The sequence below is a fragment of the Pseudomonas sp. NPDC089758 genome (genome assembly GCF_044748705.1).
Taxonomy (GTDB): Bacteria; Pseudomonadota; Gammaproteobacteria; order Pseudomonadales; family Pseudomonadaceae; genus Aquipseudomonas; species Aquipseudomonas putida_X.
The window spans coordinates 106,389-146,844 of sequence record NZ_JBIVGN010000016.1; the positions used below are offsets into that span (position 1 = coordinate 106,389).

Annotated in this window: 49 protein-coding genes and 1 pseudogene (1 of these 50 running past the window's edge); 26 read left to right on the forward strand and 24 right to left on the reverse strand. The window is 61.4% G+C overall.

All coding sequences use genetic code 11. The features are described 5' to 3' along the window. From ACIPZH_RS20445 to ACIPZH_RS20495, 11 genes are all read left to right on the forward strand, one after another. Nucleotides 1–46, forward strand: partial view of a hypothetical protein gene (locus ACIPZH_RS20445; protein WP_400637593.1) — the end only. The gene continues 194 nt to the left of window position 1, outside the view; the window shows 46 of its 240 coding nt (coding positions 195–240); its start codon lies off the left edge, out of view; the stop codon is at nucleotides 44–46. Further along, entirely contained in the window at nucleotides 43–285 is a 243-nt protein-coding gene (locus tag ACIPZH_RS20450; protein ID WP_400637595.1) for a hypothetical protein, read from the forward strand. The genes ACIPZH_RS20445 and ACIPZH_RS20450 overlap by 4 nt, the downstream gene beginning before the upstream one ends. Further along, nucleotides 282–518, forward strand: a complete 237-nt coding sequence (locus tag ACIPZH_RS20455; protein WP_400637596.1) for a hypothetical protein — start codon at nucleotides 282–284, stop codon at nucleotides 516–518. Before ACIPZH_RS20450 ends, ACIPZH_RS20455 begins: the two co-directional genes overlap by 4 nt. Nucleotides 519–538: 20 nt before the next feature. Then, nucleotides 539–793 carry a hypothetical protein gene (locus ACIPZH_RS20460; protein WP_400637598.1) on the forward strand — a complete coding sequence of 85 codons (255 nt, stop codon included), beginning with the start codon at nucleotides 539–541 and terminating at the stop codon, nucleotides 791–793. Next, entirely contained in the window at nucleotides 790–1,020 is a 231-nt protein-coding gene (locus tag ACIPZH_RS20465) for a hypothetical protein (protein ID WP_400637599.1), read from the forward strand. Before ACIPZH_RS20460 ends, ACIPZH_RS20465 begins: the two co-directional genes overlap by 4 nt. Before the next feature lie 324 nt (nucleotides 1,021–1,344). After that, nucleotides 1,345–2,475 carry a hypothetical protein gene (locus ACIPZH_RS20470; protein WP_400637600.1) on the forward strand — a complete coding sequence of 377 codons (1,131 nt, stop codon included), beginning with the start codon at nucleotides 1,345–1,347 and terminating at the stop codon, nucleotides 2,473–2,475. Nucleotides 2,476–2,482: 7 nt separating this feature from the next. Beyond that, a complete protein-coding gene (locus tag ACIPZH_RS20475; RefSeq protein WP_400637602.1) occupies nucleotides 2,483–3,427 on the forward strand; it encodes a recombinase RecT in 945 nt (314 codons plus the stop codon). Then, nucleotides 3,414–4,043 (forward strand): lambda exonuclease family protein, encoded by a 630-nt coding sequence (locus ACIPZH_RS20480; protein ID WP_400637604.1) that lies wholly within the window; start codon nucleotides 3,414–3,416, stop codon nucleotides 4,041–4,043. The genes ACIPZH_RS20475 and ACIPZH_RS20480 overlap by 14 nt, the downstream gene beginning before the upstream one ends. Beyond that, the gene (locus ACIPZH_RS20485) at nucleotides 4,040–4,552 is read left to right on the forward strand and encodes a hypothetical protein (RefSeq protein ID WP_400637605.1); all 513 of its coding nucleotides are present in this window, start codon (nucleotides 4,040–4,042) and stop codon (nucleotides 4,550–4,552) included. Before ACIPZH_RS20480 ends, ACIPZH_RS20485 begins: the two co-directional genes overlap by 4 nt. Nucleotides 4,553–4,555: 3 nt before the next feature. Further along, on the forward strand, nucleotides 4,556–4,750 hold the full coding sequence (locus ACIPZH_RS20490; protein WP_400637607.1) for a hypothetical protein: 195 nt from the start codon (nucleotides 4,556–4,558) through the stop codon (nucleotides 4,748–4,750). 41 nt (nucleotides 4,751–4,791) lie between these two features. Beyond that, a complete protein-coding gene (locus ACIPZH_RS20495) occupies nucleotides 4,792–5,166 on the forward strand; it encodes a hypothetical protein (RefSeq protein ID WP_400637609.1) in 375 nt (124 codons plus the stop codon). 8 nt (nucleotides 5,167–5,174) lie between these two features. Here ACIPZH_RS20495 and ACIPZH_RS20500 read toward each other — a convergent pair whose 3' ends face one another. Next, nucleotides 5,175–5,387, reverse strand: coding sequence for a hypothetical protein (locus ACIPZH_RS20500; protein WP_346641360.1), 213 nt, complete (start codon nucleotides 5,385–5,387; stop codon nucleotides 5,175–5,177). A 112-nt stretch (nucleotides 5,388–5,499) separates the two neighbouring features. Between ACIPZH_RS20500 and ACIPZH_RS20505 the strand changes: the two genes are divergently transcribed. Next, nucleotides 5,500–5,916, forward strand: coding sequence for a hypothetical protein (locus ACIPZH_RS20505; protein WP_400637611.1), 417 nt, complete (start codon nucleotides 5,500–5,502; stop codon nucleotides 5,914–5,916). 76 nt (nucleotides 5,917–5,992) lie between these two features. On the opposite strand, the gene trbK is transcribed toward ACIPZH_RS20505, so the two are convergent. Continuing rightward, the gene (trbK, locus tag ACIPZH_RS20510) at nucleotides 5,993–6,217 is read right to left on the reverse strand and encodes an entry exclusion lipoprotein TrbK (protein WP_400637612.1); all 225 of its coding nucleotides are present in this window, start codon (nucleotides 6,215–6,217) and stop codon (nucleotides 5,993–5,995) included. A 126-nt stretch (nucleotides 6,218–6,343) separates the two neighbouring features. On the opposite strand from trbK, the gene ACIPZH_RS20515 reads away from it, so the two are divergent. The 13 genes and pseudogenes from ACIPZH_RS20515 (at nucleotide 6,344) to fdxA (ending at nucleotide 15,215) form a co-directional block, all read left to right on the forward strand. Further along, nucleotides 6,344–7,108 carry a hypothetical protein gene (locus tag ACIPZH_RS20515; protein ID WP_400637613.1) on the forward strand — a complete coding sequence of 255 codons (765 nt, stop codon included), beginning with the start codon at nucleotides 6,344–6,346 and terminating at the stop codon, nucleotides 7,106–7,108. A gap of 9 nt (nucleotides 7,109–7,117) precedes the next feature. Further along, nucleotides 7,118–7,849, forward strand: a complete 732-nt coding sequence (locus tag ACIPZH_RS20520) for a Lar family restriction alleviation protein (protein ID WP_400637614.1) — start codon at nucleotides 7,118–7,120, stop codon at nucleotides 7,847–7,849. Between the two features lie 613 nt (nucleotides 7,850–8,462). Then, nucleotides 8,463–8,735, forward strand: coding sequence for a hypothetical protein (locus ACIPZH_RS20525; protein ID WP_274145547.1), 273 nt, complete (start codon nucleotides 8,463–8,465; stop codon nucleotides 8,733–8,735). Beyond that, entirely contained in the window at nucleotides 8,732–9,010 is a 279-nt protein-coding gene (locus ACIPZH_RS20530; RefSeq protein ID WP_400637615.1) for a hypothetical protein, read from the forward strand. The genes ACIPZH_RS20525 and ACIPZH_RS20530 overlap by 4 nt, the downstream gene beginning before the upstream one ends. Further along, nucleotides 9,007–9,270 (forward strand): hypothetical protein, encoded by a 264-nt coding sequence (locus ACIPZH_RS20535; protein ID WP_400637617.1) that lies wholly within the window; start codon nucleotides 9,007–9,009, stop codon nucleotides 9,268–9,270. The genes ACIPZH_RS20530 and ACIPZH_RS20535 overlap by 4 nt, the downstream gene beginning before the upstream one ends. Then, nucleotides 9,258–9,668, forward strand: coding sequence for a phage protein NinX family protein (locus ACIPZH_RS20540; RefSeq protein WP_400637619.1), 411 nt, complete (start codon nucleotides 9,258–9,260; stop codon nucleotides 9,666–9,668). The genes ACIPZH_RS20535 and ACIPZH_RS20540 overlap by 13 nt, the downstream gene beginning before the upstream one ends. Next, nucleotides 9,665–10,000: a hypothetical protein gene (locus tag ACIPZH_RS20545; protein ID WP_027609605.1), complete on the forward strand. Its 336-nt coding sequence runs from the start codon at nucleotides 9,665–9,667 to the stop codon at nucleotides 9,998–10,000. The genes ACIPZH_RS20540 and ACIPZH_RS20545 overlap by 4 nt, the downstream gene beginning before the upstream one ends. A 43-nt stretch (nucleotides 10,001–10,043) precedes the next feature. Next, entirely contained in the window at nucleotides 10,044–10,355 is a 312-nt protein-coding gene (locus ACIPZH_RS20550) for a hypothetical protein (protein ID WP_400637621.1), read from the forward strand. A 51-nt stretch (nucleotides 10,356–10,406) separates the two neighbouring features. Further along, nucleotides 10,407–10,904: pseudogene (locus ACIPZH_RS20555) on the forward strand (hypothetical protein). Between the two features lie 38 nt (nucleotides 10,905–10,942). Continuing rightward, on the forward strand, nucleotides 10,943–11,134 hold the full coding sequence (locus ACIPZH_RS20560) for a DUF4224 domain-containing protein (RefSeq protein ID WP_039614784.1): 192 nt from the start codon (nucleotides 10,943–10,945) through the stop codon (nucleotides 11,132–11,134). A 15-nt stretch (nucleotides 11,135–11,149) separates the two neighbouring features. Next, nucleotides 11,150–12,127 (forward strand): tyrosine-type recombinase/integrase, encoded by a 978-nt coding sequence (locus ACIPZH_RS20565; RefSeq protein ID WP_400637623.1) that lies wholly within the window; start codon nucleotides 11,150–11,152, stop codon nucleotides 12,125–12,127. A 50-nt stretch (nucleotides 12,128–12,177) separates the two neighbouring features. After that, nucleotides 12,178–14,751, forward strand: coding sequence for a DNA mismatch repair protein MutS (gene mutS / locus ACIPZH_RS20570; RefSeq protein ID WP_400637625.1), 2,574 nt, complete (start codon nucleotides 12,178–12,180; stop codon nucleotides 14,749–14,751). A gap of 140 nt (nucleotides 14,752–14,891) precedes the next feature. Beyond that, a complete protein-coding gene (fdxA, locus tag ACIPZH_RS20575; RefSeq protein ID WP_012315871.1) occupies nucleotides 14,892–15,215 on the forward strand; it encodes a ferredoxin FdxA in 324 nt (107 codons plus the stop codon). Between the two features lie 503 nt (nucleotides 15,216–15,718). Here fdxA and rpoS read toward each other — a convergent pair. The 8 genes from rpoS to ACIPZH_RS20615 all read right to left on the reverse strand — a co-directional run bounded on the left by rpoS (nucleotide 15,719) and on the right by ACIPZH_RS20615 (nucleotide 22,955). Continuing rightward, the gene (rpoS, locus tag ACIPZH_RS20580) at nucleotides 15,719–16,726 is read right to left on the reverse strand and encodes an RNA polymerase sigma factor RpoS (RefSeq protein ID WP_241804432.1); all 1,008 of its coding nucleotides are present in this window, start codon (nucleotides 16,724–16,726) and stop codon (nucleotides 15,719–15,721) included. A gap of 108 nt (nucleotides 16,727–16,834) precedes the next feature. Beyond that, nucleotides 16,835–17,692 (reverse strand): peptidoglycan DD-metalloendopeptidase family protein, encoded by an 858-nt coding sequence (locus tag ACIPZH_RS20585; RefSeq protein WP_241804441.1) that lies wholly within the window; start codon nucleotides 17,690–17,692, stop codon nucleotides 16,835–16,837. Nucleotides 17,693–17,877: 185 nt separating this feature from the next. Beyond that, on the reverse strand, nucleotides 17,878–18,516 hold the full coding sequence (locus tag ACIPZH_RS20590; protein WP_161872020.1) for a protein-L-isoaspartate(D-aspartate) O-methyltransferase: 639 nt from the start codon (nucleotides 18,514–18,516) through the stop codon (nucleotides 17,878–17,880). Nucleotides 18,517–18,554: 38 nt separating this feature from the next. Further along, nucleotides 18,555–19,304 (reverse strand): 5'/3'-nucleotidase SurE, encoded by a 750-nt coding sequence (gene surE, locus ACIPZH_RS20595; protein ID WP_400637627.1) that lies wholly within the window; start codon nucleotides 19,302–19,304, stop codon nucleotides 18,555–18,557. Then, nucleotides 19,292–20,350, reverse strand: a complete 1,059-nt coding sequence (gene truD, locus ACIPZH_RS20600) for a tRNA pseudouridine(13) synthase TruD (protein ID WP_349974732.1) — start codon at nucleotides 20,348–20,350, stop codon at nucleotides 19,292–19,294. The genes surE and truD overlap by 13 nt, the downstream gene beginning before the upstream one ends. Further along, nucleotides 20,347–20,820 (reverse strand): 2-C-methyl-D-erythritol 2,4-cyclodiphosphate synthase, encoded by a 474-nt coding sequence (gene ispF / locus ACIPZH_RS20605; RefSeq protein WP_241804430.1) that lies wholly within the window; start codon nucleotides 20,818–20,820, stop codon nucleotides 20,347–20,349. Before ispF ends, truD begins: the two co-directional genes overlap by 4 nt. Nucleotides 20,821–20,979: 159 nt before the next feature. After that, a complete protein-coding gene (gene fghA / locus ACIPZH_RS20610) occupies nucleotides 20,980–21,834 on the reverse strand; it encodes an S-formylglutathione hydrolase (protein ID WP_349974734.1) in 855 nt (284 codons plus the stop codon). A gap of 8 nt (nucleotides 21,835–21,842) precedes the next feature. Then, the gene (locus ACIPZH_RS20615; RefSeq protein WP_241804428.1) at nucleotides 21,843–22,955 is read right to left on the reverse strand and encodes an S-(hydroxymethyl)glutathione dehydrogenase/class III alcohol dehydrogenase; all 1,113 of its coding nucleotides are present in this window, start codon (nucleotides 22,953–22,955) and stop codon (nucleotides 21,843–21,845) included. Nucleotides 22,956–23,062: 107 nt separating this feature from the next. On the opposite strand from ACIPZH_RS20615, the gene ACIPZH_RS20620 reads away from it, so the two are divergent. Further along, the gene (locus ACIPZH_RS20620) at nucleotides 23,063–23,959 is read left to right on the forward strand and encodes a LysR substrate-binding domain-containing protein (RefSeq protein ID WP_400637628.1); all 897 of its coding nucleotides are present in this window, start codon (nucleotides 23,063–23,065) and stop codon (nucleotides 23,957–23,959) included. 194 nt (nucleotides 23,960–24,153) lie between these two features. On the opposite strand, the gene ispD is transcribed toward ACIPZH_RS20620, so the two are convergent. From ispD to bamA, 14 genes are all read right to left on the reverse strand, one after another. Then, a complete protein-coding gene (gene ispD, locus ACIPZH_RS20625; RefSeq protein ID WP_267818202.1) occupies nucleotides 24,154–24,861 on the reverse strand; it encodes a 2-C-methyl-D-erythritol 4-phosphate cytidylyltransferase in 708 nt (235 codons plus the stop codon). After that, entirely contained in the window at nucleotides 24,858–25,139 is a 282-nt protein-coding gene (gene ftsB, locus ACIPZH_RS20630) for a cell division protein FtsB (protein WP_012315882.1), read from the reverse strand. Before ftsB ends, ispD begins: the two co-directional genes overlap by 4 nt. 162 nt (nucleotides 25,140–25,301) lie before the next feature. Further along, nucleotides 25,302–26,591 (reverse strand): phosphopyruvate hydratase, encoded by a 1,290-nt coding sequence (gene eno / locus ACIPZH_RS20635; RefSeq protein ID WP_012315883.1) that lies wholly within the window; start codon nucleotides 26,589–26,591, stop codon nucleotides 25,302–25,304. Between the two features lie 195 nt (nucleotides 26,592–26,786). Beyond that, nucleotides 26,787–28,415, reverse strand: coding sequence for a CTP synthase (locus tag ACIPZH_RS20640; protein WP_241804425.1), 1,629 nt, complete (start codon nucleotides 28,413–28,415; stop codon nucleotides 26,787–26,789). 269 nt (nucleotides 28,416–28,684) lie between these two features. Then, complete coding sequence (gene tilS, locus ACIPZH_RS20645) at nucleotides 28,685–29,965, reverse strand: tRNA lysidine(34) synthetase TilS (RefSeq protein ID WP_400637629.1); 1,281 nt, start codon at nucleotides 29,963–29,965, stop codon at nucleotides 28,685–28,687. A 54-nt stretch (nucleotides 29,966–30,019) separates the two neighbouring features. Further along, entirely contained in the window at nucleotides 30,020–30,967 is a 948-nt protein-coding gene (gene accA, locus ACIPZH_RS20650) for an acetyl-CoA carboxylase carboxyl transferase subunit alpha (protein ID WP_241804423.1), read from the reverse strand. A gap of 105 nt (nucleotides 30,968–31,072) precedes the next feature. Next, entirely contained in the window at nucleotides 31,073–34,597 is a 3,525-nt protein-coding gene (gene dnaE, locus ACIPZH_RS20655; RefSeq protein ID WP_400637630.1) for a DNA polymerase III subunit alpha, read from the reverse strand. A gap of 90 nt (nucleotides 34,598–34,687) precedes the next feature. Next, the gene (gene rnhB, locus ACIPZH_RS20660) at nucleotides 34,688–35,311 is read right to left on the reverse strand and encodes a ribonuclease HII (RefSeq protein ID WP_046788313.1); all 624 of its coding nucleotides are present in this window, start codon (nucleotides 35,309–35,311) and stop codon (nucleotides 34,688–34,690) included. 1 nt (nucleotide 35,312) lies between these two features. Then, complete coding sequence (gene lpxB / locus ACIPZH_RS20665; protein ID WP_241804420.1) at nucleotides 35,313–36,440, reverse strand: lipid-A-disaccharide synthase; 1,128 nt, start codon at nucleotides 36,438–36,440, stop codon at nucleotides 35,313–35,315. A 1-nt stretch (nucleotide 36,441) separates the two neighbouring features. Continuing rightward, nucleotides 36,442–37,218, reverse strand: a complete 777-nt coding sequence (gene lpxA, locus ACIPZH_RS20670; protein WP_241804419.1) for an acyl-ACP--UDP-N-acetylglucosamine O-acyltransferase — start codon at nucleotides 37,216–37,218, stop codon at nucleotides 36,442–36,444. After that, entirely contained in the window at nucleotides 37,215–37,655 is a 441-nt protein-coding gene (gene fabZ / locus ACIPZH_RS20675; RefSeq protein WP_012315891.1) for a 3-hydroxyacyl-ACP dehydratase FabZ, read from the reverse strand. Before fabZ ends, lpxA begins: the two co-directional genes overlap by 4 nt. A gap of 113 nt (nucleotides 37,656–37,768) precedes the next feature. Then, nucleotides 37,769–38,824: a UDP-3-O-(3-hydroxymyristoyl)glucosamine N-acyltransferase gene (gene lpxD, locus ACIPZH_RS20680; RefSeq protein WP_241804418.1), complete on the reverse strand. Its 1,056-nt coding sequence runs from the start codon at nucleotides 38,822–38,824 to the stop codon at nucleotides 37,769–37,771. 1 nt (nucleotide 38,825) lies between these two features. Further along, nucleotides 38,826–39,329 carry an OmpH family outer membrane protein gene (locus ACIPZH_RS20685; RefSeq protein ID WP_400637632.1) on the reverse strand — a complete coding sequence of 168 codons (504 nt, stop codon included), beginning with the start codon at nucleotides 39,327–39,329 and terminating at the stop codon, nucleotides 38,826–38,828. 44 nt (nucleotides 39,330–39,373) lie between these two features. Further along, the coding region (gene bamA / locus ACIPZH_RS20690) for an outer membrane protein assembly factor BamA (RefSeq protein WP_400637633.1) at nucleotides 39,374–40,456 on the reverse strand (1,083 nt) is incomplete at its 5' end.

Here is a 40,456-nt window from a genome sequence, read left to right on the forward strand (position 1 = left end):
CAACTACTGCATGTTCTGCGGCGAGAAACACCCGGAGGCTGCATGAGCAAAGACACAGGCGGCCCGGCTTTCCCGGTCTCATACGACCACGACACATTCCAGCCATCTCATGTCGACGAGGCCAAGCAGCTCATGTCAGGCATGACCCTGCGCGACTACTTCGCGGCTAAGGCGCTGCAGGGACTGTGCGCAGACCCCAATACCGCTGATGCAAAACGCGCAGATCTAGTAGCCGAGTGCTACGAACTGGCCGACGCCATGCTCGCCGCCCGGGTGAAGCCATGAACGGCTGGATCAGAACTGAGCATCAGCTTCCAAAGAATGGTGATCACGGTCTTTGCTGCGTGCATTTCCGAGACGACAAGACAGCCGCTCTTATCGTTGTTCCTTTCAGCTTCATGAACGGCGATTTCCACCCATTCGCTGACGACGACAACCTCGATAACGATGACTACTGGGTTGACCCGTTGTACTGGCCTGTCTACTGGCGGCCATTCCCTTCACCACCCACCGAGTAACCCACCACCTGGAGGCGATCATGGCCACCCAGCACGACCTCTATGCCGACAGCGCCCAGGCCCGGGCCTTGGATCATCGCCTCTCTGGTGAGCAGGAAGTTCACTGGGCGGAAGGCGTTACGCCACAGCAGGCTGCGGCAAATAACCGGGCTTGGCTCGCCATGATCCGCAAACAAGACGAGCACCAGAAGGCAAGCAGCCGGAAAGCGATCGCGTCAGCACTCGAAAAAATGGAAGCCATGTGCGGCTCAGGTGCCGCCCGGAGGACAGCATGAAAAAAGGCACACGGCAAGAGGTTGTGGCCATCATCGACTCTCGCTTCGAGGCGATTAACGCCTCATTCAGTGAGGGCTTGCGCGGTGAGCTGATGATGGCGATCGACCTGGCCGGGCTAACCGGCGCAATCGATCTTCTCAAGCAGCGCAGCTACACGGAGCGCTTGAACCGCATCATTGCCCGCGACCACGAACAGTGGATGGAGATGCACGGGAGGGTGGCATGAGCACGGCGCCTGTGAAATCCCTAATCGACGAGCAGCTTGAGCAGATCGAGCGCAGCCTGGCCATCATTGGCGCCGGACTGCCCCGCGAGCTAGCTGTGGCTAACCTGCCGCCAAAGCTAGTAGCGGCCATCAAGTCTGGGCGCATCGCCGTGAGTCCACGGCCATGACCAGCTACCAGCGCGCCAGGCGCTTCGCCATGTGGCGTGGCTCCTTCCTTGCCCTCTCCTTCTGCACCGGCTGGCTTCTCCTGAGCACCTGGGCCGGCTGCATCACCCAGTAACCACCAATTCAGCGCCCACCGCATGGATGGCGCGGGAGAATCGCATGTCCGCAGAAAAAGAACTGATCGTTGCTCCGCCTCAGGAAACAGCTCTGGCGGTGTACAGCGCTGAAAAGGGCCTTGAGCCTTGGCTGCAGCAGATCCGCGTGAAGATCGACGAGTTCCTGGCTGTGGTGCCTGATCTGAAAACGGTCAAAGGACGCAAGGAAATCGCCTCCATGGCATACGAGGTTGCGCGCACCAAGACAGCAATCGAAAACAAGGGCAAGGAGCTGTCTGCGGAACAGAAGAAGGTTCCGGCGCGCATCGACGCCGAGCGCAAGCGGGTTTGGGACATCCTTGAATCCTGGCAAAAGGAAGTGCGCAAGCCCTTGGATGACTGGCAGGCAGCAGAGGATGCCCGGATCGACCGTCACAACGACCGCCTTAACTGGTTGAAAACGCTGGCAGATGATCTGGGCGAACTGACCTCGCTGCACATCAAGGGCCTGATCGCCGAAGCTGAAGGTATGGAGCTCGGCTCTCACTGGGAGGAATTCGAGGCGGAAGCGGCAAATGCCAAGGACAAGGTGCTTTCCACCCTGCGCGCAGCGCTACACAAGCGCGAGCAGTTCGAGGCCGGGCAAGCCGAACTGGCTCGCCTGCGCCGCGAAGCAGAAGAGCGCGCCGAGCAAGACCGCATCCGCCTGGCGCAAGAACAGGCCGTGGAGGCCGAGCGTCAGCGTGTGGCCCAAGAGCAGCAGGCAGCGCGTGAAGCCGCAGCCCGCCGCGAGCAGGAACTGCTTGACCAGGCTGCCGCACAAGAGCGCGAAGCCGAGAACCAGCGCCTGCAACTCAAGCTGCAGGCCGAGCAAGCCGAGCGCGCTCGCATTCAGGCCGAAGCCGACCGCGTTGCCGCCGAGCAGCGGATGGAGCAGGAGCGCCAGGACGCCGCTCGACGGCAAGAAGAGGCAGCCGAGCAGGCGCGCCAAGAAGAACGTCGCCGCGCCGATGCAGCAGCAGCCGAAATCCTCCGGCAGCAAGAGGCCCGCGAGCGCGACAAGGCGCACCGGGCCAGCATCAACCGCGCCGCCCTGGAGGCCTTCGTCGCCGGCGGCATGACCGAGGAATGCGCCAAGCAGGCAATCACTCTGATTGCCCAGCGCAAGATTCCGAACATCGCCATTTCCTACTGAGGTCGCCATGATCCAGGCAGTAGCCATTATCTCGCAGGACATTTACGCGCAGCGGAACCAGTTCGCCAACGTGCTGACGGACCGCTCGCTGAACTTCGAGCGCGAGGCCGAATTCGCCATCCAGGTGATTACCTCAAGCGAGTACGCCACCAAGGTGGCCATGCAGAACCGGCAGTCTGTGGCCAACGCGATCACCAACATCGCCGCCATCGGTATCAGCCTGAACCCGGCCAAAAAGCAGGCGTACTTGGTACCGCGCGACGGCCGCATCTGTCTGGACATCAGCTACATCGGTTTGATGGACCTGGCCATGTCGACCGGCGCCATCCGCTGGGCTCAGGCCGAACTGGTCTACGCCGCAGACGCTTTCAGCCTGAACGGCTTCGACAAGCCGCCGACCCATTCCTACAACCCGTTCGCCAAGGATCGCGGCGAGGTGATCGGCGTGTACGTGGTCGTCAAGACCGCCGATGGCGACTACTTGACCGAAACCATGAGCATCGAGGATGTGAACGCCATCCGGGACAGGTCCAGCGCCTGGAAGGCATGGGTCAGCAAGAACAAATCCTGCCCATGGGTCACCGACCCGGGCGAGATGGCCAAAAAGACCGTGGTGAAGCGCGGTTACAAGTACTGGCCAAAGACTGAGCGCCTGGAACAAGCGATTCATCACTTGAACACGGATGGCGGTGAGGGGCTGGCCAGCGTGACCGGCTCGGCACCCACTGATCCAGAGATGGTGAACAACTGGATCGCATTGGCACAGAAGGCCTGCAGCCTGGAGGCTCTGACCGATGTGTACCAGCAGGGAACCGCGGCCATGAAACAGGCGAAGGATGCGACCGGCCACGCCCGCTTTAAGGCCGAGGTCACCAAGCGCGCCGACGCCATCAAGGCAGAGACGGCGCCTATCGAAGGCGAATCTGAGGAGGTGTTAGATGGAGCAGCGTAGCGCTGAATGGTTCGCGGCACGCCTTGGCTGCGTTACCGCGAGTCGAGTGAAGGATGTGATGGCCAGCGGCCGGGGCGGCGCACCATCTGCCACACGGAAAAACTACATGATGGAGCTTCTGTGCGAGCGCCTCACCGGTCAGCAGAGCGGTCCAGATCTTTCCAGTAAGCCCGCCGTGCAGCGCGGCGTCGAGCTTGAGCCTTTTGCATGCATGGCCTACGAGGCTGAAAAATGCCTGATGGTGGTTGAGACCGGTCTGGTCATGCACCCGACCATTCCGGGTTTCGGCGCTTCGCCGGACGGTCTGGTCGGTGATGATGGTGTGCTGGAGATCAAGTGCCCGAACACAGCCACCCACATCGCCACAATGCAGTCAGAACGGCACGACCCGCAGTACGAGTGGCAGATGCTGGCCCAGATGGCCTGCACCGGCAGAGCCTGGGCAGACTTCGTCAGCTACGACGACCGCCTGCCTGAGCCGCTTCAGTACGTGTGCCACCGCTTCGAACGCGACTTCAAGCGCATCCGCGAGATGGAGTCAGAGGTTAAGGCGTTTCTGGAAGAGCTCAGCGACCTGGAGAAGGAGATGCGCGAGCGAATGAAGGAGGCTGCATGAACCAATCAATCGACCTGGAGGCAGCGAAAGCGGCCTTCTTCTCGTCTGGCGGCCGGATCATTGTGCTGGAGGGGTTCCAGTACGTGCCCTTCCGCCAGCGCCATCACCCTGAGCCGAAGCCGAAGCGGGTCAAGCCAGTCAATCAGGAGCGCGGCGGCGAGCGTAAAAGCCGCGCCAAGGCACGCACGGCGCAGGTAGAAGAGCTCGCCAAGACCATGACCTGTGGTGAGGTCGCAAAGCTCCTGGGCGAAACCAAGACCGCTCTCTGGGGCGTGGCGGCGCGGGGAGGATTCAGGTTCTTCAGCCCGCCGAAGCCGTGCAGACCGGCGAAGGTAAATGCCGAGCCGAGTCAGGAGGATCGCGACTTGGCCGACAAGATCATTGCCATGCGTGATGCTGGCAAGTCCAGATGCCGGACCACGTCTGAGCTGGGTATCGGCAACTGTCGGCTTGTGCGGATCCTTGATGAGTTCGGCATTGATTTTCCAGTTCAGCGGCGCCAGGGGTAGGCCATGAGCGAGCACTGCGAGCATCCCAGCGTCTACTACCTTGGCCGGGAATGCCGACGCAACGGTGGCGGCAAGATGGCCAACCCATTCGCCTCTCACACGTTCCACGGATCCTGGTTCCTGGCCGGCTGGAACGACATGGACTTAGAGATTGAGCAGAAAAATCCGAAGCGCGCTGCAAAGAACAAGGCGGCGTGAGCAGTTCAACCTACCGCCCAGCGGATTGAAAGAGGTGCCGTATGGCGATGTCACCGCAAGAGCGCGACGAGAAGCGCAAAAAGAAAGAGGCCAGAGCGGGGGTTGAAGAGCTGCGCATGAAGACGCGCGCCGGAACCCGCCAGGCCCTGGCCGAGATCATGCAGTGGGCCGAAGTCGAGGAAAACGGCGAGGCCATGACCCTGCTGATCCACCGCATCCATGAATTAGGGCCTGAAGCGGCCCGCCACTTCCTGAGTGCGCCGCGCCACGAAATTGTTGTTTCGGATTTTGTGGCGCGACGACTCGACCAGTTCCGCATCGGTCGCGAGCTGCGCGCGCCTGATCTGATTCTCGGCGACGATCCGGACGACACAGGAATCTACGTGATCGAGCACGCGCAAGGCATGCAGCACTAGGCGGGGTATCACCTGGAAGAACTTTCAAAGCTTCCGGGCAAGAACATTGATCCTCCTCGGCGCTTCTTTTTCTTGGGCCTCCCCTTCTTGGCTCCAAGCGCATTGCGTAGCGCAGCTTTAGCAGCCTCATCGGCCGTTAACTCTATTCCATCTGCTTCGGCAGCTGCTTTAGCGCTGTCGATGCCATTGATGAATTTGCGAGTTCTCTTCTCGAAAGCCATCTAAACGCCCTGTATCCGACCCCATGCCGGTCACCCGTAATACCCCATCCCAAACCAAATTGCCACCATGCCGCATCCGGCCACGGAGCGCGGCGCATGCATGGAGAAAGCCATGAGCAACTACAACTGCGACTACGTTCGCCGCCACTACGACGTGCCGGCCGAGATTGGGCGTCGCGTCATCGCCAACGGCGAGCCTGGGGTGATCATGGCCGATCGCGGGCACTACATCGGCGTCATCCTCGACAGCGACCCGAATAAGCGCATCCGCAATTACCACCCGACCTGGGAAATGCAGTACGGCGAAATGGCCGAGAAGCTGCCGCTCAAGGAGTGGGAAGTGCTCACCAATGGCATGTACGACTGGGATGACGTCCGGTACATGCTTGGCGATGCCCGCCATTACGTTCAGCGCGTGTGGGCGGCTACCCGCAGCCAAGCCAAGTACCGGGTTTATCAAGACCTGGCCGAGTGCTTCAACGACGACGCCACCGCCATGCTGTCGTTCAAGGTTCGCGCCGCCGCCTGACGCTCCGGCGCTGCCCGCCACCCCGTAAACGTAAACGCCGCCTGATGAGGCGGCGCTGACTGACGAAGATCGGACGTTACCAGGTCTTCGGCTCTGACTTCTTATACGAGCCACCGGTCATGCACTTCTCGACCAGGTCTTCGCGGGCCTTGTTGTCTGGAAGCGATTTCAGGTAGTCGGGCTGACAATGTTCGCTAGTCGGCTCGTAGGCAGCAGTGTCAGGTGCGTCTTCTTTGCAGCCCGCCAGAACTACTGCAGAGAATGCGGCGGCAGAGAAGAAAACCAATGCTTTGTGAGACATAAGCTCATTCCTTTGAAGTGGTCGGGCGTTATAGCAAACCTCGACCAGCATCGCAAAGGCCTCTCAGCGCTGCCCGCCAGCGCCTTCCCCTATTCAACGATAACGCCTCCCCGGCGAGGATCGACCATGTCCCATCGAATCGTCTGCCAGTTCAGCTGCGGCGCCGCTTCGGCAGTGGCCACCAAGCTGGCCCTGGCAGAGTACGGCAGCACGCACGACGTGCAGATCATCAACGCATTCCTTGCCAACGAGGAAGCAGACAACCGCCGGTTCGCCCAAGACTGCGAGGTCTGGTTCGGCCAGCCCATCAACGTTCTTCGAGATGAGAAATACGGCGCCGATGCGCTGGAGGTCTTCAGGCGCGAGCGCTACATCAAGAACCAATACGGAGCGCCTTGCACCAAGCTGCTCAAGCGGCGGCTGCTTGATACGTGGAAACAGCCTGGCGATGTGATGGTGCTCGGCTTTACCGCAGAAGAGGTGGGCAGGTTCGACGACTTTTGCGAGCGCAATCCTGACAAGCCGGCGATCGCGCCGCTGATCGAGCGCGGGCTGGGCAAGGAAGACTGCAAGGCCATGATCCAGCGCGCTGGAATCGAACTGCCGCTGATGTACCGGATGGGCTACCACAACGCCAATTGCATCGCTTGTGCGAAAGGGGGCGAGGGTTACTTCCGGGCTATACGCGAGGACTTCCCTGAGCAGTTCGAGGCCCTGTGCGTAATTCAGGACGAGCTGGGCCCAGGCTCCTACCTGTTCCGCAATCGCGACACCAACGTGCGCTTTTCCCTGCGCGACCTCGGCGACGGCCCAGTGCGCCGCAACGAGAAAATCCCCTCCTGCTCGTTCTTCTGCGAAATGGCAGAGGCCGACATCATCGCCAAGGCTTGAGGTATCCACATGCCCACAGAAAACCGATCCAGCAACACCGAGATGGTCAGCGAGCTGCTTCCCTGCCCGTTCTGTGGTGAGAAGCCGCAGATCACGAAGCACCATCGCGAAGACATCTACAGCTTCATGCACCGCTGCCCGGTGCTCGGCCCCATCAGCTGGGGCTTCCGCGAAGACCAGCACGCACACATCGAAAAATGGAATGCCCGGGCAGCGCCAGCCCCGCAGCCCCACCCCGAGCCTATAGCCTGGATGGTTGGTACTGCCTTCTGGTGGACCAAAGAAGAGGCAGAGAGGGATGCGGCGGAGACTGGACTGCCGATTGTTGGGCTGGGCCCGATGACCTGCAGCACCGAGGTTGAGCAGTTGCGCGAACTCATCAAGCACTCTGACGCGCAGATCATGCGGCAGAGCATGCGCATTTCAAATCAGCGCGCCCAGCTGGCCGAGGCGCAGGCGCTGCTGCGTGAAGCCGACGAGTTCATGTACATCATGACCGCTCATGACGGGCACGCCAAGCTCGCTCACCGGTACGGAAAAGATTGGTGGGATGCTATCGACAAGCTTCGAGGCAAGGTTTGCACCGCCCTATCCGCCAGCGCAAAGTCGAGCGCTCTGCCCGACCCGCTAGGTTGCAACGCCTGTGCACACACCGACTGCGGAAGGTTTGACGGCCCGCGCCAGGTGGAATGTCGGGCAATGGCCGACAACGCTTGCGCGCGACCCGGTGCCAGTTCCTAACACTGGAGCACATCTGTACTCCATCCCCCTGTAACCCCTCTCCCCTCTATTCACTGCCGCGATATGGCGGCCAAGGGGTCAGCTGCGTGCTCGTTTCACAACCCCGGCGGCTATGAACGCGGCGCCCGGTATCCAGAGGCCTGGATTCGATGTGCCCAGGCCAACAGCAACAAGCGCAATTCCGACAGCAAGCATAAGCGTTATCCCTCACTAGAAGATCCATTTCAACACTCGCCCATTTAAGCACAAGCCGGTCGCAGGAGCGGCTAAGGACGAAGTCATGCCTGAGAAAAGTGGAATCACCCTCAACCGTGCGGCGCAGGATGTCGTGCTCGAGCGCCAACGGCAGGTCGGCGTCGAAGGCTACTCGCTGTCTCGCGATGACGGTTACGCCAGCGGCGAGCTGGCCAGGGCAGCAAGTGTCTACGCCAGTCTCTCCGGTCAGCCTGGAACCATGAGTACCGATTGGCCATGGGCGCCGGATACGTTCAAGCCAAGCGCAGATCGTCGGCGCGACCTGGTGAAAGCTGGTGCGCTGATCCTCGCTGAGATCGAACGCCTCGATCGCCAAGGCCTGATCAGGCCGGCAGTGGTGCGCCGTGACGAATACGGCATGTTCCAGCACCCTGACCTGCCCGACTTCGATGAGGGCGACGGCGAGAAGTGCAAGGCCTGGATCGCGCAGCAGGGCCTGCAGCTCGTCATGGTCCACCTGGAAACAGACGCTCCGGAAGAGATCGCAGATCGCTACTTCCAGTCCGATGAGCCGCACTGCGGGTACTGGGAGCCGGGTAAGCCTGAAGGTGATGGCTGGTTCTGCCTGGCCATCCATGACACCGACGACGGTCCGGTTTGCTGGTGGGGTCGTCGAGTGGTGACGCCATGAACCGCCTCGCCCTCTGCCTCCTGCTGCTGGCCACCGGCGCCAGCGCAGACCCAATCGTGCTCGAGCGCTTCATCCCGAGCGGCCTGTCCCGATATGACGACGTTGAGCGCGGCGTGACCTGCTGGATCACCGGCATGGGCTCCGGCATCAGCTGCCTGCCAATGCAGGATCGGCAGGCCGGCAACCAGCGCCAGCTCTCCCCGCACGAAACACAACCCGAACCTACACCCGCACTGGCGCCTGGGCGCTGGATTGATGAGAGGTATCAGCTGTGAGCGAATTCACCACCATCGTCGTGCGCGGACTCGGCCGCCATCCGCGGCGCATAGTCATCGACGGCGCCGAATACGAGGTCACCTGTTCATCCGATGGCCATATCCCGGCCCAGGTACAGGAGCTCGAGCAGTTTGTGGACTGCGCCCGTGCTGGCGAGCTTTCCGATATGCGAGGGGATGAAGTGGTATCGCATGCACAGACCGTTAAGAGCATGTCGGTGGAAATGCGCGCCAGAGGGTTCGAAGCATGTCCGACCTGATCGAAGTGAAGACGGCCGACCTTTCCGGCGAGGCGCTAGGGTGGGCAGTCGGCAAGGCAGAGGGAATCGACGTGTTCCTGGCGCCTCCCCAGTACGGCAATTCATGGCGGGTATTTGCGCGGTACCGGGGCCAGGCCATCGAGCACACGAAACGCTTCAATCCGTGGGAAGACTGGGCGCTAGGCGGACCGCTGATTGACCGCATCAACCCAGAAGAGCGTCGACTTCCAAAAGTGCTTGGCGGCGGCCGCTTCGCAGAGGTGTGGATCGATCTCGGTGACGGCGATGCCCGGGTGGGATTTGGTCGGGGTGATACACGCTTGATAGCCGCAACCCGCGCCTACGCCGCAGCCAAGCTCGGCGATACCGTCCAGGTGCCGAAGGAGCTGATGCCATGACCGAACAAAGCACCAAGGAATTCTACTCAGTCGATCAAGCCTCTCAGCATGCTGCTGAATGGTGCAAGCGCAATCCAGCATGGCGCAGGATCTGTGATATCCCTGATATCTCCGTGTTCGAAAAAACCTACGATGAGATCCCAAAGCGCGAGCGCGCCTACTGGGAAAAGAACGGCGGCGAAGAATGCTGGCGTGAATTCGGCGCCGGGGGAACCAAGGTGCCTACCGGATTCATCTCAGGAAAGGGCGAGTTCTTCGACCACGTCCTCAAAGTTCCGCTCCATCACAACATGATGATGGTGTACCGCGTGGGCAAGAGGTGGAAGCCATGATCGCCCTCACCTACATGGCCTATCTGATCTACAGGGGGCCGCGATGACCGCCGAAGTATTCCAATTTCCGGTCAAGCGCCGACTCCAAAACAACCAGGTAGCTGCCAACCAGGCCGATCGCAAGAAGTTGGCTGACTGGTTTCGAGCCATTGCCCAGCACATTGAGGGCAACGAGATCGAGCGCGAGCCTTTGGCAGCCATGATCGTGCTCAGCAGCGCTGCCGGCGATGAGGTGCTGCACATTGGCTATGCGGCTGAGGCAGTCGACATCAGGCAGGCCGGTAGCGCTGCATCCCGCTGGTCTGGGCTCTCCTACCAGCGTCGCGGCGGCAATTTCTTCGACCGCATCAAGTAACCCTTCCCCCTACAACTCAAGCCCGCCGACATGCGCGGGCGAGGATCCCCTATGCCCGCTACTCAACGATTCCACGAAACCGCCAACGACTGCCTCGAGCGCCTGGCGGCGGATCTCTGGCCAGACGCCAAGCTGGCCCTGGTCATCTACACCCCGGACAAGCCTGAGCTCGACATCGTGCTCAAGGACAGCGGCCTGAACGTCGACGAGGTGATCAACACGCTGCGCCGGCGCGGCGGCCTCAGTCTTGACGGCGAGAACGTCTACAAGCGCTCGGTCTGTGACGTCATCATCGGCGCCCTTGCCACGGGTAAGCAGAACAGCAACCCACCGCCAGTCGATCACTGGTGCCTGTAGTTCTGGGATATCGGTCGAGCCGAAGGCGCGCTGCAGGAAGAGCTGGTACAGGCGCTGCGCCTGTTGCGCAAAGAGCTGGACGCCTGCCAGCGGGTGATCCATTACGCAGGCGGCTTCGATCCGGCCTACGTCAATGACGCCCTGGCGGCGCTCAAGGTCGCCAACGCCGTACTCGAGAAAATCCCCGACTGACCACCGACCTGCCGCCACCGGCGGCGTGGAGAGAAACCATGTTCATGACACCGGATGAGGTAGCCGACATGACGGGCTACCTCCGACCCAAGGACCAGGTCCGCTGGTTGCAGGCAGAGAAATTTGGGTATGTGCTGGGTGCCGACGGGAAACCGAAGGTGCTGAGACAAGTCGTGCTCGCCCGCTTGGGCGGGCATGCTGAGAAGAAAGGACCGGAACTCCGGTTTTGATAGAAGGGACGACCGATGAGGCCGCGAAAGAAGGACAGGCACTTGCCGCCGTGCATGTACATGAAGCACGGCGCGTACTACCTGGTGAAGAAGGGAAAGTGGGAGCGCCTTGATAGCGATTATCAGGGCGCCCTGCTGGCCTACGCCAAGATCATGGGCGGCAAGGGTAAGGGCGGCATGCCCAAGCTAATCGATGATGCCCTGGATGCCATGCGCGGGCGCTTGGCCGAGAACACCATAAAGCAATACGAGGCCGCCTCTGCAAAGCTAAAGCATCACCTGGCCGAGTTCGAACCCCGCCAGGTGCTGCCGCGTCACGTAGCTGCGCTGAAACTGCACATGTCCGACACGCCGAACATGGCCAACCGGGTGATCTCGTTCCTCCGGATGGTGTTCGCTTACGCGCTGGAACAGCAGATCGTCGACTCGAACCCCTGCACCGGCATCAAGCGGCATACAGAAAAGAAGCGAGATCGCTACATCAACGATGACGAGTTCTCGGCCATCTGCGAGGCGTGCTCACCCTACATCCGGTCGATTCTGGAAATGTGCTACCTCACTGGTCAACGCATCGGAGACGTGCTGGCCATCAGGCTGTCCGATATCAGCGACAAGGGCATTGCCTTCGACCAGCAGAAGACCGGCGCGAAGCTCATCGTCGGCATGACACCGGACTTGGAGCAGCTGATCGCTCGGGCCAAATCTCTACCACGGAAGGTGCGCGGCCTGACGCTGTTCTGTACGCGAGGCGGCGGCAAGCCGGTTTCCTATGAAACGGTGAAGGATGCGTTCAAGAAGGCGTGCGAGAAGGCAAAGGTGACAGGGGCAACCATCCATGACCTGCGCGCCAAGTCGCTGACGGACACCGACAAGCAGGGTAACGACGCCCAGAAGCTCGGCGGTCACACCGATGCGAAGATGACAAAACGCTATCTGCGCCTGCGTGAAATTGACGTAGCACAGCCTCCAGCGCTGCCGAAAAAAAGCCTGTAGTATTAGACACTTTGCCATTGTCTAATAGACGCATAGCTTCAAGGCCTTGAATGTCCAGTCTTTCCGACCACACACCAATGATGCAGCAGTACTGGAAGCTGAAAAACCAGCACCCGGACCAGCTGATGTTCTACCGCATGGGCGACTTTTACGAAATCTTCTATGAAGATGCGAAAAAAGCCGCAAAACTGCTGGATATCACCCTGACCGCGCGCGGTCAGTCTGCCGGCCAGTCGATCCCCATGTGCGGAATTCCGTTTCACTCGCTGGAAGGCTACCTGGCCAAGCTGGTCAAGCTCGGCGAGTCGGTGGTGATCTGCGAGCAGATCGGTGACCCCGCCACCAGCAAGGGCCCGGTGGAGCGTCAGGTGGTGCGCATCATCACCCCAGGCACGGTCAGCGACGAAGCGTTGCTTGATGAGCGCCGCGACAACCTGATTGCCGCACTGCTGGGGGACGAGCGCCTGTTTGGCCTGGCGGTGCTGGATATCACCAGCGGCAACTTCAGCGTGCAGGAAATCAAAGGCTGGGAAAACCTGCTGGCCGAGCTTGAACGCATCAACCCTGTCGAGCTGCTGATCCCCGACGACTGGCCCCGCGACCTGCCGGCCGAGAAACGTCCGGGCGCACGCCGACGTGCCCCTTGGGACTTCGACCGCGACTCGGCACGCAAGGCGCTGTGCCAGCAGTTCGCAACCAAAGACCTCAAGGGCTTTGGTTGCGACAAGCTGACCCTGGCCATCGGCGCCGCCGGCTGCCTGCTGACCTACGCCAAGGAAACCCAGCGCACCGCCCTGCCCCACCTGCGCAGCTTGCGCCATGAGCGCCTGGACGACACCGTGATCCTCGACGGGGCCAGCCGTCGCAACCTGGAACTGGACATCAACCTGGCAGGCGGCCGCGACAATACCTTGCAGTCGGTGATCGACCGCTGCCAGACCGCAATGGCCAGCCGCCTGCTGACCCGTTGGCTGAACCGGCCGCTTCGCGACCTCAAGGTCTTGCAGGCGCGCCAGGATTCGATTCGCTGCCTGCTCGATGGCTATCGCTTCGAAAAACTGCAGCCCCAGCTCAAGGAAATTGGCGATATCGAGCGGATCCTCGCCCGTATCGGCCTGCGCAATGCCCGCCCGCGGGATCTGGCACGCTTGCGTGATGCCCTCGGCGCCCTGCCCGAACTGCAGAACGCCATGGCCGAGCTGGAAGCCCCACACCTGGCGCGCCTGGCGGCCATCACCGGCACTTACCCGGAACTGGCCAGCCTGCTGGAGCGGGCAATCATCGACAACCCGCCAGCGGTTATCCGCGACGGCGGCGTACTCAAGGCCGGCTACGACAACGAGCTGGACGATCTGCTGGCGATCAGCGAAAACGCCGGCCAGTTCCTGATAGACCTCGAAGCCCGCGAGAAAGCCCGCACCGGGCTTGCCAACCTGAAAGTCGGCTACAACCGGGTGCACGGCTACTTCATCGAATTGCCGACCAAGCAAGCCGAACAGGCCCCGGGCGACTACATTCGTCGCCAGACCCTCAAAGGGGCCGAGCGCTTCATCACGCCGGAGCTCAAAGCGTTCGAGGACAAGGCGCTGTCAGCCAAGAGCCGTGCCCTGGCCCGCGAGAAGATGCTGTATGACGCGTTGCTCGAGACACTCATCAGCCACCTTGCACCGCTGCAGGACAGCGCGGCAGCGCTGGCCGAGCTGGACGTGCTGAGCAACCTGGCCGAGCGGGCGCTGAACCTGGACCTGAACTGCCCGCGTTTCGTCGAAGAACCTTGCCTGCGCATCGAGCAGGGGCGCCACCCGGTGGTCGAACAGGTACTGACCACGCCGTTCGTAGCCAACGACCTGGGCCTGGACAACAGCACCCGGATGCTGATCATCACCGGCCCGAACATGGGTGGTAAATCCACCTACATGCGCCAGACCGCACTGATCGTGCTGATGGCGCACATCGGTAGTTTCGTTCCGGCGGCCAGCTGCGAACTGTCGCTGGTCGATCGCATCTTCACCCGTATCGGCTCCAGCGACGACCTGGCAGGAGGCCGCTCGACGTTCATGGTCGAGATGAGCGAAACCGCCAACATTCTGCACAACGCCACTGACCGCAGCCTGGTACTGATGGACGAGGTCGGCCGTGGCACCAGCACCTTCGACGGCTTGTCGCTGGCTTGGGCGGCTGCCGAGCGCCTGGCGCAGCTGCGTGCGTACACGCTGTTCGCCACGCACTACTTCGAGTTGACCGTCCTGCCGGAAAGCGAACCGCTGGTGGCCAACGTCCACCTGAACGCTACCGAACACAACGAGCGCATCGTGTTCCTGCACCACGTGCTGCCTGGCCCCGCCAGCCAGAGCTACGGCCTGGCCGTGGCGCAACTGGCGGGCGTGCCGTCGCCGGTCATCCAGCGTGCGCGCGAACACCTTGGGCGGCTGGAGACCAGCAGCCTGCCCCATGAACAACCCGTGTCGAAAAAAGCCAAGGGCGAGCCACAAGCACCGCACCAGAGCGACCTGTTCGCCAGCCTGCCACACCCGGCCATCGAAAAGCTGGGCAAGCTGGACCTGGACGACATGACCCCGCGTCAAGCTATCGAAATGCTATATCAACTAAAGAACCTGTTATAACGGCGTCCACTACAAGCTGGTAGAATCCGCCGCGGTTTGCTGGTGCTGCAGGTTATTAGCCTGGCCTGCAGCCACATGCCCGTAAACCGCGCGGCCCTGAGAGGAAGGGCCGCCGCCGTTGCCTGAGGAGAGAACTAGAAATGACCTTCGTCGTCACCGACAACTGCATCAAATGCAAATACACCGACTGCGTGGAAGTCTGTCCGGTGGACTGCTTCTACGAAGGCCCGAACTTCCTGGTCATTCACCCGGACGAGTGCATCGACTGTGCACTGTGCGAGCCTGAATGCCCGGCCCAGGCCATCTTCTCGGAAGACGAAGTGCCTGCGGGCATGGAGAACTTCCTTGAGCTCAATGCCGAGCTGGCGGAGATCTGGCCGAACATCACTGAGCGTAAGGATGCCCTGCCTGACGCCGAAGAGTGGGATGGCAAGCCCGGCAAGATCGCCGATCTGGAGCGTTAATCGCCCGGATACGAAAAAGGCCCGCAACGGGCCTTTTTTCATTTCTACGGGCAAAAAAAAGGGGCGGTTTGACCCGCCCACATTTTTTTCCGTAGTCCCTGCTTGTCCTGAACATCGTCCTGATGAATCGCGTCTTGCGATGTCCTTGGCGCTCTTCCTGAACGCCTGTGCATGTCCGTGTGCACAGTTCGAATACTAACGACTTCTGGAGGCCAGGCAACCGCGAACCCTCACAAGACATTGCCGTGGACACATTTCCACATATCCAAAAAGTTCAATTATTTCAGCGGCTTGAGAAAACAGCGGATCTGGAAACGACAATGATTTACTGGTTGTTACGTGTATGGCTTACACAACAAGTAAGCAAAGGCTTACACGCAGTGCATCAGGGGTAGCAAGTTACATATTCCTCGTACTCAGCTAACGGCCGGCCGCCATGGCCTGCGCACCAAACGAAAACGCCCCGAGGTCATCGGGGCGTTTTGCATACTGGCATTGAATGCTTACTGGAACAGTGACTCACTGGACAAGCCATTCTTCTCCAGGATCTCACGCAGGCGCTTGAGCCCCTCTACCTGGATTTGCCGCACCCGCTCACGGGTAAGGCCGATTTCGAGGCCTACATCCTCCAAGGTGCTGCTCTCGTGCCCCCGCAGACCAAAACGGCGTACCACCACCTCGCGCTGCTTGTCGGTGAGCTCGCCCAGCCACTGATCGATGCTCTGAGACAGGTCGTCATCCTGCAGCAGTTCACACGGGTCGGTCGGCCGATCGTCGGTGAGTGTATCGAGCAGGGTCTTGTCCGAATCCGGCCCGAGCGAAACATCCACCGACGATACCCGCTCGTTCAGACCAAGCATGCGCTTGACCTCGGCAACGGGCTTTTCCAGCAGGGTGGCAATCTCTTCGGGAGAAGGCTCGTGGTCGAGCTTTTGGGTCAACTCCCGCGCCGCACGCAGGTAGACGTTGAGCTCCTTGACGACATGGATCGGCAGGCGAATGGTGCGGGTCTGGTTCATGATCGCCCGCTCGATGGTCTGGCGGATCCACCACGTCGCGTAGGTCGAGAAACGGAAACCGCGCTCTGGGTCGAACTTCTCGACTGCTCGAATCAACCCCAGGTTGCCCTCCTCGATCAGGTCAAGCAAGGACAGGCCGCGATTCACGTAACGGCGGGCGATTTTCACGACCAGGCGCAGGTTGCTTTCGATCATGCGCTTGCGCCCGGCTGGATCGCCCTTCTGCGACAAGCGCGCGAAGTGCACTTCCTCTTCCGGCGAAAGCAGAGGCGAGAAACCAATCTCGTTGAGATACAACTGGGTGGCATCGAGCGCCCGGCTGTAATCGATATATTTATGCTGCTTGAGCGTAGAGCCTGATTTAGCCTTGGTCCGAACCGACGGTACAGCAGGTTCGTCTGACACCACATCCGTTTCCAAAACGATGCCCGTCTCCATCAGGAGCACGTCATCGTCGATGTCAAACTCCGGCGCTTCTTTATTGAGAGCCATTGTTATAGTCCTTTGCTGAGTTCGAACTCAGACTCGAGCGGCGCCTGCATCCCTGGCATCGCTGGAGCCTCTCCCCTCTACCTCAGAGGAACAGGCCGGGAACAACAATCAACGACGTGGCAGGAACTGGAGTGGATCGACGGGTTTGCCCTGGCGGCGAATCTCGAAATGCAGCTTCACCCGATCAGTGCCCGTGGACCCCATTTCAGCAATCGACTGCCCTGCCTTGACCTGCTGCCCCTCCCGAACCAACAGCCTGCGGTTGTGACCGTAGGCACTGACGTAGGTATCGCTGTGCTTGATGATGATCAGTTCGCCGTAGCCCCGCAAGCCACTCCCGGCGTAGACCACCGCACCATCAGACGCAGCAAAAACAGGCTGTCCCAAATCACCGGCGATATCAATGCCTTTATTCAAACTACCGTTTGAAGCAAATTTTCCAATCAGCACGCCATTTGCAGGCCAGGTCCAACCGCCCACCGCGCGCTCTGCGGCGGGCACCGTGGTAACCACCGGGGTAGGCGTGGTTCGCGTTGTTGGCGTCGTTTTCCCGCCGCTGGCGGGGGTCGTAATAGGTTTTCCAACAGGCCGACGAATGACCGTCGTCTTGCTCGAAGAAGAGGGGCTGGACACCACTGTGGTGCTGCCGGTAGCGCCGCTGCTGAAGCGGATCGCCTGACCTGGCCGGATGGTGTAAGGCGCAGAGATGCCATTGCGGGCTGCGAGCTCCTTGTAGTCCCAGCCGTAGCGAAAGGCAATGGAGAACAACGTATCGCCAGGCTTGACCACATACTGCCCGGAGGTCACCGTCGGCCGCTTGGGCGCCGCATTGCTGCGATCGACTACGCGTGCGCCGCCCGAGCCGGTGCTTGAGCAACCAGTCAGCAGGGCGCCCATGGCCAGTGCAATCACCAGAAGCTTGAAACTCAACCAATCCCTGCGCTGCCGAATGACTGTGTGCCCCACCCGCGCTCCCCTCATGGTGCCGAAAATCGAAAATACGCAAAGAAATGCAATAATGTTGCAATTATAACCGAGCGCGACTGTATTGGCAGGCTCGGCCACAGGCTCGGTGAAGAGCCGGGATGCCCCGCCAGATAGACAGGGCAATGCGGCAAGAATTCGTCGCCAGCACAAATATTCCCTGCAGCTCAGGCCACCGGGCCATTGAGCAACGGTACGAAGCGCACGGCGCCCAGTACGCGGCGGGAGAAGCCTTGCTCCTCACGCACGATCAGCATCAGCTGCTGGACTTCGCCAGCAGGGCCTACCGGGATGACCATTCGCCCCCCGGGAGCCAGCTGGTCGAGCAGTGCCTGTGGCACTTCTGGCGCCACGGCGGTAACGATGATGCCGTTGTAGGGAGCCAGCGCCTGCCAGCCGTCGCACCCATCCCCCCAACGGAACACCACGTTGCGCAGGTTCAGTTCGACCAGGCGTTCTTTGGCCCGGTCCTGCAACACCTTGATGCGCTCCACCGAAAATACCCGCTCCACCAATTGGGCAAGGATCGCCGTCTGGTAACCGGACCCGGTTCCGATCTCCAGCACCTTGTCCAGCGGCCCGGCCTCCAGTAGCAGCTCACTCATGTGTGCAACCATGAAAGGCTGGGAGATGGTCTGATTGTGCCCGATCGGCAGCGCAGTATCTTCGTAGGCACGATGGGCCAGGGCCTCATCGACGAACAGATGGCGCGGCGTACGGCGGATCGCATCGAGCACCTTGGGGTTCGATACGCCCTCTTCGCACAGGCGCTGGATCAGCCGCTCGCGGGTACGCTGGGAAGTCATACCGATACCCCGGCGCTGCAGATCGTCCTGTTCGCGCATCAGAGCACGCCCTCCAGCCAACCATGAAGCTGCTCGAAAGCATCATTGAAGGTGCGGTCCAGTTGCAGCGGGGTGATCGACACATAACCTTGCATCACCGCGTGGAAGTCGGTACCCGGCCCACCGTCTTCGGCATCACCGGCCACGGCAATCCAGTAACCTTCCTTGCCACGCGGGTTGACCACCTTGGTCGGTGCCGCCGCCCGCGCCCGGTGACCGAGACGGGTAACCTGTATGCCACGGATGTGTTCCAGCGGCAGGTTGGGAATATTGACATTGAGGACCGTACGCGGCGGCAGGTCCAGGCGTGACTGCGCCTCGACCAGGCGGCGGGCGATGAACGCGGCGCTCGGCAGATTGTCGGGCAGACGCGACAGTAATGAAAATGCCAACGAGGTACCGCCGAGGAAGCGCCCCTCCAGCGCGGCCGCAACCGTGCCGGAATAGATCACGTCGTCACCCAGATTGGCACCGAGGTTGATCCCCGATACCACCATGTCCGGTGTTTCCGGCAAAAGGCCATTGAGCCCCAGGTGCACGCAATCGGTAGGCGTGCCATTGAGGCTGATGAAGCCGTTGGCCAGGGTTTGCGGGTGCAACGGCCTGTCCAGCGTCAGCGAACTGCCGGCGCCGCTCTTGTCTTGGTCCGGGGCGATCACCACGCACTCGGCATAATCCACCAGCGCACCGTGTAGCGCGGCGAGGCCAGGTGCCGTAACACCGTCGTCATTCGAAATCAGAATACGCATGGGCTGTCCGTCTGCCCTGCCGGCACCAGATCGACGAGTTCGCGCACCACCACGGTGGCGAAGCATCCGGCCGGAAGGACGAATTCCAGTTGCAGGTTATCAGGCTCCGGATAATGCCACGTAAGGCCGCCAATAGGGAGCCGCAGGATGCGCCGTTCGTGACTCATGCCTGCATTGGCCAGCCATTGGCACAGCGCTGCATGCTGCTCGCCTATCGCCGTCTCCAGTGCCAAGGCCGCGCCGGCCGCAGGAGACGGGCCTTCGCCCCACATTGGCCCGGTAGGATGCAGGTCCAGAATGGCCAAGCGGGGATCTGAACATTCCAGTTCACCCGCCGAAAAAAAACTACGGCTATCGGTGAATGCCAGCAGATCACCGACCTGGGCCTGCTGCCAGCTACCGTCAGCAACACGGGCGGCCAGGACCTGGTTGAACAGGTAGCTGCGGGCAGCCGAGAGCAACCGCGAACGCACGTTGCGCTGTTCGGGCAGGGCTTTGCGGGCCGCCCAGTGCTGGGCATCCTGGACGTTGCCGCCGCCATGCCCGAAACGCTGGCCGCCGAAGTAATTCGGCACACCCTGCTGCTTAAGCGTCTGCAGGCGGGCATCGAGGGCCGCATGATCAGCCGCCAGCGCCCTGAGGCGCAGGGTGAAGCCATTGGCCGAATGGGCGCCGCGCTGCAGCTTGCGCTGGTGGCGCACCTGTTTGAGCACACGCAGGGTGGCATCTTCGGCACGCGACAGGTCAGGGTCTGCCTTGCCCGGCAGGTGCAGGCTGAACCACTGGCGCGTCAGGGCCTGGCGGTCCTTGAGGCCGGCATAGCTGATGGAACGCACCGGCACGCCTGCGGCTCGCGCCAGGCGGCGGGCAGCTTCTTCGGTGTTGAGGTCACGCTTCTCCACCCACAGCCATAGGTGCTCACCTTGGCCCGAGAGCGGGATGTCCAGCACCTCGTCGACCTGGAAATCTTCGGCCACAGCCTTGAGTATCGCAGTGCCCAGGGGTTGGCCCGATGCGCGCGGGCCCAGCAGTTCCATTTCGGTCATGCTGGCAGCAGCAGGGCGACCGCGTGCACGGCAATACCCTCCTCGCGGCCGGTGAAGCCCAGTTTTTCGGTGGTGGTGGCCTTGACGTTGACCTGGTCGAGCTCGACCTGCAGGTCTTCGGCGATCCGTTGCCGCATGGTTTCGATATGCGGGGCCATTTTCGGCGCCTGGGCAACGATGGTGGCGTCGACATTACCGACTTTCCAGCCTTTGGCCTGGACGATGCCGACCACATGGCGCAGCAGCGCACGGCTGTCGGCACCCTTGAATTGGGGATCGGTATCGGGGAAGTGCTTGCCGATGTCACCCAGCCCCGCCGCGCCAAGCAAGGCATCGCTCAGTGCATGCAGCAGCACGTCACCGTCGGAATGGGCCAGGAGGCCGTATTTGTGGGGGATACGCACCCCACCCAGGGTAATGAAATCACCGTCGCAAAAACGGTGCACATCGTAGCCGTGGCCAATACGCATAGAAAAACGCCCTGATTGAGTCAGGGCGTGATTCTACCTGCATTTGCAGCTGCAAGCTGCAAGCTACGAGCCGCAAGCAAAAAGCAGGCGCTGCGCCGGCCGCACTGCCTTGCAGCTTGCAGCTTGCAGCTTGAAGCTTGAAGCTTGAAGCTTGCCCCCCTACCCCCGCCCAAGTGCCACGGCGTGATGGCGCAGATGCTCATCGATGAAGCTGGCGATGAAGTAATAGCTATGGTCATAGCCAGGTTGCAGCCGCAGGTCCAGGGCATGCCCCCCTTTGCGGGCCGCCTGCTCCAACGCTTCAGGCTTGAGCTGCTTGGCCAGGAAGTCATCACGATCGCCTTGATCGACCAGCAATGGCGGGCATTGGCCCGCTGGCGTCTCGGCAAGCAGCACACTGGCATCCCACTCACGCCAGCGCGCCCGGTCTTCCCCCAGGTAACGGCTGAACGCCTTTTCACCCCAAGGGCAATCCATCGGATTGCTGATCGGAGAAAACGCCGATACCGAGCGATAGCGCCCCGGGTTGCGCAGGGCGCAGACCAGCGCGCCGTGCCCACCCATGGAGTGGCCACTGATGCTGCGCTGATCCGAGGCCGGGAAGTGCGCTTCGATCAGCTCTGGCAGCTCCTTGACCACATAATCGTGCATGCGGTAGTGCTGCGCCCAAGGCTGCTGGGTGGCGTTGAGGTAAAAGCCGGCGCCCAGGCCGAAGTCCCAGGCACCGTCAGGGTCGCCTGGCACCTGCTCGCCACGCGGGCTGGTATCGGGCGCGACGATGATCAGGCCAAGCTCGGCGGCCAGGCGCTGGGCGCCGGCCTTCTGCATGAAGTTCTCGTCGGTGCACGTCAGGCCGCTGAGCCAGTACAGCACGGGCAGCTTTTCGCCCTGTTCGGCCTGCGGCGGCAGGTAAACGGCGAACACCATGTCGCAACCCAGCACCTTGGAGTGATGCCGGTAACGCTTGTGCCAGCCGCCGAAGCTTTTCTGGCAGGAGATGTTATCCAGGCTCATGGCTCACCTCAGAAGTGGATCACGCTGCGGATGCTCTTGCCTTCGTGCATCAGGTCGAACGCCTTGTTGATATCCTCCAGGCCCATGGTATGGGTGATGAAGGTATCCAGCGGAATCTCGCCCTTCTCGGCCATTTCCACGTAGCTTGGCAGTTCGGTACGGCCGCGTACGCCACCGAAAGCAGACCCGCGCCAGACGCGACCGGTCACCAACTGGAACGGGCGAGTGGCGATTTCCTGGCCAGCGCCGGCGACACCGATGATCACCGACTCACCCCAACCCTTGTGGCAGCATTCCAGGGCCGCGCGCATCAGTTGCACGTTACCGATACATTCGAATGAAAAGTCCACGCCACCATCGGTAAGGTCGACGATCACTTCCTGGATCGGGCGATCGTACTCTTTCGGGTTGATGCAGTCGGTGGCACCCAGCTGGCGAGCGATCTCGAACTTGGCTGGGTTGATGTCGATGGCGATGATGCGCGAGGCCTTGGCCTTGACCGCACCGATGATCGCTGACAGGCCGATGCCGCCCAGGCCGAAGACGGCGACGGTGTCACCGGGTTTGACCTTGGCAGTGTTCAGCACCGCACCGATGCCGGTGGTGACGCCGCAACCTAGCAGGCAGACCTTTTCCAGCGGCGCTTCCTTCTGGATCTTGGCGACGGAAATTTCCGGCAGCACGGTGTACTCGGAGAAGGTCGAGGTGCCCATGTAGTGGAACAGCTGCTGGCCCTTGTACGAGAAACGCGTGGTGCCGTCCGGCATCAGCCCCTTGCCCTGGGTGGCCCGTATGGCCTGGCACAGGTTGGTCTTGCCCGAGCGGCAGAATTTGCACTGACCACACTCAGGGGTATACAGCGGGATCACGTGATCACCGACCGCCACGGAGGTGACGCCCTCACCTACCGCCTCGACGATCGCGCCACCTTCATGGCCCAGAATCGACGGGAAGATACCTTCCGGGTCGGCACCCGACAGGGTATAGGCATCGGTGTGGCAAACGCCGCTGGCGACCACGCGCAGAAGCACTTCGCCAGCCTTGGGCATGGCTACGTCCACCTCGACGATTTCCAGCGGTTTTTTAGCCTCGAAGGCTACAGCGGCACGGGACTTGATCATCAACGTTCTCCAGTCAAAGGGTCAGTTCAGGCAGGCAGTGTAATTCAGCTGGTTTTGATGAATAATCGTGGCCAAGACAAAACATTATTGCTGTATAGGGACAATCCATGAGCAGCCGCTGGGAGGGCATCGATGAATTCGTAGCGGTGGCCGAATTGGGCCAATTCACGGCTGCAGCCGAACGCATGGGCGTATCGTCGTCGCATATAAGCCGGCAAATCGCCCGCCTGGAGGAGCGCCTGCAAACGCGCCTGCTGTATCGCAGTACGCGCCGCGTGACCCTGAGTGAAGCCGGGCAGACATTCCTGCAACATTGCCAACGCCTGCAGGATGGCCGTGAAGAAGCGCTGCGTGCCGTAGGCGATCTGGCCAGCGAACCCAAGGGCCTACTGCGCATGACCTGCGCGGTGGCTTATGGCGAGCGCTTCATCGTGCCGCTGGTAACCCGCTTCATGACGCTGTATCCACAGTTGCGGGTCGAGGTGGAGTTGAGCAACCACACGCTGGACCTGCTGCACGAAGGCATGGACCTGGCGATTCGTCTGGGGCGCCTTGCCGATTCAAGGTTGGTGGCGACGCGCCTGGCGCCTCGGCGCATGTATCTGTGCGCTTCACCCGCCTACCTTGAACGCTACGGCCGTCCGCACAGCCTTTCGGAATTGGCCCGGCACAACTGCCTGGTGGGCAGCTCGGACCTGTGGGCGCTGCAACAGGACGGACGCGAGATCAGCCAGCGGGTGCAGGGCAACTGGCGGTGCAACAGTGGCCAGGCGGTGCTGGATGCCGCTTTGCTGGGGATAGGGCTGTGCCAGTTGCCGGATTACTACGTGCTGGAACACCTCAACAGCGGCGCGCTGGTGTCGTTACTGGAGGCGCATCAGCCGCCCAATACGGCGGTGTGGGCGCTGTACCCGCAGCAGCGCCACCTGTCGCCCAAGGTCCGGCGGCTGGTGGACTATCTCAAGGAAGGGTTAGCGGGGATGCCGGAGTACCGAACGGTCTGACAGTTTACCGGGGGCCGCTATGCGGCCCAATCGCCGGCAAGCCGGCTCCCCACAGGCTTGGTGGGCTGCCCCAAGAATTTTCACCCATCCAATGGCCTGGGACAGTCCAGGTATTCACGCTGGAAGGTAGAGCTGCGGGGTAGTTGTGGGAGCCGGCTTGCCGGCGATTGGGCCGCAAAGCGGACCCGGTAACCTCAACGCCGCCCTGCCCACCGCTGGCGCAACCACTCCAGGTCTTCCGGGCGGGTCACCTTGATGTTGTCGCTGCGCCCTTCGACCAGCCGCGGCGCCTGGCCGGACCACTCGATGGCCGAAGCTTCATCGGTGACCACCACATCGGACACCAGGCACTCGGCCAACGCCCGGTGCAAAGCACCAAGGCGGAACATCTGAGGCGTGAAGGCCTGCCAGATGGTACTGCGATCCACGGTCGCACTGACCCGGCCATCGACATCGGCGCGCTTGAGCGTGTCCCGCGCTGGCACCGCCAGCAGCCCGCCTACAGGGTCATCCGCCAACTGCGACAACAGACGGTCAAGATCGGTGCGTGCCAGGTTTGGCCGCGCCGCATCGTGCACCAGCACCCAGTCAGTGTCCGGCGCACCTTGGGCATGCAACAGCAACAACGCGTTGAGCACCGAGTCGGCACGCTCACGCCCACCTGGCGCACGCTGGATGCGAGGATCACTGGCGCAGCGCAAGCCAGGCCAGTAAGGATCATCCGCAGCAATGCTGACCACCACGCCCTTGAGCGTCGGATGGCCAAGAAAACAGTCGAGGCTATGCTCGAGAACGGTCTGCCCGCCCAGTTGCAAATACTGCTTCGGGCGGTCGGCAGCCATGCGGGCACCTACACCCGCAGCAGGAATCACGGCCCAGAAGGCCGGTAGGGTTTCGATCATTTTTGCGGCAGCTGGAAGAGGGTTTCACCCTCTTTGACCATCCCCAGTTCGTGACGAGCCCGTTCTTCAACGGTCTCCATACCTTTTTTCAATTCCAGGACCTCGGCATAGAGCACGCGATTACGCTCCAGCAGCCGCTCGTTTTCGGCATGCTGCTCGTCGATCTGCTGCTTGAGCTCAGCCACTTGCGCCAGGCTGCCGTTACCCACCCACAGGCGGTACTGCAGGCCACCAAGCAGCAGGAGCAGGACAAGGAACAACCAATAGGGACTGCGCATCAAGGTATCCAGGTTAAAAAGACCGCCGCGAAAAGGCAGACCTCAAATAGCACGAAGCCTGGCCGAGGCCAGGCTTCGTCGACAGAAACCCGCATCATGTGTCAGAAATTTCAGTATGAAAGTTCCGACAGCTTCGGCTGCTGTCTTTTTACCATCTCTTGCTTAGCCGCGAAACTCGGCGCGACCGCGGTAAACCGCTTTGGCGCCCAGTTGTTCTTCGATGCGCAGCAACTGGTTGTACTTGGAGACGCGGTCGGAACGGCACAGCGAGCCAGTCTTGATCTGGCCAGCGGCGGTACCCACAGCCAGGTCGGCAATGGTCGAGTCTTCGGTTTCACCGGAGCGGTGCGAGATCACGGCGGTGTAGCCAGCGGCCTTGGCCATCTGGATGGCTTCCAGGGTTTCGGTCAGCGAGCCGATCTGGTTGAACTTGATCAGGATCGAGTTACCGATGCCCTTCTCGATGCCTTCCTTGAGGATCTTGGTGTTGGTCACGAACAGGTCGTCACCGACAAGTTGTACCTTCTCGCCGATCTTGTCGGTGAGAATCTTCCAGCCCGCCCAATCGGACTCATCCAGGCCGTCTTCGATCGAGATGATCGGGAAGCGCTCAGTGAGGCCTTTCAGGTAGTCGGCAAAGCCTTCGGCGTCGAACGACTTGCCTTCGCCAGACAGGTTGTACTTGCCGTCTTCGTAGAATTCGGAGGCCGCGCAGTCGAGGGCCAGGGTCACGTCGGTACCCAGCTTGTAACCGGCTTTTTCCACGGCTTCAGCGATAGCGCCCAGGGCGTCTTCGTTGGAAGCCAGGTTCGGCGCGAAGCCACCTTCGTCACCCACTGCCGTGTTCAGGCCACGGGCCTTGAGCACAGCCTTGAGGTGATGGAAGATCTCGGTGCCCATGCGCAGGCCATCGGAGAAGGTCTTGGCGCCAACCGGCTGCACCATGAACTCCTGGATGTCGACGTTGTTGTCGGCGTGCTCGCCACCGTTGATGATGTTCATCATCGGAACCGGCATCGAGTACTGACCTGGGGTGCCGTTCAGGTTGGCGATGTGCGCGTACAGCGGCAGGTCCTGGTCCTGGGCAGCAGCTTTCGCGGCAGCCAGGGAAACAGCCAGGATGGCGTTGGCGCCCAGCTTGGCCTTGTTCTCGGTACCGTCCAGTTCGATCATGGCGCGGTCCAGGGCCTTCTGGTCCGAAGGGTCCTTGCCCAGCAGCAGGTCACGGATCGGGCCGTTGATGTTGCCAACGGCTTTCAGCACGCCCTTGCCCATGTAACGGCTCTTGTCGCCATCACGCAGCTCCAGCGCTTCGCGCGAGCCGGTGGAAGCACCGGACGGAGCGCAAGCGCTGCCGATGATGCCGTTGTCGAGCAGTACATCGGCTTCCACGGTGGGGTTGCCACGCGAATCGAGAACTTCACGACCTTTGATGTCGACGATTTTTGCCATTGTTGTAAGCACTCCAGAATTGACGAAAACAACGCAGCTTTAGGAAATTCTTGCCTTGCACCAGGCGTAAATGCAGCAGGCAGGCCTGGCAGAAGCAGCCCCTGACCTGTGGGTCAGGGGCAGAACGGACGGTACTTTACCCGAGAAATGAGCTTTGCGCGGTTTATACCGTCGGAAAACTCACCAAGCCTGGGCTCAGGCCTTGTTCTTCTGTGCCAGAGCAGCCTTGACGAAGCCACTGAACAGCGGGTGGCCATCACGCGGAGTCGAGGTGAACTCCGGGTGGAACTGGCAGGCGACGAACCACGGGTGGTCCTTGGACTCGACCACTTCAACCAGCGCACCGTCTTCGGAACGACCCGAGACCACCAGGCCGGCATCGACCAGTTGCGGCAGCAGGTTGTTGTTCACTTCGTAGCGGTGGCGATGGCGCTCGGTGATCACGTCCTTGCCATAGCAGTCATGTACCTTGGAGCCGGCTGCCAGTTGGCAATCCTGCGCGCCCAGGCGCATGGTGCCACCCAGGTCGGAGGCTTCGGTACGGGTCTCGACGGCGCCGGTGGCATCGGCCCACTCGGTGATCAGGCCAACGACCGGGTGGCCGCTGTTGCGATCGAACTCGGTGGAGTTGGCGTCTTGCCAGCCCATCACGTTACGGGCGAACTCGATCACGGCAACCTGCATGCCCAGGCAGATACCCAGGTACGGCACCTTGTTCTCACGGGCATACTGCACCGCGGTGATCTTGCCTTCCACGCCACGCAGGCCGAAACCGCCTGGTACCAGGATGGCGTCTGCGCCTTCGAGCAGGCTGGTGCCCTGGTTCTCGATATCTTCGGAATCGATGTAGCGCAGGTTGACCTTGGTGCGGTTGGTGATGCCGGCGTGGCTCATCGCTTCGATCAGCGACTTGTACGCGTCCAGCAGCTCCATGTATTTGCCGACCATGGCGATGGTCACTTCGTGCTCAGGGTTGAGCTTGGCGTCGACTACCTTGTCCCATTCGGACAGGTCGGCGCTGCTGCACTGCAGGCCGAAGCGCTCGACGACGAAATCGTCCAGGCCCTGGGCATGCAGAATGCCTGGGATCTTGTAGATGGTGTCGGCGTCTTCAAGGGCAATCACCGCACGCTCTTCAACGTTGGTGAACTGGGCGATCTTGCGGCGCGACGAGCTGTCGATCGGGTGGTCGGAGCGGCAGACCAGTACATCAGGCTGCAGGCCGATGGAGCGCAGCTCCTTGACCGAGTGCTGAGTCGGCTTGGTCTTGGTTTCACCAGCGGTGGCGATGTACGGCACCAGCGTCAGGTGCATCAGCATCGCGCGCTTGGCGCCGACTTCGAAACGCAACTGGCGGATCGCCTCGAGGAACGGTTGCGACTCGATGTCGCCCACGGTGCCACCGATTTCCACCAGGGCCACATCGGCATCGCCGGCGCCCTTGATGATGCGGCGCTTGATCTCGTCGGTGATATGCGGGATGACCTGGATGGTCGCGCCAAGGTAATCACCACGACGCTCTTTGCGCAGCACGTGCTCGTAGATGCGGCCGGTGGTGAAGTTGTTGTTCTGGGTCATGGTCGTGCGGATGAACCGCTCGTAGTGGCCCAGGTCGAGGTCGGTCTCGGCGCCGTCGTGGGTGACGAATACTTCACCGTGCTGGAACGGACTCATGGTGCCAGGATCGACGTTGATGTACGGATCCAGCTTGAGCATGGTGACCTTTAGCCCCCGCGCTTCCAGGATGGCCGCCAGGGAAGCCGAGGCAATGCCTTTCCCCAATGAAGAAACAACACCGCCCGTGACGAATATGTAGCGCGTCATGAAAAACCCTAGAAGTCTGCGTTAAGGCGGCCAGCGCCGCCGGAGAAAGCGAAGGAAGGCCGAAGCCCCCGATCACCTGCGTCAATCACAGTGCATCTCGAAAAACTGCCGCGCCTGTACAGACCAGGGTCATCCCCGGCATGGAGTTCGCTCGTCATTTCCAGAATCAGCCCAGCAAAAAACTGCGTGGTAATCGGCAACTGCCGTGTTTCCGAGGAACGCACAGAAGTTGTATCAAGAAGGGAGGGTAGTCTACCGGAATGTACCCTTCAGCTCAAACCTTGCGCGTTCGTCGGAGGCTGCCAGTGAAGCTGGCAATCGGCCTGCGCCAGTCGCGGCAGATTGGCCACTGCCAGCAAGCGCTCGCCACGATACAGCAATGGCAGGCGCGGTCGCACGAAGTGCGGGACGTGCGATTCGTTGAGCAGGCGCTTGAGGTCGCGCTTGCCACGGCCTGGTATGTCCAGCACTTCCCCGCCCTGGCGATAGGCGATGCGCAAATCGCCTTCCGGGGCGCCCTGCAGGCTGACGCTGCCGTTCCCAGGCAACAGCAACAGGCTACCGGGCTTGTCCCAGCGCAGCGTTCCGCCCACAGGCTGCAGCCAGTCGCCAGACAACCACCAGATACGTCCGTGGCTGCGCTCGAGTTTGCCATCGGTCAGCTGCCAGGCAGGTTGGGCATCGATTGCCGCATCACGCAGAGCGGCCCAACCGGCCCAATGCCGGGTGTCGGGCAAACGGGTGCGCAAGCTCAACCAATACTGCAGGGCGTTGCGCTGACGGGCCGGCGACAGCGCCGCCAGGCTCGCTAGGTCAAGGGAGTCCACCGCAGACCACATGGCCGGCGCGCCCTCCTGGGCCAGGGCCAGGTCAGCCTGGGCCAGTTCATCGAGCAGCCCGAGCGCCTCCCCCAGGTGCCCGGCGGTGCGAGCCAGGGCCTGGCTGGCCTGCGGCCAACGCTGCTGCAGTAGCGGGAACACTTCAGCGCGCAAGAAATTGCGGGCAAAGGCCCTGTCTGCGTTGGATGGGTCTTCGGCCCAGATCAGCCCATGGCTTTGTGCATACGCGTGCAACTGCGCGCGAGAAACGTTGAGCAGCGGCCTGACCAGGTGGCCGCGCCCCAACGGACGCTGTTGCGGCATCGCCGCCAGGCCACGCAGGCCGGCCCCCCGCAGAAGCCGGAACAGCAAGGTTTCGGCCTGGTCATCACAGTGCTGCCCCGTGAAAAGAACGTCGCCCGCGCCGAGAACGGTCTGGAATGCCGCATACCGAGCATCGCGCGCAGCCTGCTCCAGGCTCGCCTCGGCAGCGACCTGAACGTGGATGACGGTGAGTTCGATCCCGAGCCGCTCGCACACTGCGGTGCAATGGCTTGGCCAGGCATCGGCGGCGGGTTGCAGGCCGTGGTGGATGTGGATGGCATGGAGCGGAGGCGTTGCGTGGATGCTGGCGTAGTCGGCCAGCCAGTGCAGAAGGACCGTGGAGTCGAGGCCACCGGAGAAAGCGATGTACCAGGCAGGGGCATTGAGCCAAGGGGTGAGGTTGATCATTGGCGCCTCACGCGGCTTGAAAGCGTGGGGGCGCTTGGCGCCCCCAGTGGTGCATCAGAGGCCGTAGCTCATCAGGCGCTCATAACGACGGGCCAGCAGCGTGTCGTTATCGAGCTTGCCGAGCATGTCCAGCTGCTGAACCAGGTCAGCGCGAATGCTTTCGGACATCTGCGCAGGGTCACGGTGGGCACCGCCCAGCGGTTCCTCGATGACCTTGTCGACGATGTTCAGGCTTTTCAGGCGCTCGGCGGTGATGCCCATGGCCTCGGCAGCGTCGGCGGCCTTGTCGGCGGTTTTCCACAGGATCGAGGCGCAACCCTCCGGCGAGATCACCGAGTACGTGGAGTACTGCAGCATGTTCAGCTGGTCGCAGACACCAATGGCCAGTGCACCGCCGGAACCACCTTCACCGATGACGGTGGCGATGATCGGCGTCTTCAGGCGCGCCATGACACGCAGGTTCCAGGCGATCGCTTCGCTCTGGTTGCGTTCTTCCGCGTCGATGCCTGGGTATGCACCCGGGGTGTCGATGAAGGTCAGGATCGGCATCTTGAAGCGTTCGGCCATTTCCATCAGGCGGCAAGCCTTGCGGTAGCCTTCAGGGCGCGGCATGCCGAAGTTGCGGCGAACCTTTTCGCGCACTTCACGGCCCTTCTGGTGGCCGATGACCATGACCGGCCGGCCATCCAGGCGCGCGGTACCACCGACGATGGCGGCATCGTCGGAGAAGTGACGGTCGCCGTGCAGCTCTTCGAACTCGGTGAAGATGTGCTCCAGGTAGTCCAGTGTGTACGGACGACGCGGGTGACGGGCCAGGCGGGCGATCTGCCAGCTGGTCAGGTTGCCGAAGATGCTTTCGGTCAGAGTGTTGCTCTTGTCTTGCAGACGGGCAATTTCATCGCTGATGTTCAGCGAGTTGTCGTTACCCACCAAACGCAGCCCTTCGATCTTGGCTTGCAGGTCGGCAATCGGCTGTTCGAAATCGAGAAAATTCGGGTTCATAGTCATCCGTCTTGGGTCTACGGCCAGGCGGCCGGCCGGTTGATCCGTTTGGCGCCCTACCTTAAGGGATCAGGCGCATTCAGGTCGAGATTAAATTTCGTCGGTTCAACGATATTGCAGGAAGACGTTCTCACGCCCGAACTGGTCACGCAGCGCCTGAATCAAGCCATCGGCCGGGTCGATCGACCACTGGTCGCCGAACTGCAGCATCGCCTTGGCGTCGCTGCCGGTGTATTCGAGGGTGATCGGGCAACCACCGCGATGGCGGGTGATCAGCTCGCCCAGCCAGTTCAGGCGGTCGCCCTTGAGGGCATCGTGGGTGATCTTCAGCCGCAGGCTCTCGGCAAGCTTGGTACGGGCATCTTCCATGGTCATCACCTGCTTGACGCGCAGGCGCAGGCCACCGGAGAAGTCGTCGTTGCTGACCTCACCCTCGACCACGACCATGGCATCGTTCTGCAACAGCGCCTGAGCCCCCATGAAGGCATCGGCGAACAATGAGGCTTCGATGCGCCCGGAGCGGTCATCGAGGGTGACAAACCCCATCTTGTCGCCCTTCTTGTTCTTCATCACCCGCATCGCAATTATCATCCCGGCGATAGTCTGCGTTTCGCGGGAGGGTTTCAGGTCGATGATGCGCTGGCGGGCGAACCGGCGGATTTCCCCTTCATATTCATCGATCGGGTGGCCGGTGAGGTACACGCCAAGGGTATCCTTCTCGCCCTTCAGGCGCTCCTTGAGCGTCAGTTCACGCACCTTGCGGTGGTTGGCGTAGACATCGGAGTCCTCCTCGACGAACAGCCCACCGAACAGGTCCACGTGGCCGCTATCAGCGGTGCGTGCGGTCTGCTCTGCAGCCTTGATCGCCTCCTCGAGGGCCGACAGCAAGGTCGCGCGATTGATGTCGATACTGGCGTGGTACGCCTTGATCTCATCATGGAAGTGCGGGCCCAGCCGATCCAGCGCGCCACTGCGGATCAGCGCATCGAGTGTACGTTTGTTCACCCGCTTGAGGTCGACCCGCTCACAGAAGTCGAACAGATCCTTGAACGGGCCACCCTGGGCGCGTGCCTCGACAATCGCCTCCACCGGGCCTTCACCCACGCCTTTGATAGCGCCAAGGCCATAGATGATGCGGCCGTCGTCATTGACCGTGAACTTGAACTCCGAGGCATTCACGTCCGGGGCGTCGAGGCGCAGCTTCATGCTGCGCACTTCTTCGATCAGCACCACCACTTTGTCGGTGTTGTGCATATCCGCTGACAACACCGCGGCCATGAACGGCGCCGGGTAATGAGTCTTGAGCCAGGCGGTCTGGTAAGACACCAGGCCGTAGGCCGCCGAGTGGGACTTGTTGAAGCCGTAACCGGCAAATTTTTCCACCAGGTCGAAGATGTTGCCGGCAAGGTCTGCATCGATGTTGTTGGCCACACAACCCTCGATGAAACCGCCGCGCTGCTTGGCCATTTCTTCAGGCTTTTTCTTACCCATGGCGCGGCGCAGCATGTCGGCGCCGCCCAGGGTGTACCCCGCCATGACCTGCGCAATCTGCATCACCTGCTCCTGATACAGGATGATGCCGTAGGTCGGCGCAAGAACAGGCTTGAGGCCTTCGTACTGGTAGTCCGAGTGTGGGTAGGCGAGCTCGGCGCGGCCGTGCTTGCGGTTGATGAAGTCGTCCACCATGCCCGACTGCAGGGGGCCTGGGCGGAACAACGCCACCAGTGCGATGAGGTCTTCCAGGCAGTCAGGCTTGAGCTTCTTGATCAGCTCTTTCATGCCCCGCGACTCGAGCTGGAACACCGCCGTGGTTTCGGCCTTCTGCAGCAACTCGTAGGTCTTGCGATCGTCCAGCGGGATGAAGTCGATGTTGACGTCGGGCAGGTTGTTCTTGGCCTGCTCGCGGTTGATCGTCTCCATGGCCCACTTGATGATGGTCAGGGTACGCAGGCCAAGGAAGTCGAACTTGACCAGGCCGGCGGCCTCGACATCGTCCTTGTCGAACTGGGTCACCAGGCCGCCGCCCTCTTCGTCACAGGCGATCGGCGAGAAATCGGTGAGCTTGGTCGGGGCGATGACCACACCACCGGCGTGCTTGCCGGTACCACGGGTGACACCTTCGAGCTTGAGCGCCATTTCCCAGATTTCGCGGGCGTCTTCGTCGCCCTTGAGGAAGTCGCGCAGGATCTCTTCCTGCTCGTAGGCCTTCTCCAGGGTCATGCCCACTTCGAACGGGATCATCTTCGACAGACGGTCAGCCAGGCCATAGGACTTGCCCTGCACCCGCGCCACGTCGCGTACCACCGCCTTGGCGGCCATGGTCCCGAAGGTGATGATCTGGCTGACCGCGTTGCGCCCGTAGGCGTCGGCCACGTAGTCGATCACCCGGTCCCGGCCATCCATGCAGAAGTCGACGTCGAAGTCGGGCATGGAAACACGTTCAGGGTTCAGGAAACGTTCGAACAGCAGGTCATAGGCCAGAGGATCGAGGTCGGTGATCTTCAGTACGTAGGCCACCAGCGAGCCGGCACCCGAACCACGGCCAGGGCCTACCGGCACGCCGTTGTTCTTGGCCCACTTGATGAAGTCCATAACGATCAGGAAGTAACCCGGGAAACCCATCTGGATGATGATGTCCAGTTCGAATTTCAGGCGGTCCAGGTAGACCTGGCGCTTCTCTTCGTAATTGGGCGTGGTCTCCTTGGGCCAGAGCACTGCCAGGCGCTCCTCCAGGCCTTCGTGCGAGACATGGCGCAAGTAGTCGTCGATCCCCATGCCATTGGGCGTGGGGAAATCAGGCAGGAAGTACTTGCCCAGTTGTACCTGTATGTTGCAGCGCTTGGCGATCTCGACGGTGTTGGCGATGGCGTCGGGCAGGTCGCTGAACAGCTCGGCCATTTCATCCGCGCTTTTGAGGTACTGCTGGTCGCTGTACATGCGTGGGCGACGCGGGTCGTCCAGGGTCCAGCCTTCACCGATGCACACCCGGCTTTCGTGGGCGTCGAAGTCCGATTGCTTGATAAAGCGCACATCATTGGTGGCCACCAGCGGCGCGCCGACCTTGTCGGCCAGCGCCACGGCAGCGTGCACGTACTCTTCGTCACCGGCACGATTGGTGCGCTGCACCTCGACGTAAAAACGCTCGGGGAACATGCCCATCCAGTCGTGTAGCAGCGCCTCGGCCTCAGTGGCACGGCCGGCCATCAGCGCCATGCCGATATCGCCCTCTTTGCCAGCAGACAGGGCAATCAGGCCTTCGCTGGCCGAGGCGACCCATTCACGCTGAAGAATCACCAGGCCATTGCGTTGGCCGTCAGTCCAGCCTCGGGAGATCAGCTCGGTAAGGTTGCGGTAACCCTTGGGGTTCATCGCCAGGAAGCAGATACGCGACAGCGGCGCTTCAGGGTCGGCACCGGCCAGCCACAGATCAGCACCGCAGATCGGCTTGATGCCCGCGCCCATGGCGGTCTTGTAGAACTTCACCAGCGCACACATGTTGCTCTGGTCGGTGATCGCCACCGCGGGCATGTTCATCCCGGCCAGCGCCTTGGCCAGCGGTTTGATCCGCACCAGGCCGTCGACCAGCGAGAATTCGGAGTGGACGCGCAGGTGAACGAAGGGAACCGACATGGAAGATCCTGTAGCAGTGCTGAACGACAAAGGCGGGATTGTAGCGTAAAAGCGAGGGGGGGGTTGGGGACGCAAGGCGCCCCCAACAGGCTAGATCAGAGAATCGGTAATGCCTTCACGGGCTTCCCAAGCGGCCCGTACCGGCGCAAAGGAACGCCGATGGATGGGGGTGGGCCCGAGGCGGGCCAGGGCTTGCAGATGTACCGGCGTCGGGTAGCCCTTGTGCCCGCCAATCCCGTACCCCGGATAAATCAGCTCGAATGCGCTCATCTCGCGATCGCGGGTCACTTTGGCCAGGATCGACGCTGCAGCGATGGCCGGCACTTGGCTATCGCCCTTGATGACCGGAGCAGCCGGCACCGACAGTTTGGGGCAGCGGTTACCGTCGATCAGAGCGAGCCTGGGAGTAACGCTCAGGCCTTCGACCGCACGCTGCATGGCCAGCATGGTCGCTTGCAGAATATTGAGGCGGTCGATTTCCTCCACTTCGGCGCGGGCAATGCAAAAACTCAGGGCTTTCGCACAGATCTCGTCGAACAGCGCTTCGCGCTTGGCTTCGGTGAGTTTTTTCGAATCGTTGAGGCCGAGGATCGGCCGCGCCGGGTCAAGAATCACCGCGGCTGTCACAACGGCGCCGCACAGCGGGCCGCGCCCGACTTCGTCGACGCCGGCAACCAGGTCCTCGACCAGGTTGAAATCCAGTCCTATCTGCATGTCAGCGGTCCTTGAGCAAAGCCAGCACCGCGTCGGCCGCCTGGTTGGAGGCGTCGCGGCGCAGGGTGCGGTGAATCTCGTCGAAGCGCTCGGTCTGCTGCCTGCCATCGGCCACCAGGGGGGCCAGGGTTTGAGCCAGGGCCTCGCTGGTGGCGGCATCCTGCAGCAACTCTGGCACCAACTCGCGCTGGGCGAGCAAGTTGGGCAAAGACACGTAGGGGCTTTTCACCAGACGCTTGAGAATCCAGTAGGTCAATGGCGCGAGGCGATAAGCAACGACCATCGGGCGTTTGTACAGCATGGCCTCCAGGGTGGCGGTACCCGAGGCGATCAGCACCGCATCACAGGCAGCGAGAGCCTGATGCGACTGGCCATCGAGCAGCGTCAAAGGCAAATCGCGACCTTCCAGCATCTGTTCGAGCTGTGCGCGCCGCGCGCCATTGGCGCACGGCAATACAAACTGCACGCCGGGTATCAGCTCGCGCAGGCGCTGCGCCGCATCCAGGAACAACGCCCCCAGGCGCCCGACTTCCCCGCCACGGCTACCAGGCATCAGGGCAACCACCGGCCCTGCATCGAGCCCCAGCGCCCCGCGTGCAGCCTGCCGATCCGCAGCCAACGGTATGGTATCGGCCAAGGGATGGCCGACGAACCTTACCGGCACCCCCTGCTCTTCATAGAAGCGTGCTTCGAAGGGCAGCAGCGTCAGCATCAGATCGCAACCTTCACGAATCTTCAGCACGCGCTTCTGCCGCCATGCCCAGACCGAAGGGCTGACGTAATGCACGGTCTTGATACCCGCCTGGCGCAGCTTCAATTCGATATTGAGGGTGAAATCAGGTGCATCGATGCCAATGAACACATCCGGCTTTTCAGCGATGAGGGTCTGGATCAGTGCCTTGCGCCGCTTGAGCAGCTCGCGCAGGCGCCCCAGCACCTCGACCAGGCCCATGACCGCCAGACGCTCCATCGGGAAATACGACTGCATGCCTTCGGCTTCCATCAGCGGACCGCCAACGCCGATGAAACGCACCTGGGGATGACGCGCCTTCAAGGCGCGCATCAGACCGGAACCCAGAATATCGCCGCTGGCCTCACCCGCGACCAAGGCTACGCAAAGTTGCGCCATGTCAGCGGGTAATGCCGCGAGCAGAGTTCACGATCGACTGACGGAACAAGTCGACCTCTGGGTGTTTGCCTGCCAGCTCATCCAGCTCCTTGACCGCTTCTTCAACAGTCAGGCCCTGGCGGTAGACGATCTTGTAGGAACGACGCAGGGCATGGATGACCTCGTCGCTGAAACCGCGGCGGCGCATGCCTTCGAAGTTCATGCTGCGGGCTTCGGCGGGGCTGCCGAATACCGTGACGTATGCCGGAACGTCTTTGCCGATCGCCGTGCCCATGCCGGAGAAGGCATGCGCGCCGATGTGGCAGTACTGGTGCACCAGGGTGAACCCGGAGAGGATCGCCCAGTCACCCACATGCACATGCCCGGCCAACGCAGTGTTGTTGACCAGGATGCAATGGTTTCCGATCACACTGTCATGGCCGATGTGGGCGTAGGCCATGATCAGGTTGTGGTCACCCAGCGTGGTTTCAGCGCGATCCTGAACCGTGCCACGGTGAATGGTCACACCCTCGCGAATCACGTTGTGATCACCGATCACCAGGCGCGTCGGTTCACCTTTGTACTTCAGGTCCGGGGTGTCTTCGCCGATCGAGGAAAACTGGTAGATGCGATTGTGCTTGCCGATCCGGGTCGGACCTTTGAGCACCACGTGAGGACCAATGACGGTACCCTCCCCGATTTCAACATCAGGGCCAACGATCGACCACGGGCCGACCTCGACGCCATCGGCCAGTTTGGCCGACGGATCAATGATCGCCCGTGGATCAATCGAATTCATAACTCACGTTCCGCACAGGTGATCTCAGCCGAGCACACTGGCTTGCCATCGACCAGAGCCCGGCACTCGAACTTCCAGATGGTCTTCTTACGGCCGATGAACTTGGCCTCAAGCACCAACTGGTCGCCCGGCAGGACGGGCTGACGGAAACGCAGCTTGTCGGAACCAACGAAGTAATAGAGCGTGCCGTCGGCCGGCTTGGCATCGAGCATCTTGAAACCGAGAATGCCTGCAGCCTGTGCCATGGCTTCGATGATCAGCACGCCTGGCATTACCGGGTGCTCCGGGAAATGCCCGTTGAAGAACGGCTCATTGATGCTGACATTCTTGTAGGCACGAATGCTCTGGGCCTCGAAGTCCAGATCCGTTACACGATCCACCAACAGGAACGGGTAACGGTGAGGCAGGTATTCGCGAATCTCGTTGATGTCCATCATTTCGGGGGGAAGCCTGTAATAAGAATAGGGAGCGCAGGTGCTGACCACACGCTCCTTTTGCAATCCAAAGAGGAGCCAGCTAGCGACTGTTCACTCTTGCTCAGGAAATGGTATCAGCCTTCTGATGTCGGCTGGCCACCTGAGGTCACGGTATCGACACGTTTTTCCAGCTGCTGGAGACGTTTGGACATGTCATCCAGTTGGCGGATACGCGCAGCGCTCTTGCGCCAGTCAGCCAGTGGCTGCATGGCAGTACCGGAAGAATAGGCACCCGGTTCGGTGATCGAACGAGTGACCATGGTCATCCCGGAAACGAATACGTTGTCGCACACATCGATGTGCCCCACCATGCCGACGCCGCCAGCGATGGTGCAGTGCTTGCCAATGCGCGTACTGCCGGAAATCCCGACGCAGGCAGCCATGGCCGTGTGCTCACCGATCTGCACGTTGTGGGCGATCTGGATCTGGTTGTCGAGCTTGACGCCGTCAGCGATCCGCGTGTCGGACAATGCGCCCCTGTCAACCGCGGTGTTCACGCCGATTTCGACGTCATCACCCAGGGTGACACCGCCGATCTGGGCAATCTTGCGCCATACCCCTTTCTCGTTGGCAAAGCCGAAGCCCTCACCACCGATCACCGCACCAGACTGGATGACCACGCGCTTGCCAATGGTCACGTCGTGATACAGCGTGACGCGAGGTGCCAACCAGCCACCCTCACCGACCACACAACGGGCACCGATCACGCAATGCGCACCGATACTGACGTTCGCGCCAATGCGTGCGCCGCTCTCGATGACCACGAACGGCCCGATGCTGGCACTGGCATCCACCTGTGCATCCTCGGCGACCACGGCGCTGGGATGAATTCCCGCTACAGCCTTGGGTTTGGGATCGAACAGGTGGGAAATGCGCGCGTAGGCCAGGTACGGGTCCGCCACGATCAGCGCATTGCCGGCGAAGCCTTCGGCATCTGCAGCCTGCAGCAATACCGCTGCTGCCTGACAGTTATCCAGGTACTTGCGGTACTGCTTGTTGGCGAGAAAGCTCAACTGACCGGGGCCAGCCTCCTGCAAGGTGGCCAGCCCGGTGATCTGTAGCGCCTCGGAGCCTTTGAGAGTGGCCCCGAGGGCCTCGGCCAACTGGCCGAGCGTCATGGTCACGGTCATATCAACGGGCTTGGTTCATGCGCTCGATGACTTGGCGGGTGATGTCGTACTGAGGCTTGACATCAATGACCGCGCCACGCTCGAGGACCAGGTCGTAACCGCCTTTCTTGATCACTTCTTCGACAGCGCCGTCGAGCTTGGGCTTGAGCTGCTTGAGCATGTCGCGGTCAGCAACCGCTTTAGCTTCATTCAGCTCCTTGGACTGGAACTGGAAGTCACGTGCCTTTTGCTTGAACTCAAGCTCCAGGCGCTCGCGCTCTGGCTGGGCCAACTTGTCGCCGCCTTTGATCAAGCGGTCCTGAATGCCTTTGGCACTGCTTTCCAGGGTCTTGAGCTTGGTCAACTGCGGGCCGAACTTCTTCTCGGCATCCACCGCGTACTTCTTGGCGGCATCGGATTCAAGCAACGCCATCTGATAGTTCAGCACGGCAATCTTCATTTCGGCGAAAGCCGGGGTGGCGACCAGCGCCGCGGCCAGTATGGCCAGTTGAGTCAACTTACGCACGATGCACTCCTGGATAAACCGTTGTCGTTAAGCAAGGGCCGACCTTAGAAGGTCTGGCCCAGAGAGAATTGGAACACCTGGGTATCGGCATCGTCCGGCTTCTTGACCGGCATCGCCAGGCTGAAGCTCAACGGGCCCAGTGCGGTGATCCAGGTCACACCCAAACCAACGGAGCTGGCCATGTCCGAGAAACCGACCTTGGCGCAGTCAGGCTTGGAACCGCAATTGGTGTCGAACACGTTACCCACATCCCAGAACACGGAGGTGCGCAGCGAGCGCTGGTCCTTCACGAACGGCAGCGGGAACAGCAGCTCTACGCCACCCTGCACCAGGACGTTGCCACCGAACGGCAGCGGGTCTTGATCCGGGTCTGCGATAGTGCCGGGGTTCGAACCGTTACTCGGCGTACTGCGTGGGCCCAGGCTGCTGTCCTTGAAGCCGCGAACGGAGTTGAAGCCACCCGCATAGTAGTTCTCGTAGAACGGCAGGCCCGAAGTGCCACCGAAACCATCACCATAGCCCAATTCGGTGTGCAGGCGCAGGGTGTAGTCGTTGTTGATCGGCTTGAACAGCTGGCCGCGGTAATCAAGCTTGTAGAACGACAGGTCGCTGCCTGGAATGGTCGATTCCAGGGTCAGGCTCTGGGAGTGACCACGGGTCGCCAGCACGCCTTTGTTCAGGGTCGACTCGGACCAGCCGATAGACGCCTTGAAGTTCAGGAAGCTGTCGCCTTCTTCTTCGAGGAAGTCGAAGATCTCGTCAACGGTATAGCGACCGGTCTTGATCTTGTCCTGCTGCACGCTGAGGCCGTAGGTCAGGCGCGAGGTTTCGCTGATCGGGTAGCCCAGGCTCACACCGGCACCCAGGCTGTCGACCGCATAGCTGGCCACGTCAACGTCGAGGTCGTCGTAGTCGGTGCTGCGATAGAACGCGTTGTAACCCAGGCTCACGCCGTCAGCAGTGAAGTAGGGGTCAACGAAACCGAAGTTGTAGCGGGTCTGGTATTCCGAGCGGGTCAAACCGATGGAAACTTTGTTACCCGTACCGAGGAAGTTGGTCTGGCTGATCGAACCGCCCAGGATCAGGCCGGCGCTCTGGGCGAAGCCCACGCTGGCAGTGATCGAGCC

Bases quoted from the DNA above. Each gene is read 5' to 3' on its own strand.
- ACIPZH_RS20455 (WP_400637596.1), top strand. From the start codon at position 282: ATGAACGGCTGGATCAGAACTGAGCATCAGCTTCCAAAGAATGGTGAT.
- dnaE (WP_400637630.1), bottom strand. From the start codon at position 34,597: ATGTCGGTTCCCTTCGTTCACCTGCGCGTCCACTCCGAATTCTCGCTG.
- rpoS (WP_241804432.1), bottom strand. From the start codon at position 16,726: ATGGCTCTCAATAAAGAAGCGCCGGAGTTTGACATCGACGATGACGTG.
- ACIPZH_RS20530 (WP_400637615.1), top strand. From the start codon at position 8,732: ATGAACCGCCTCGCCCTCTGCCTCCTGCTGCTGGCCACCGGCGCCAGC.
- fghA (WP_349974734.1), bottom strand. From the start codon at position 21,834: ATGAGCCTGGATAACATCTCCTGCCAGAAAAGCTTCGGCGGCTGGCAC.
- accA (WP_241804423.1), bottom strand. From the start codon at position 30,967: ATGAACCCGAATTTTCTCGATTTCGAACAGCCGATTGCCGACCTGCAA.
- tilS (WP_400637629.1), bottom strand. From the start codon at position 29,965: ATGATCAACCTCACCCCTTGGCTCAATGCCCCTGCCTGGTACATCGCT.
- ACIPZH_RS20520 (WP_400637614.1), top strand. From the start codon at position 7,118: ATGCCCACAGAAAACCGATCCAGCAACACCGAGATGGTCAGCGAGCTG.
- ACIPZH_RS20550 (WP_400637621.1), top strand. From the start codon at position 10,044: ATGACCGCCGAAGTATTCCAATTTCCGGTCAAGCGCCGACTCCAAAAC.
- ispD (WP_267818202.1), bottom strand. From the start codon at position 24,861: ATGATCGAAACCCTACCGGCCTTCTGGGCCGTGATTCCTGCTGCGGGT.
- ACIPZH_RS20450 (WP_400637595.1), top strand. From the start codon at position 43: ATGAGCAAAGACACAGGCGGCCCGGCTTTCCCGGTCTCATACGACCAC.
- ACIPZH_RS20640 (WP_241804425.1), bottom strand. From the start codon at position 28,415: ATGACGCGCTACATATTCGTCACGGGCGGTGTTGTTTCTTCATTGGGG.
- ACIPZH_RS20490 (WP_400637607.1), top strand. From the start codon at position 4,556: ATGAGCGAGCACTGCGAGCATCCCAGCGTCTACTACCTTGGCCGGGAA.
- ACIPZH_RS20540 (WP_400637619.1), top strand. From the start codon at position 9,258: ATGTCCGACCTGATCGAAGTGAAGACGGCCGACCTTTCCGGCGAGGCG.
- rnhB (WP_046788313.1), bottom strand. From the start codon at position 35,311: ATGCAGATAGGACTGGATTTCAACCTGGTCGAGGACCTGGTTGCCGGC.
- ACIPZH_RS20560 (WP_039614784.1), top strand. From the start codon at position 10,943: ATGTTCATGACACCGGATGAGGTAGCCGACATGACGGGCTACCTCCGA.
- truD (WP_349974732.1), bottom strand. From the start codon at position 20,350: ATGACCGAAATGGAACTGCTGGGCCCGCGCGCATCGGGCCAACCCCTG.
- ACIPZH_RS20505 (WP_400637611.1), top strand. From the start codon at position 5,500: ATGAGCAACTACAACTGCGACTACGTTCGCCGCCACTACGACGTGCCG.
- ACIPZH_RS20545 (WP_027609605.1), top strand. From the start codon at position 9,665: ATGACCGAACAAAGCACCAAGGAATTCTACTCAGTCGATCAAGCCTCT.
- ftsB (WP_012315882.1), bottom strand. From the start codon at position 25,139: ATGCGCAGTCCCTATTGGTTGTTCCTTGTCCTGCTCCTGCTGCTTGGT.
- ACIPZH_RS20495 (WP_400637609.1), top strand. From the start codon at position 4,792: ATGGCGATGTCACCGCAAGAGCGCGACGAGAAGCGCAAAAAGAAAGAG.
- ACIPZH_RS20460 (WP_400637598.1), top strand. From the start codon at position 539: ATGGCCACCCAGCACGACCTCTATGCCGACAGCGCCCAGGCCCGGGCC.
- ispF (WP_241804430.1), bottom strand. From the start codon at position 20,820: ATGCGTATTGGCCACGGCTACGATGTGCACCGTTTTTGCGACGGTGAT.
- lpxD (WP_241804418.1), bottom strand. From the start codon at position 38,824: ATGACCGTGACCATGACGCTCGGCCAGTTGGCCGAGGCCCTCGGGGCC.
- ACIPZH_RS20590 (WP_161872020.1), bottom strand. From the start codon at position 18,516: ATGACTTCCCAGCGTACCCGCGAGCGGCTGATCCAGCGCCTGTGCGAA.
- trbK (WP_400637612.1), bottom strand. From the start codon at position 6,217: ATGTCTCACAAAGCATTGGTTTTCTTCTCTGCCGCCGCATTCTCTGCA.
- ACIPZH_RS20500 (WP_346641360.1), bottom strand. From the start codon at position 5,387: ATGGCTTTCGAGAAGAGAACTCGCAAATTCATCAATGGCATCGACAGC.
- ACIPZH_RS20480 (WP_400637604.1), top strand. From the start codon at position 3,414: ATGGAGCAGCGTAGCGCTGAATGGTTCGCGGCACGCCTTGGCTGCGTT.
- ACIPZH_RS20515 (WP_400637613.1), top strand. From the start codon at position 6,344: ATGTCCCATCGAATCGTCTGCCAGTTCAGCTGCGGCGCCGCTTCGGCA.
- fdxA (WP_012315871.1), top strand. From the start codon at position 14,892: ATGACCTTCGTCGTCACCGACAACTGCATCAAATGCAAATACACCGAC.
- surE (WP_400637627.1), bottom strand. From the start codon at position 19,304: ATGCGTATTCTGATTTCGAATGACGACGGTGTTACGGCACCTGGCCTC.
- ACIPZH_RS20485 (WP_400637605.1), top strand. From the start codon at position 4,040: ATGAACCAATCAATCGACCTGGAGGCAGCGAAAGCGGCCTTCTTCTCG.
- lpxB (WP_241804420.1), bottom strand. From the start codon at position 36,440: ATGGCGCAACTTTGCGTAGCCTTGGTCGCGGGTGAGGCCAGCGGCGAT.
- mutS (WP_400637625.1), top strand. From the start codon at position 12,178: ATGTCCAGTCTTTCCGACCACACACCAATGATGCAGCAGTACTGGAAG.
- ACIPZH_RS20475 (WP_400637602.1), top strand. From the start codon at position 2,483: ATGATCCAGGCAGTAGCCATTATCTCGCAGGACATTTACGCGCAGCGG.
- ACIPZH_RS20565 (WP_400637623.1), top strand. From the start codon at position 11,150: ATGAGGCCGCGAAAGAAGGACAGGCACTTGCCGCCGTGCATGTACATG.
- ACIPZH_RS20465 (WP_400637599.1), top strand. From the start codon at position 790: ATGAAAAAAGGCACACGGCAAGAGGTTGTGGCCATCATCGACTCTCGC.
- fabZ (WP_012315891.1), bottom strand. From the start codon at position 37,655: ATGATGGACATCAACGAGATTCGCGAATACCTGCCTCACCGTTACCCG.
- ACIPZH_RS20525 (WP_274145547.1), top strand. From the start codon at position 8,463: ATGTTCCAGCACCCTGACCTGCCCGACTTCGATGAGGGCGACGGCGAG.
- ACIPZH_RS20620 (WP_400637628.1), top strand. From the start codon at position 23,063: ATGAGCAGCCGCTGGGAGGGCATCGATGAATTCGTAGCGGTGGCCGAA.
- ACIPZH_RS20470 (WP_400637600.1), top strand. From the start codon at position 1,345: ATGTCCGCAGAAAAAGAACTGATCGTTGCTCCGCCTCAGGAAACAGCT.
- ACIPZH_RS20615 (WP_241804428.1), bottom strand. From the start codon at position 22,955: ATGATCAAGTCCCGTGCCGCTGTAGCCTTCGAGGCTAAAAAACCGCTG.
- eno (WP_012315883.1), bottom strand. From the start codon at position 26,591: ATGGCAAAAATCGTCGACATCAAAGGTCGTGAAGTTCTCGATTCGCGT.
- lpxA (WP_241804419.1), bottom strand. From the start codon at position 37,218: ATGAATTCGATTGATCCACGGGCGATCATTGATCCGTCGGCCAAACTG.